This is a genomic window from Parabacteroides sp. AF17-3 (assembly GCF_003635445.1).
Taxonomy (GTDB): Bacteria; Bacteroidota; Bacteroidia; order Bacteroidales; family Tannerellaceae; genus Parabacteroides; species Parabacteroides goldsteinii.
The window spans coordinates 1-57671 of the sequence record NZ_QTMM01000010.1; the positions used below are offsets into that span (position 1 = coordinate 1).

44 protein-coding genes and 1 riboswitch (1 of these 45 running past the window's edge) are annotated in these 57671 nt (G+C 41.5%); of the genes, 29 read left to right on the forward strand and 15 right to left on the reverse strand.

Features of this window, described 5'->3' with window-relative positions; translation table 11 throughout:
• On the reverse strand, positions 1-716 hold a 716-nt coding region (locus DWW91_RS14105; protein WP_122328094.1), incomplete at its 3' end, for a FimB/Mfa2 family fimbrial subunit.
• A 590-nt stretch (positions 717-1306) separates the two neighbouring features.
• On the opposite strand from DWW91_RS14105, the gene DWW91_RS14115 reads away from it, so the two are divergent.
• Entirely contained in the window at positions 1307-3373 is a 2067-nt protein-coding gene (locus DWW91_RS14115) for a response regulator (protein ID WP_007655305.1), read from the forward strand.
• A 130-nt stretch (positions 3374-3503) separates the two neighbouring features.
• Here the strand turns inward: DWW91_RS14115 and DWW91_RS14120 are convergent, their stop codons facing one another.
• Complete coding sequence (locus DWW91_RS14120) at positions 3504-3785, reverse strand: HU family DNA-binding protein (protein ID WP_010801728.1); 282 nt, start codon at positions 3783-3785, stop codon at positions 3504-3506.
• Positions 3786-4537: 752 nt separating this feature from the next.
• On the opposite strand from DWW91_RS14120, the gene DWW91_RS14125 reads away from it, so the two are divergent.
• Entirely contained in the window at positions 4538-6106 is a 1569-nt protein-coding gene (locus DWW91_RS14125; RefSeq protein ID WP_122328095.1) for an ATP-binding protein, read from the forward strand.
• Positions 6107-6210: 104 nt separating this feature from the next.
• Here DWW91_RS14125 and DWW91_RS14130 read toward each other — a convergent pair whose 3' ends face one another.
• Positions 6211-7107 (reverse strand): Rpn family recombination-promoting nuclease/putative transposase, encoded by an 897-nt coding sequence (locus DWW91_RS14130; protein WP_122328096.1) that lies wholly within the window; start codon positions 7105-7107, stop codon positions 6211-6213.
• Positions 7108-7481: 374 nt separating this feature from the next.
• Here DWW91_RS14130 and DWW91_RS14135 point away from each other — a divergent pair, with 374 nt between their 5' ends.
• The 11 genes from DWW91_RS14135 to DWW91_RS14190 all read left to right on the forward strand — a co-directional run bounded on the left by DWW91_RS14135 (position 7482) and on the right by DWW91_RS14190 (position 21937).
• On the forward strand, positions 7482-8786 hold the full coding sequence (locus tag DWW91_RS14135) for a fimbrial protein (RefSeq protein ID WP_122328097.1): 1305 nt from the start codon (positions 7482-7484) through the stop codon (positions 8784-8786).
• Between the two features lie 220 nt (positions 8787-9006).
• Positions 9007-10278, forward strand: a complete 1272-nt coding sequence (locus DWW91_RS14140; protein ID WP_122328098.1) for a fimbrial protein — start codon at positions 9007-9009, stop codon at positions 10276-10278.
• Positions 10279-10334: 56 nt separating this feature from the next.
• Entirely contained in the window at positions 10335-11249 is a 915-nt protein-coding gene (locus tag DWW91_RS14145) for a FimB/Mfa2 family fimbrial subunit (protein WP_046145483.1), read from the forward strand.
• An 11-nt stretch (positions 11250-11260) separates the two neighbouring features.
• Positions 11261-12343 (forward strand): fimbrial protein, encoded by a 1083-nt coding sequence (locus DWW91_RS14150; RefSeq protein ID WP_122328099.1) that lies wholly within the window; start codon positions 11261-11263, stop codon positions 12341-12343.
• 35 nt (positions 12344-12378) lie between these two features.
• A complete protein-coding gene (locus DWW91_RS14155; protein WP_122328100.1) occupies positions 12379-13812 on the forward strand; it encodes a fimbrial protein in 1434 nt (477 codons plus the stop codon).
• Between the two features lie 351 nt (positions 13813-14163).
• On the forward strand, positions 14164-15228 hold the full coding sequence (locus DWW91_RS14160) for a hypothetical protein (protein ID WP_122328101.1): 1065 nt from the start codon (positions 14164-14166) through the stop codon (positions 15226-15228).
• Between the two features lie 26 nt (positions 15229-15254).
• A complete protein-coding gene (locus DWW91_RS14165) occupies positions 15255-16391 on the forward strand; it encodes a hypothetical protein (protein ID WP_122328102.1) in 1137 nt (378 codons plus the stop codon).
• A 22-nt stretch (positions 16392-16413) separates the two neighbouring features.
• Positions 16414-19578 carry a DUF4906 domain-containing protein gene (locus tag DWW91_RS14170; protein ID WP_122328103.1) on the forward strand — a complete coding sequence of 1055 codons (3165 nt, stop codon included), beginning with the start codon at positions 16414-16416 and terminating at the stop codon, positions 19576-19578.
• Positions 19579-20337: 759 nt separating this feature from the next.
• Positions 20338-20730, forward strand: a complete 393-nt coding sequence (locus tag DWW91_RS14180) for a DsbA family protein (RefSeq protein WP_122328105.1) — start codon at positions 20338-20340, stop codon at positions 20728-20730.
• Positions 20731-20773: 43 nt separating this feature from the next.
• Positions 20774-21223 (forward strand): DsbA family protein, encoded by a 450-nt coding sequence (locus DWW91_RS14185; protein WP_122328106.1) that lies wholly within the window; start codon positions 20774-20776, stop codon positions 21221-21223.
• A gap of 261 nt (positions 21224-21484) precedes the next feature.
• A complete protein-coding gene (locus DWW91_RS14190) occupies positions 21485-21937 on the forward strand; it encodes a DsbA family protein (RefSeq protein WP_122328107.1) in 453 nt (150 codons plus the stop codon).
• Positions 21938-22039: 102 nt separating this feature from the next.
• Here DWW91_RS14190 and DWW91_RS14195 read toward each other — a convergent pair whose 3' ends face one another.
• The 3 genes from DWW91_RS14195 to DWW91_RS14205 all read right to left on the reverse strand — a co-directional run bounded on the left by DWW91_RS14195 (position 22040) and on the right by DWW91_RS14205 (position 23652).
• A complete protein-coding gene (locus tag DWW91_RS14195; protein WP_010801738.1) occupies positions 22040-22315 on the reverse strand; it encodes a Txe/YoeB family addiction module toxin in 276 nt (91 codons plus the stop codon).
• A complete protein-coding gene (locus tag DWW91_RS14200; RefSeq protein ID WP_122328108.1) occupies positions 22312-22617 on the reverse strand; it encodes a hypothetical protein in 306 nt (101 codons plus the stop codon). Before DWW91_RS14200 ends, DWW91_RS14195 begins: the two co-directional genes overlap by 4 nt.
• 165 nt (positions 22618-22782) lie before the next feature.
• Positions 22783-23652, reverse strand: coding sequence for an Rpn family recombination-promoting nuclease/putative transposase (locus tag DWW91_RS14205; protein ID WP_122328109.1), 870 nt, complete (start codon positions 23650-23652; stop codon positions 22783-22785).
• A gap of 320 nt (positions 23653-23972) precedes the next feature.
• On the opposite strand from DWW91_RS14205, the gene DWW91_RS14210 reads away from it, so the two are divergent.
• The 3 genes from DWW91_RS14210 to DWW91_RS14220 are packed head-to-tail and all read left to right on the forward strand — an operon-like array spanning position 23973 to position 26452.
• Positions 23973-24530 (forward strand): DUF3575 domain-containing protein, encoded by a 558-nt coding sequence (locus tag DWW91_RS14210; RefSeq protein WP_010801813.1) that lies wholly within the window; start codon positions 23973-23975, stop codon positions 24528-24530.
• An 8-nt stretch (positions 24531-24538) separates the two neighbouring features.
• Positions 24539-26026 (forward strand): DUF3868 domain-containing protein, encoded by a 1488-nt coding sequence (locus DWW91_RS14215; RefSeq protein ID WP_122328187.1) that lies wholly within the window; start codon positions 24539-24541, stop codon positions 26024-26026.
• A 57-nt stretch (positions 26027-26083) separates the two neighbouring features.
• Positions 26084-26452: a hypothetical protein gene (locus tag DWW91_RS14220; RefSeq protein ID WP_224263558.1), complete on the forward strand. Its 369-nt coding sequence runs from the start codon at positions 26084-26086 to the stop codon at positions 26450-26452.
• A 126-nt stretch (positions 26453-26578) separates the two neighbouring features.
• Here DWW91_RS14220 and DWW91_RS14225 read toward each other — a convergent pair whose 3' ends face one another.
• The 6 genes from DWW91_RS14225 to DWW91_RS14250 form a co-directional block, all read right to left on the reverse strand.
• Positions 26579-27214: a thiamine diphosphokinase gene (locus DWW91_RS14225; protein WP_010801815.1), complete on the reverse strand. Its 636-nt coding sequence runs from the start codon at positions 27212-27214 to the stop codon at positions 26579-26581.
• Between the two features lie 25 nt (positions 27215-27239).
• Complete coding sequence (locus DWW91_RS14230) at positions 27240-28283, reverse strand: YhcG family protein (RefSeq protein WP_007655278.1); 1044 nt, start codon at positions 28281-28283, stop codon at positions 27240-27242.
• Between the two features lie 60 nt (positions 28284-28343).
• Positions 28344-28937: a nicotinamide riboside transporter PnuC gene (gene pnuC / locus DWW91_RS14235; RefSeq protein WP_010801817.1), complete on the reverse strand. Its 594-nt coding sequence runs from the start codon at positions 28935-28937 to the stop codon at positions 28344-28346.
• A 13-nt stretch (positions 28938-28950) separates the two neighbouring features.
• Positions 28951-31152, reverse strand: a complete 2202-nt coding sequence (locus DWW91_RS14240; protein WP_122328110.1) for a TonB-dependent receptor — start codon at positions 31150-31152, stop codon at positions 28951-28953.
• Between the two features lie 63 nt (positions 31153-31215).
• Positions 31216-31331, reverse strand: a riboswitch (TPP riboswitch).
• A gap of 137 nt (positions 31332-31468) precedes the next feature.
• The gene (locus DWW91_RS14245) at positions 31469-33076 is read right to left on the reverse strand and encodes a SusD/RagB family nutrient-binding outer membrane lipoprotein (protein ID WP_010801819.1); all 1608 of its coding nucleotides are present in this window, start codon (positions 33074-33076) and stop codon (positions 31469-31471) included.
• 40 nt (positions 33077-33116) lie between these two features.
• On the reverse strand, positions 33117-36512 hold the full coding sequence (locus tag DWW91_RS14250; protein ID WP_122328111.1) for a SusC/RagA family TonB-linked outer membrane protein: 3396 nt from the start codon (positions 36510-36512) through the stop codon (positions 33117-33119).
• A gap of 994 nt (positions 36513-37506) precedes the next feature.
• Here DWW91_RS14250 and rimP point away from each other — a divergent pair.
• The 13 genes from rimP to DWW91_RS14315 all read left to right on the forward strand — a co-directional run bounded on the left by rimP (position 37507) and on the right by DWW91_RS14315 (position 54863).
• Positions 37507-37974, forward strand: a complete 468-nt coding sequence (rimP, locus tag DWW91_RS14255) for a ribosome assembly cofactor RimP (protein ID WP_199722583.1) — start codon at positions 37507-37509, stop codon at positions 37972-37974.
• Between the two features lie 9 nt (positions 37975-37983).
• A complete protein-coding gene (gene nusA, locus DWW91_RS14260; RefSeq protein WP_007655272.1) occupies positions 37984-39249 on the forward strand; it encodes a transcription termination factor NusA in 1266 nt (421 codons plus the stop codon).
• Between the two features lie 21 nt (positions 39250-39270).
• Entirely contained in the window at positions 39271-42312 is a 3042-nt protein-coding gene (gene infB / locus DWW91_RS14265) for a translation initiation factor IF-2 (protein WP_122328113.1), read from the forward strand.
• 2 nt (positions 42313-42314) lie between these two features.
• Positions 42315-42806, forward strand: a complete 492-nt coding sequence (locus tag DWW91_RS14270) for a CvpA family protein (RefSeq protein WP_010801822.1) — start codon at positions 42315-42317, stop codon at positions 42804-42806.
• 51 nt (positions 42807-42857) lie between these two features.
• The gene (gene sufB / locus DWW91_RS14275; protein WP_046146411.1) at positions 42858-44303 is read left to right on the forward strand and encodes a Fe-S cluster assembly protein SufB; all 1446 of its coding nucleotides are present in this window, start codon (positions 42858-42860) and stop codon (positions 44301-44303) included.
• A 129-nt stretch (positions 44304-44432) separates the two neighbouring features.
• A complete protein-coding gene (gene sufC, locus DWW91_RS14280) occupies positions 44433-45188 on the forward strand; it encodes a Fe-S cluster assembly ATPase SufC (protein ID WP_010801824.1) in 756 nt (251 codons plus the stop codon).
• Positions 45181-46533, forward strand: a complete 1353-nt coding sequence (sufD, locus tag DWW91_RS14285; protein ID WP_122328114.1) for a Fe-S cluster assembly protein SufD — start codon at positions 45181-45183, stop codon at positions 46531-46533. Before sufC ends, sufD begins: the two co-directional genes overlap by 8 nt.
• 93 nt (positions 46534-46626) lie before the next feature.
• Positions 46627-47007 (forward strand): VOC family protein, encoded by a 381-nt coding sequence (locus tag DWW91_RS14290; protein WP_046145465.1) that lies wholly within the window; start codon positions 46627-46629, stop codon positions 47005-47007.
• Position 47008: 1 nt separating this feature from the next.
• Positions 47009-47461: a GNAT family N-acetyltransferase gene (locus tag DWW91_RS14295; protein WP_122328115.1), complete on the forward strand. Its 453-nt coding sequence runs from the start codon at positions 47009-47011 to the stop codon at positions 47459-47461.
• Between the two features lie 93 nt (positions 47462-47554).
• A complete protein-coding gene (locus DWW91_RS14300) occupies positions 47555-48127 on the forward strand; it encodes an RNA polymerase sigma factor (protein ID WP_122328116.1) in 573 nt (190 codons plus the stop codon).
• 80 nt (positions 48128-48207) lie between these two features.
• Positions 48208-49413, forward strand: coding sequence for a FecR family protein (locus DWW91_RS14305; RefSeq protein WP_122328117.1), 1206 nt, complete (start codon positions 48208-48210; stop codon positions 49411-49413).
• A 126-nt stretch (positions 49414-49539) separates the two neighbouring features.
• Positions 49540-52974 carry a TonB-dependent receptor gene (locus DWW91_RS14310; protein ID WP_233584491.1) on the forward strand — a complete coding sequence of 1145 codons (3435 nt, stop codon included), beginning with the start codon at positions 49540-49542 and terminating at the stop codon, positions 52972-52974.
• A 23-nt stretch (positions 52975-52997) separates the two neighbouring features.
• Positions 52998-54863, forward strand: coding sequence for a RagB/SusD family nutrient uptake outer membrane protein (locus tag DWW91_RS14315; RefSeq protein ID WP_122328118.1), 1866 nt, complete (start codon positions 52998-53000; stop codon positions 54861-54863).
• 112 nt (positions 54864-54975) lie between these two features.
• Here DWW91_RS14315 and DWW91_RS14320 read toward each other — a convergent pair whose 3' ends face one another.
• The 3 genes from DWW91_RS14320 to DWW91_RS14330 form a co-directional block, all read right to left on the reverse strand.
• The gene (locus DWW91_RS14320; protein WP_122328119.1) at positions 54976-55542 is read right to left on the reverse strand and encodes an RNA polymerase sigma-70 factor; all 567 of its coding nucleotides are present in this window, start codon (positions 55540-55542) and stop codon (positions 54976-54978) included.
• A gap of 185 nt (positions 55543-55727) precedes the next feature.
• Positions 55728-57092: an alpha-L-fucosidase gene (locus DWW91_RS14325; protein WP_122328120.1), complete on the reverse strand. Its 1365-nt coding sequence runs from the start codon at positions 57090-57092 to the stop codon at positions 55728-55730.
• 166 nt (positions 57093-57258) lie between these two features.
• Positions 57259-57671, reverse strand: partial view of a RagB/SusD family nutrient uptake outer membrane protein gene (locus DWW91_RS14330; RefSeq protein WP_233584492.1) — the 3' portion only. 1078 nt of this gene lie beyond the right edge of the window; only the last 413 of its 1491 coding nucleotides appear in the window; the start codon falls outside the window, past its right edge; it ends in the stop codon at positions 57259-57261.

The following is a 57671-nucleotide window of genomic DNA, read 5'->3' on the forward strand; positions in this document are numbered from 1 at the left end:
TTACCTTTTGCGTCCATGGTTGCAGGGATGATATATTCAATTTCTTCGCCTGTCAATTTACCGTTGTGATCAAAAGAAGCTTTTGTTTTCTTTACTTTGTAATAAAAATTACCTTCTCTGGAATCAAGCATTTTAATAACGCCTTTTGTAATCAGGGAAATAGAAGAAACTTTACGTTCGATTTTTAGAGTTTCAACACCAGCCTTAGTAGCAGTGTTCTTTAAAGTAATCTGTCCGTAGAATAAATCTCCCGGTAAAGCGGCTGCAACGCCGTTATTCTGCTTCAGGCTAACCTGCAAATCAGAAATAATATTCGCTTTGCTCATGGCGCTGATATTTTCGCTATCGGAAGAAAGACCTGCCCATGCAACAACTGTGATCTGTTTTGAACCCGGACAGCTGATCTCAACCGGTTTTGCCTGTAGCAAATAAGTTTTGTCGAGAGACACTTGTGTGTAGTAGTCACCATTCTGATCAAAAACGAACAGAGTAGTCTGGTCTACGTCACCCTTAACGGTGATATCTTTGTTATCGGAATAAGCTTTCAGTACAACAGAAAAAGGAGCCTCAGTCTGAGAATCAGCATTTTTAATTACGCTTTCATCAATACCTGAGTAAGAAGAATCGCTATCAGCGGAACAACTAGTGAAAGAAATTGCTGCCATCAGTGTGCAAACAATAAACAAACAATTTGTGAAAATTCTACCCTTTTTCATGACCTTAATTTTTTATATGCTTAAAATTACCCTATACTCAAGAGATTATTTCCGGTTAAGACCCTCATCAAAACCTTTTCTCTCATCTTAATGTTGCAAATATAGAGACTAAAATGATATGTGTATCGTATAGTGAGATAATAAAAGTTAAAGCAATCAAAATAATCGCCGAAAATATCAAAACAAGTGGTGTGAATGTCTCAAATAGGTGGTGTAAGTGTCGTTTTAGCCCTCGAATCAGTTTCTGATATTACTGTATTTATATCTTATTTGATAGGAATAGCCTGTGTTTGTGATACGAATACACCCGCTTTTGCCCTGCCGGTTAGTAATAGTACTTATTTCTGTTCCGGTCAATCCCATTATTATGCTAAATATTACTGATAAGCTGGTTTGAATATCGGAAATCGTGCGAAAAAAATATGATAATCATTTCTTTTTACGCAAATAATCTTGCGTTGATGTTCGCAAAACGAAAATTTATTATCATCTTTGCATAGATGATTATACACAGTTATGAGGAGGGTTTACTGTTGGTTCTGAAATACTCGGGAGAAAATTATCTTAGAAATTAAAATATATATATCATTATGAATAATAGAACTTTGTTCAGGAAGTGGTCTGTCTTTCTTGCATGCTTTGCTTTTTGCGGTCAGCAGGCATTTGCAGCAGGAGGCTCCGCCAGCCCTTTGGAGATAACTGTTCTTGTAGTAGTCATTCTTTTGGCATTGTTGTTTGTCCTGGCGGCTTTTTATTTGAGAAAGATGTATGCCGGTTTTTCGAGCCAGTCCCAAAAGGCGGTAAAGGAAAAGGAGTTGCTTGCCCTGAACCAGATTGAGATTGAGCAAAAAAATAATGAGTTGGAAGCTGCTAAGAAGAAGTTGGAGGAGCAGAAGGAGGCTATCGAGTCCAAAGCGGCAGAACTCGAATCTGAGAGAAATGAACTGGAATCTCAATATAATGTATTGTCAACAGCGAATAAAGAGCTGGTTCAGAAACTTTCCACGCAGGAGACGATGATCTCTACGCTGAACAGCAATAAAAAAGACCTGGAGCAGTTGCTCGTCACCAAGATCAAGGAGAGTGATGCCATGCAGCGGGAGGTTGCCGACAGGCTTTCGGAAGCCGAGTCCCGTTTGAAGGATGCCGAAATGATCCACGATAACTTCTTTATCGAGACAATCCACGAAATGCGTACACCTCTTTCACTGGTGCTCGGTTCATTGGCATTGGTGGTACAGAATAAGGATGAAGAAAAAGATATGTCCACCCAATTACTTTCGGCTTATCGTAATACACTTGCTTTGCAGGACCTTGCCGATCAGTTGATCGGAACCCGCCGGGCAAACGATGTCGCCAATTATCTGCGCATCGCCCGTTACGACCTGGTGGAAATATCCCGGCAGATATGCGACCTGTTTGTAGACTGGGTTGCGATGAATAATGTCGATTTCCAGGTCAATACCCAGACGGCTAAGTTATGGATCTGGCTCGACCGCCGTAAAATGGAATATGCTTTACGTACATTATTATCTAATGCATTTAAGAATACATTTGTTTATGGCAAAGTCACGCTGGATATTTCAGTCGTCAGGAAAGACGGGAAAGCATATTGCTCTCTGTCCGTGCAGGATGAAGGACTGGATGAGAATGAAAGTGCTCGCCGCGGTTTGAAGCAGGTGCACGATATGGTGGATGACATCGGCGGATTTTATAGCAACGAAACGACTTCGTCGGGCACTGTCTATACATTATTAATACCGTTAGGCAAACAACACCTGATGGAACGCCGGGTGGAATTTGTAGAACCCGAAGCTGACCTGGTGAGATTGAACGACCGTCAGAAGGAAGATATTGCCGAATTTATTCAGGTTGTCCCGCAGAAAAAGCTCACCGGCAAGAAAATCCTTGTCATCGACGACAGCGACCAGATCCGTTGGTTCCTGAAACATGTCTTTACTAAGGAATATGAGATTCTCGAAGCCCGTAATGGAGAGGAGGGAATACAAGTTGCCTTTGCCAACAATCCGGACCTGATCCTTTGCGACGTGATGATGCCTGTGAAAGACGGTTTTCAAACCTGCAAGGAGTTGAAGGCCGATCCGCGCACTTCGCAGACACCGGTTGTCATGCTGACGGCGAAGGTGGAGAGCGAAGACATCATTGTCGGTCTCGAAGCCGGGGCGGACGATTATATCACCAAGCCGTTCGATGTGGAGATTCTTCGCAGCAAACTGAACAACCTGGTGAAACGCCGCGAACAATTGAAGCAATTCTTCACCAAGTCGCTGGCAGGAACAAGCGCACCGAATACGGATGAAAGCGATTCCGGCATACCGAGCAATCCGTTTATGGACCTGGTTGTTAAAAACATCGAGATGCATCTTGACGATTCCACCTTTGAGGCAAAGGTGCTCGCAGACTCATTAAACATGAGTCTGCCGACATTGTATCGTAAAATTAAGCAATTCTCTGATTGCAGTATCCTGGAACTGACCCGTACGATTCGTCTGAAAAAGGCCGCCGAGTTGATCCAGACGCAGCAGTATTCGGTGCAGGAAGTCGCAGAAATGGTCGGTTTCAACGACACGGCCACCTTCCGCAAACGTTTCACGGAACAATACGGAACGACGCCTTCGCAATACGGGCAGCCGTAAGATCAGTATATAGTTATATTTACCTGAAAACCCGTTTTAAATGAGCACAAACTTCGTTTAAAACGGGTTTTTTCTCGTTTTAAACGAGATTTTTTGCATCATCGACCTTTAGAAGATGAATGTGTCGGTATTATTTTTTACCGTTTATAGCTTCCAACAAGAATTTGCCTGGTTTGAATTTTACGGTTGTTCTGGCCTTGATCCGTACCGGAGTGCCGGTCTTTGGATTACGTGCCATCCGGCTACTCTGCGGTCTGGGAATCAACGTTCCGAAGCCAATAAGGGCTATTTCTTCATTTTGGGACATTTTTTCAGTCACGATCTCCATATAGGATTCCAGGACTTTTTTTGCTTTTTGTTTGCTCAATCCGGACTTTTCAGCTAAAGCCTCAATGAGTTCTGCTCTGTTCATGGGTATTTATTTTAATGATTAATAATTCTGCAAAGCTAATGAAAACAAACTGTATAATAGAATGGTTCCGGCAAAAAATATAGATGTTTTTGACAAAATGATATTTAATGTGTCTTGTAGGTGGATTGTACGGAATGTAGCACGATATTGATTGTTTGCAGGCGATTGTAATAAGGTTATGTGTATCCGATGTGCTCTGTATATCGCGTGATAAGCGTCATAATATTCCATGTTAGTTGTGATTCTTGTTATAATGCTCGTTTAGGTGTCTTTTTGTATGAATTTTGATAGTTGACTGCGGGTGAATATTTCTGTGCTTCCGGAAGGAGAATATGTTCCATAACACGTAATATAGCGCTTGAAAAATTCAAAAAACGGGATTATTCTTCTTTAATTAACAAAAATTTGCTTTAAAACGAAATGAAATTTTGCTGCAGTCAAATTTTATTTCGTTTTAAACGGATTTGAAATTCGTTTTAAATGAACTTTTTTTTGTTTGCAGAGAGTTGAAAAGTTAGTTGTTATCGGATGTTGTGTTAATAAATGTGTATTTTGTTTTTCTAAAAGGGAGAGATATGGCAATTTGAATGTTACTGAATTTGCTATATCTTTATCATAAAGTTGGAAAATGCGCTTTTGTTGCTGCAAAATGCTATTAAAGTCGTTGGATAATACCGAACCTATCTGTATTTACATTGGCATATTCCTTCATTATTCTTATCTTTGTATTGGTACTTAAAAACGACGGAAATATGGAAACAATGCCGATCAGAAAACTCCCGGTAGGGATACAGGATTTTACAAAATTGCGTGAAGAAAATTTTTTGTATGTTGATAAAACGGCTTTGGTCTATCGAATGGCTGTTTCCGGAAATCCTATATTCCTGAGCCGCCCGCGCCGTTTTGGCAAAAGCCTGCTGCTTTCGACGCTCGAAGCTTATTTCCTCGGACGAAAAGAGGTCTTCAAGGGACTCGCTATCGAGCAGTTGGAAAAGGATTGGAAAGTATATCCGGTGCTTCATCTGAGTCTGAATGCCCAGTATTACGAGGATAAACGGAGTCTCGAACAAGTGTTTGAAGTTCATTTTATTGAATGGGAAAAGCAATACGGTAAAACAGATAAAGAAGTGGGCTATGCCGGACGTTTCATGCAAATCATTCGTCAAGCCTGTGAGAAAACAGGGGAGAAAGTGGTTGTCCTGATCGACGAATACGATAAACCGCTTTTGCGTACATTATTTAATGATGATCTACAAGACGTTTACCGTGAAATGCTGACCGGCTTCTATACCGTACTGAAAGATGCCGACCGCTATCTGCGTTTTGTGTTTATCACCGGTGTAACGAAGTTCTCACAGTTGGGAGTCTTCAGTAACCTGAACCAACTGATGGACATTAGCATGAATCCGGTTTATGCCAATATCTGCGGTTTGACCCGCCAGGAGATTGAACATACCTTTACTCCGGATGTAAAAGCGGTTGGCGAAATGAATGGTTTAACCTTTGAGCAAACGATGAATGAACTGACACGCAGATACGACGGTTATCGTTTTACGCAGATCAAGACAGAAGGACTATATAATCCGTTTAGTATTTTGAATGTGTTTAGCAGTCGTGTATTTCAGAGTTACTGGTTTGCCACCGGCACGCCTACTATGTTGGTCGATATACTGAAAAAGACAGATTATGACCTTCGGAAACTGGATGGCATAGAAGTACCTGCTGCTGCACTGACCGATTACCGGATGGATTTTCATAACCCGGTACCGATCATTTACCAGAGTGGGTACCTGACGATTAAGGAGTACGACCTCCTAAAGAACTTCTATGTACTCGGTTATCCGAATGCCGAGGTAGAATATGGGTGGTTAAATTTCATTACTCCCTATTACACACCTATGTCGGAAGCGAATGCCCCGTTTTATATAGGAAAATTCTGGGATGAGTTGCGTGAAGGTGATGTCGACAGTTTTATGGAACGCCTTCGCGCCTTCTTTGCCGGTATGCCCTACGAACTGAACGACAAGACGGAACGTCATTATCAGGTGATTTTCTATATTGTCTTTAAGCTATTGGGGCAATATGTCGATGTCGAAGTGCGCAGTGCCCGTGGTCGTGCCGATGCCGTCGTAAAAACAACAGATTATATCTATGTATTTGAATTCAAACTGAACGGTTCGGTAGACGAAGCCCTCCGTCAGATCGACGACAGAGGCTATCTGATCCCTTACGCAGCCGATGGCCGTCAGTTAGTCAAAGTAGGCGCCTCCTTTAACAAAGAAGATCGTAATATCGGTGAATGGAAAGCCGTTGACGGTTGACGGTTGACAGTTAACAGATGACAGTTGATAACTTCAGAAATGAAACAAAAAATCAGCAAAGCTTTCCGGAAAGGCGAAACATTGCTGATTTATATAGTTCTGGATTATAATTCGTTTATCTCTTCTATGGACAGACCGGTACATTGGGCTATCGTTTCGATGCAGATTCCCTGCTTTTTAAAATTGGTTGCAATCAGACGTTGTCCTTCGGCAAGACCTTCTGCTTTCCCTTCTGCAAGACCTTCCGCTTTCCCTTCTGCTTTCCCTTCGATCCAGCCGGTTTTGATCACGCTGCGCTGATAACGCAGTGCTTCCATATCTGCATAATATTGTCGCCGGTCTTTCTCATTTAACTGGTCTATGCGCAGGCGTTCGCGAGCTTCCTGTAAGCCATGAGCTGTGCTGTTCTGGTCGATCTCGCCTGTTTTCAGGAAAGCGATCCATTCATCGAGCGGGGTTTTGGCCTGTTGGTTGAAGCCGTCCACGCGTAATACGTAATATTCAGGAAAGATATCACCGGCTTCGTGGCGGACAAACTGCTCTTTCTGCCGGACAGAGAGTTGAAGAACGTCATTGTAATGGATACCTTTAAAGGTTGTTTTTCCATGATAGACATAATCTTTTCCCTGGCCTAACTCAAAATAAACGATGTTGATCGAATATACTTTACGGATAATACCATATTCCTGTCCTTCGTTGATGTAATCGGTGATGGCCTTGGACGCTCCGTAGAGCATACGGTGGAAATAATCCAGTTCGCGGTTGTTCTGAACTTCAATGATGATAAGTTCGCCTTTGCTGTCTTCAGCAAGCATGTCCACGCGGTTGAACTTATCCTCCGAGGTTTCTTTATTACCTTCGCTTTCCAGCATTTTGACAATACGTATCTCTTGCCCCAGTAAAGTGGACAAAAAACCTTCCAGCACAACAAAGTTCGACTTATTACGCAAAAGGCGCTTGACGGCCCAATCAAAATGAACCAATGCAGAATGATTTTTCATAGTTATTCTTATTTTATATGTTACTTAGGCAAAGATAAGTGATTTTCTCATGCCAGAGTCCTCTTTCTCATTTAAAATCAATTTATTTCCGCGGCTGCTCAAAAAATCTCCTCCTTCCACCCTCAAAAGAGATTTTTACCCCTTTTTTGAGAGTATTACAATTGTGCCAAAAAGCCTCAAAAGACCCGTTGAAAAACATTTAGAGTTTTACCGCTGATAATTGAGACTGATACCTATTTAGAGTTTTTTATGACCACCATACCTTTGCAATGTCATCGAGAAACAAATTATCGTATAGGGTAAAATGATAATCCTCTTATGGCTAAAACTAGTATTTATTAAACGTATTATATAACTTCTAAATTTTTAAGAATATGAAACTAAGAAATTTATTATTCGGTACAATGATCGCTTGTGCGTTCGTTGCTTGTTCAAACGATGACGATCCTACGCCAAATCCGGAAGGAAAAGGTGATGCAAAATTGGTTGTAGCTGTGAAAAAAAATCTTCAGACAAGAGCCAGTGAAAGTGAAACTCAGACTGACAACGAAAAGAAAATAACAGATTTGACAGTTGTTGTTTATGATGCTACCGGAGCTTATATTACAAAAAGTAGTTCACTTGTAAATTTTGATGGGGAAGCTACAAGTTCAAATAATGAAGTAGAAGTAGAAGGTTTAACTGCTGGTCGATCAGTGAAACTTCTGGTTGTTGCCAATGTTGGAGATATTGATTTTTCTTCTACAAACGCAAATTCTTTTCCTTCTCCTGAAATTGCAATTCCTGCTTCTGATGGTTTTTCTGATAGTTATTTGCCAATGAGTAGTGGTTTGACTCAAGCATTTACATTGAAGGAGGGCGACAATTATTACGGATACAGTGATGTTACTACGATTTCTGAAGAAGATGGAAATCTTAATACAGCCCCTGTTCCATTAATCAGAAATGTTGCTAGAGTTGATTTGGTTAGCTTGACTTTTGATATGAAACAAGCAACAAGCGTAGTGTATACAGCTGGAACTGCAACATTTACTCCTGAGAAAGCTTTTATTATGCATGGACGTTCAAAATCGAAAGTGGCAGATGTTAATAGTTCTGCTTGGTATTCATCAACAACTCCAACATGGGGTAGTGTAGTGGCAAATTATACAGCTACTAATGTTAATGATTATGTTTCAGGTATTAGTGGTTTTACAAATTTTACAGGTTCTACTGTTACGAACTATTCAAAAACATTGAGTAAAGATAGTAAGAAAACTCAAGATATATCACAGGCCAATAGTGAGCAAAAAATAAATTTAGCTGAAGGGCTTAAATTCTATGTATTTGAAAATGATCAAATAACAGGTACCGATGCAGATAACAAAAAAACAGGAAAAATGGCTACAAAGTTAGTAATCCAAGGTAAATTTTCTTTGACTAATGGTGTTACTGGCGATAAAACACAGTCAGTTGAAGAAAAAACGTCCTATTGGCCTATTACTATTGGAGCAGGAACTGTTTCAGGTTTAGAAGCTGATGGTATACATAGAAATGTAATTTATGAGATAACGGCTACATTAGCTGGACAAGGTTTAGATGATCCAACAGCACCAGATGAAGACAAATTTGCAGATTTATTCGTAAGAACAAAAGTTGTAGATTGGGGAAAAGCTACGCAAGGTTCTGTTGTTGAATAAAGATTTTGAATATATAAGAAGAGTCTCTGCCTTAGGTAGAGGCTCTTTTTTTGTCGGTAAACCTCGCACAATATAGGGAAAAGTATCAGTTTTAGTAAATTGATACTTTTGTCTATTAATATAGATACTTGCACCTATCTGAGAAACAAGGCTTCTTGGCTACTTTTGTAATGTGAAAATAAATGAAGCAAATGGGGTAAATAAAAAAATATATATATCTATGAATTTCAAAAACTATTTTCTTCTCGGATTATTATTGTGCGGAATATCTGCCTGTTCGTCAGACGATCCTGCAGGGCCTGAGGAACCGATTCTTCAGAAAGCAAAATTCGCTGTATCCGTAAAAAATGATCAGGTAGCTAAGCGTACTAAAGCAGGAAATACTGATTATGATAAAACAGTTAATAAACTGACAGTCGGAATATTTGGCGATTCTTGGAGTACGATTTATACACAAACACCGACAACATCCGTAGATGGTCAGTTTAGTCAGATAGGTCCTCAGGAGGTTTATGCTGGTGATGTTCAGGTGGTAGTTGTAGCTAATGCGAGTACCGAAGTTGAGGCTGCTTTAAAGAGCGCTAAAACGATGGAAGAATTTATTGCAACTCCGATAACATTGAGCGATGAGTATTCGGAAAACGGCCTGACGATGAGTAGCCAGGTTTTTGACGATATTAAAATTATTGCTGATAAGACCAATTATTTTGGATATGCAGAGAGTAAAGGTGATTTGCCATCTGTAGATGGGCAGACTGATGGCGTTGAAATAAAAGGAGATGGAGCTGTTAAATTAGTTCGTAATGTAGCTTCTGTATCTTTAAAATCAATTAATTTATCATCTGAAGGGAATTATAATAGTAAGTCTTTCCTTTTAAAAGAAGTTTTCGTTGCTAATGTGAAAAGCCTGTCACAAGCTGCTTCAAGGGAAGAATGGGGTAAGATAGAAACTCCGTTTACAATAACCGCTGATAATGATTATTTAAAATATTGGGTAGGTGAAATGTTTGAGGGAACGATGGATATGGGGACATATAAATATGGAACTCAGACTGAATCTGAAAATTTGAAAAAAGAAGAAACAGAGAATTGTTTACTAACCGACAGTTGGAACAAAATCCCGGCATCCATTGATTATCCTTTTTACGTATATGAGAATGTTAATGGAGAAACAAACAGCACAGGTAAAAATTATACTCTGTTTGTCGTAAGAGGTGATTATACTTATACAAGTAAGGGTGGAGGAGATATAACAGATAAAAACCGATTTTATGCTGTTATCGTTAATAATCCGGCAGATATGAATGCGAGCAATTACGAAGGCGTTGGAAAGCATAATTATGTGAAACGTAATTGTAAATATGAAATAAACTTGACCATTTTAGGTCCGGGTTCTGAAGTCCCTTATGATCCGATGATTTCTACTAACCTGAGTACTGCCGTTAAGGTAGAACCTTGGAATGTAAAGAATGTCCATGAGGAAGTTGAATAAGCTAATATTTGTAATAGGGTAAATAAAATAAACTATATCAAGTAAAATTAATTGTTATGAAACGCAATGCTATTATAAGACAACTTTTATTTCCGGCGCTCTGTCTGTTGGGAGTATTGGCTACCAGTTGTATCAAGGATGATTTGGACGAATGTTATAAACTTCGGTTAAAGGCAGAGAATATAAAGGGGGAAGATGTTACCGGATTGGGATATGTGTCGGCTGCATCACTCTATATCTTTGATGAGAATTTGAACTATCTTGAAACTCGTGTTCTGGATAAGGATTTTATTATTTCGCATGATGAGATCGTGCTTGATAACTATCCTGCTTCCCAAAAGCTGAATATCGTGGCTTGGGGTAATGTGAATGTGTTGGGAGATAAGCAGGAAGTATCCGAAAGTAAACGAATCGAAGATCTGAAAGTGATGTTGAAAAGCCAGAATAGCCTGGCCGTATTGCCGGATAGTTTGTATTTTGGAATCCAACAGGTACAAACAAAAGCGAGTGGGGGAATTACTGAGAATAAGGAGATTGTAGTCCATCCGAAAGTCGGCTCTGTAACGATTGAAACTATAAACCTGAAATACGGTTTGAGAAGTAAAGGTATATCATCGGTTAATGAATGTGACTTTTATCTGAACCGGACATTGAGTGGCTTCGATTACCAGGGAGAACAGATAGGTGACAGTGTCTATTACAATCCAGCCAGTGTTCCCAATGATAAAAATACAGGTGAGTGGAAAACTCCGAATTTGCAAACCGCTTGTCCGGGTGACGGTCTGGGAGTGTCTCTTGATATCAACGGTATTAATCTGGGCAGTGCTACGCATGACCAGGATAACAAGCCGATTGCCACTAAAGCCGGTGAAAATACCCATATCGTACTTGAATTTGCAGAAGACGGAACTTTATCGGCCCGTGTACAAGTACGTCCTTGGGGCGAAGTAAACGATCATATTGAATTTTAACAAAACAGATCATGAAAATAAAACAATTAAAAGCTCTTTTGTTGACGGGTACTTGCTTATTGGCTTGTCTGGCTTGTTCAAAAGACGATGATCCGAAGGTTGATACGACGGCCGATGCAAAATTGGCTATTGCTATCAAGGCGGCCGGGGTAAAGACTAAAGCTTACAATCCGGATGATAAGAATGAATTGCAGGGTGAGGCTAATATAAATAATTTGGCAGTAATCGTGTTTAGTGCCGACGGTTCGGAGGTATACGGTTCAAGATGGGAGCCGGTACAAACGGAATATACGGCAACATTGACAGATGTGCCAGCCAAGTCGAATAATGCACGTATCGTGATTGTTGCCAATATCCCGGAAAATGTAGTCGACGGCATAACCTCTTACGCAGGTTTCCAGTCGGTGTTGGTTGATCTGGCCTCCCAGTCACAGACAAGTTTGGCTATGAGTAGCCGGGTGATCGATACGGATAAGCCGCTGATTGCAGGTGACAACTATCTGGGATATACTTCTATGGGGGATGACAATATCAACGGAATATCTTCTCCGATCTATTTAACCCGTGTTGCTTCCCGAATTGATTTGGTCACAGTAGATACTAAGTTTGCCGGAACTAAACTTGAGGGAAACTCAGTAAGACTTGAACAGGTCTCGGTTATTAACCGTAAGACTCAGGCACATTATTTTAGTGAAGCCGAATGGGGCGTAGTAGAAGTAGATGGAAACTTGGATAATTCTCCGGTTGTTTCTATGAATTCTACAATAAACGATGCCAATTCATTGACAGGAACAAGCTATGTTACTTATGTAATGGAAAATTCCGAAACAACTGCCCCTACCAGTATACAGCTAAGAGCCAGCCTGGTAAATGCCTCCGGTGATATAACGCAGACTAAGACTTTTACCTCACCGATCAACTTGAACGGTGTAGACTTGGGATACGGTCATAACTTGATCAAACGTAACTACGTTTACCGTGTATGGGTTACCTTCGGTGAAAACAGCTTCGATCCGGAAGAGCCGACCTCATTACTGGTTCGTGTGGAAGTGGTAGACTGGGGACAGGTTTATCAGGATGTCGTGATCGATTAACAAGATATAAACGAAATAAGTAAAAAATTAAAGATATGAAACTCAAACATTTATTTTTAGCTGCATTAGCCGTTGGTGCACTGGCTTCCTGCTCTGACGATGGTAATGGTCCGGAGATTCCTGAAATGAAACAGGTTGATACCTACTTGTCGATTACGGCTACAGCGAATAACAAGACGGTGACAAAAGGAAATGTTACATCTGGAGAGGATGAAGCAGGCACTGCCCAGGAAGATTTTATTAATACACTGACCGCTTATGTCTTTTATGAAGACAATGGGGCGCTGGCTACAACAAAGACAGTGACAGCAAAGGACGGTGAGTCTATTGATAAGATTGAAGATATAGTAGTCAAAGTGGATGCACAGGATGCAGGTGAGGTTTCGAACACAAAATTAGTCGTTTTTTTATTGGCTAATGTAAAACTTGCGTCTTCGCCGGCAAATTTGGAAGACTTTAAAGCGAACAGCTTTTTTACAGGGCTTGAACAATATACTTATTCAGGAGTTCATTCAACAACGGGCGAAAGTCAGCAATATTTGCCGATGAGTAGTGAAATGTTGAGTGTTTCCAATTTAATAGCTGGAACGGCTTACCATAATTGGGTTGAAAAGAATACTGATGGTAGTAAAACAGTAATATATGTTGACGGGAATGGAAAAGTGTTGACCGGAACTAGTGGAAACTGGACTGCGGGGGATGATGCGTATGACTATTCAAATAAGATACCATTGACTCGTTATGTTGCTCGTATCCAATTGGAAGAATTGCAAGCAAACTTTACCAATAATTATGAAGATGCGACATTTACATTAACGAGAGTTTCTGTTGCGAATGCCAGTAATGCATCTAAACTTTATAGTGAGTCTAGTTTTGGATTAAAAAAAGTGTTGGAAAAAGAAGATGTTTATGATCAGACAAACACTTTTTATCGGGGGCATCCGGTTCCTGATATTGATCGTGCTGATTATTTCATTGCTGCAGGAAAAGTGCTGGATGGTTTGAAACATGATTACCAGGAGAGCGTCACTGTATCGAATGACAAACCTATTGTTTTTAAAGGTGCAGATCTTGGTGAAATAACTTCAGATGGAACTGAATCTAATGTGAAAATGCCTTGTTTCTATGTCTTTGAATTTAATAATTATGCAATAGGACAGGACGAAGGTAAAAGTGGAGATATTTTAGATGGTGGCAAAACAAAGGAAATCTATACAACTTTGATCATTACCGGAAAGTGGAAGAATGGTGTTATAGAAGGTGAACGTAATTTCCGTATTCCAGTACGATATGGCAACGGGGAAAAAGAATATGGTGTAGAGCGGAATAACATCTATAAGATACATGCTACTTTAACTGGCGAAGGTACTGACAATCCAGATAAGAATATGTTGAATGCCAATCTCAGTGTCAGTGTTATAGTGCAACCTTGGGAGGTTGTCAACCAAAATGAGGAGGATGTTAATTAAGCTTCGTATGAAATATTACAAAAAAGGCAGAGGTATTTTGTATCTCTGCCTTTTTTGGTCTTAATATATATGTATAAGTTTCATCCTGATGGGTGGGGCTATCAAAACCCTAGAATATCATTTCCCAGATATGAATACCTCTTTTTGGAGGGGATATCTTCTTTTTATCGGCATTTCTATCGCTTTTAAATGGCACATCTATCAATCTGCATCCTTGGTATTTTTACCCCTTAAACTTGAAACTTCCGCCTATCGCCATTCGTTGATAATCGCTATACATTTGCAGTGTAAGTCAGATGTAAACGACTTTTAATATAGGGTAGTAAAAAAACGAAATTAACTTATAAGGTTATGAAACTGAAAAATATAATATCAATCGTAAGCTTTCTTTTCATCGTAGTTGCCTGTTCAATGGAAGAGGATACAATGATGAACGATATCAACAAAGAAGTTCAAGAATCATCGAAAGCTGTTGCTACATTTAATATTTCTTTTTCTACTCCGGCTCAGGCTGGAGTGCAAACACGATCTAGTAGTATTAGTAGTGGTGAATCTGTACTTGGCACAGAGAATGAATATAGTGTAAAGAATTGTTACGTTGCAGTCTTTGATGCAGTCGATGGGAATTTATTAGCTTCTTGCTGGAATGGAAAAGATGAAATGGGAACTGGCTCTATTAGCGATAAATTAGTAACTTACTCTTTAAATAAGACCATAACAATCAAGGTTCCAGAAAAAGAAACAGATCGTCCGAAATTACGTTTTGTTGCCGTAGCCCAAATTAATCCTAATGAGGGACAATATGCAGAAATGAGTAGTTTGGAGGATTTACAAAACTGTACAACTTATGATGACTTGATGAATTGTCCACTGCAAGAACAACCAACTGTATTGGTTAAAGTTGGTGAAGTGATAATGTCTGATTATAATGCTACAACCTCTGTGGTTAATAATATAAGTAGTAAGGTTGAGATTCCCGTTTATCAGCGTTCTGCAGCAGTAGAATTGACTTCTTTTGAGGTTGAAAATGGAAACGATGTTTCAGTTGTTGGTCTGCAATTAATAAATGTGGCGTTAACAGCAAAAGTTAAAGGCGCTATTACTGACGATATAGAGAATCCTTATCCGATGTATGGAAGGGATACACGTTTTTATGCTTACGAGAATCCGGCTACTAATTCAACAAAAACAAAATTGGTTATAACATATAAAACGGGTGGCGTAGAGTATGAAAGAACTTATACAATTAAAACACCTGCAAATAATAATCTGGGGTATGTTGAATCTGTGGAAGCGGGTAAGTTATATAAACTGCATGTGAAAATTACTCACGTATCAGAAGATGTAACATTTGAGATTGTGGATTGGATTCCGAATACAATTGATTTGGGTGAAATCAACGGATCTAAAAATTAATAATAACAAGGGTAAAATTTAATATTATGAATATAAGAGAAATATTAGGCTTAATCTTGCTGTTTATATTTGTTGCCTCTTGTAGTGAAGAGTCTCCAATAGACGAACATCCGTATGAAACTGGCACATTCACGCTTCAGTTTACAATGAATGATGGGGTGAATACAAAAGCAACAGCAGAGATTTCTGGTGCAAATGAAGTACCAGGACATGCAGATGGATATAGTTATTCAACAGAATCAGAATTGAAAGTGAATAACTGTTTTATCGCTGTTTTTGCAAAAGGAGACGATGACGCATGGAGTAAAAAAATATATGCAAATCTCCATACTGGTATTAATACTCAGAGTGGTTCTTTTACCATCCTGGGTTTAACGCTTCCAATCAAAACTGATTTAATGGTGATAGCTATTGCTAATTGTCCGACAGATGGAAGCCTGACTTCATCAAACAACTCCGATATGGTGAATTGGAGTTATTCGGATTGGAAATCAGCTTCTGTTTTAAGTAAAGAAAGATTTGATACAGAGCATACTTATTATACATTTAATCCTGAATCATTAATAAAGCAAGGAGAATGTGAAATGAGATTTAATGCATCCGGGAATTTGATTGATGCAAACGACCAAGTAAAAGAAGGCGTTTCTCCGGTTGTTCCTTTATCACAATTGGCAGCAAAGGTTCGTTTGAACCTGAGTGTTTCTGATAAAATGTATTTTAAAATGACTGATGGAATACAAAAGGATGAATCTAAATACGGAGTAAGTATTAGTAAGATAAAACTTTATTCAGGTATTTGGGAGTATAAAGTCGGTAATTCTGATTCGTTTTTTGATGCATATTATAAGAAAGCATCTGGTTCTTCTGTTCAGAAAGTAGATGATATTGTTTTTTATACTTATGAGCAACCTCATTATGATGATGATAAATCAGGGTTAACAGTTCAGATGACAGGGCAGATGAGTAAAACACAGGATGGAGCGTTTTCTGTGGAGAATACTTATACTTTATATATAAATCCAGCTATAACAAAAGGCCTTGTACGTGGAAATTATTATGAGGTAACAGGTACATTAAAAATGGATCAAAGTGTTATTACGAATTTGAACTATGAGGTGGTCTCATGGAATGAAGAAACGGTGAATATTCCATCTTTTAATTAAACAGACTTAAAATATACGAAATATGAAACTATACAATAATATATTAGTGCTTTTACTCGGATTGTTTCTGTTAAACTCTTGTGTTGATGAAACGATTGTTAAAAAGGGTAAGGAAGTGATAGAAGGTATTCCTGTAACGGCTAAATTATCGTTTGTTGCTGAAGGAGTTGCTGAAAAAGTGGTTACCAAAGGTGTTGTTTCTACCAATGCAGAGTACAAAGTTTATGATCTGTATGTATTTGTGTTTCATTCGGACGGAACATTCGAAAAATCGTTTTCGTTTGCGTATGGAGACTTGCAAAATGTAACAGAGAAAAATGATGATAATAACCAGGCAACAACTGGTACAATCTCTTTAGACGGGATTATATCGGAGAATAATAAAAAGATATTTGCTATTGCTAACTTGTTTGGTGCTAAGGCCTATGAAGCTTCTAAAATATTGGGGGAGTTACAGTCGGTAGATGATTTAAAGGAGTTGTCGGCAGCTTTGACTGATAAAAATGCTCCGGTAGATCGTGGAAGTGGGCGTTTTTTGATGAGTGGATCTTTTGCTCAAAATGGTAAAGATGTGGGTTCTCTTACCGGAGGAACAGTTTCTATTGATGTGGATGGTCGGCCGACTACAGAAGGTAAAATTTATTTAGCCAGAATGGATTCACGTATTAAGTTTAATGTAAAAGTTAGCGAAGCAGATGGGTTGAAGAAAACATTTACTCCCAAAGGATACCGTGTATTGAATGTCCCGGTTACTTCGTATGTCTTTGAAAGGAATTATTCAGATAAGAAAGGGAGTACACATGACAGTGCAGGAGATGAAACCAGTAGTCCTGGTGATTTTTACTCAGATACAGAAGCTTCCAAAGATGATCCATATGAAAATTTTGATCAGACATTGCAAGACGAGGAAGATAATATAATTGGCGGAGACTTTGTTTTTTATATGTTTGAAAACCGTAAGCGGGCATTGAACCAAATTACTGATTACAATGAAAGAGAAAGACAGCAAAAAGATGGTAATGGAAAGAATGGCGATTATGTAAATGCGCATAAATATGCTACGTATGTAGAGATGATAGGTTCTTATTACGAACAATATCTAGGAGATGATGGAACTTTGAAAGAAAAAACGGCGGAAGTGAAATATACAATTCATTTGGGTTTCCTCAAAGATAAAGCCGACGATTTCAAGAGCGAAAGAAATTGTTCCTATACCTATAATGTAACAGTAAAGGGAGTAGATAATATCGAGTTAGAAGTTGAATCTTCTAATGATGAAACACCGAATGATGTAATAGAAAAACAACCAGGTGCTGAAGGCGATGTTGTAAAATCAGATCAATTCTATTTTGTAGATGCGCACTATACTACACATACGATTGTTTTTAATAAAGGAAATGTTTCTGCTGATGCTTCTTTCCGAGTAAAAACACCTTTTGATAAAGATGGAAGAGGTGATAAAGCAATAGATTACAAGTGGGTTTGGTTTGTGCAAAATTCTAAAGAAAGAAATGGTGGCGGAAGTGTCAATAAGTATACGTATAGTGAAAAAAAATACAAGAAACTTTACGATGATAAAATAAAAAATGTTTATCCTGCTTATAGAGTTCTAGACCTGTCTTATTCTGCTTTAGATGATTATGATGAGGGAATTAAAGTTCCAGTCTCAAAAGAAACTAATTTTAGAGTAGATGCAACCACTATAAAAAAGGGAGTTTGGTCTGGTTGGTATTATGAGAAATGTGGTATAACTCAGACTTCAATTCAAACAAAATATACTTACAATAAAGATTTTACGGAGTTTCCTTCGGATAATAGTAAGCGTCTTGATATTAAAACATTGATCCAGAAACTAAAGGATGACAAGAACAAAGATGTTGATGAAAATTCAATATATGATTCAGATGGTAATGCCGTATTTACTGTTTTTGTCGATGAATATTATTATGATGCTGATCCTACGGGAAAGACTACTGGTTCTCCTCATTGGAGTAAGTTTGTAAATAAGGAAAACCGTGAAATGCATATTCTTTGCGATACGGAATATAGTAAAGATGAAGAAAGTAGTTTGACTAAATCAAACTTCTTAATAAGCCAGAAGTCTATTAAAACGTTCTATAATGATAACGCTTCTACAGGTTGGGGGGTTGAGTCTGTAAATGAATGTGCTTATGCTACTGCAAAAAAGGATAATAAAACGTATTTGAATGGAAGATTGCCTGTTGAAAATTCGAATGTGCTGATGTCGGAGTCAAAAGATAATGGACGATATAATATGTTCAAGAATATAGGTTACAAAGCCGATGCGAGTTGGTGGGATTATATTGTATCGACAACCAATCAATTGAAGAAGAAAGAAAATGTAGCCCTTTTGCAGCAAGCTTGTCTTCAGCGAAATCGTGACTTAAACGGAGATGGTAAGATTCAGCATGATGAAGTACGCTGGTACTTACCTGCAATAAATCAAATGACAGGCTTATTTTTAGGGAAAGATGCGCTTCCTGTGGATGTTCAATTGTTACCAAATGGTGAAACTGTGACGCGAACTGAAGGTCAAGATAATAGTGGTAATTATCGTGATTATCATTTTACTAATAGTAATAATATTCAGTTTTGGGCAGAAGAAGGTGCTGCTACTGGTTCTAATAGAATGAATAACGGATATTGGAATTATCGTTGTGTCCGTAATTTGGGGATTAATTATAATAATCATAAAGAAGAACCGACACAGACAGATGAAGTAATCAAGTATGTTTCTAAGGAGACGGCTACTGGAGGGGTACTTCTTGATTTGTCTAATGTTAACCCTAAAGCTTTGAGAAAAACAGATGATAAAGGACAAGAATTGGTAATTGGAGATGAATTGAGTGAGTATAATCGTCCTTATATGTCCTTCATTGTTAAGGATGGGCTTACAAATAATGTAATAACCAGTGAAAGTATTTATGCGAATACGGTTGTATCTCCTTGTCCAAATGGGTGGCGCATTCCTAATATGCGTGAGCTGACATTGATCCGAGCTTTTAGTGGATATTCTTCATCTTCAATGATATTTTCTAATACGAAGTCCTCTTTATCTTATAAAAAAGAGTTGGGTATTGTTTATAATTTGAATACTGATGGAAATATAACCTTAAGTAAAGATACTAAGTCGGCCAAAGTTCGTTGTGTGAAAGATAAAAAATAAGAATGTAGATTTTCTATACTAATGATATGTGTTGAATATCAGTTATAAAATAGTATTATAAAATATATAGTGTAAATGTGAAATACGGGATTCAATACGAGTTCCGTATTTTTCATTTTTCCAATTTGGATATTCTACTTTCAGTATGATATCTTATTGGCTAGGTCATCATTTTATTTTTGTATAATTCAGCTAATGTGAAGATAGTGTCATGGAAAAACATGTGGAATAAAATTTAGGTGTCCAAATTTATCAGAATTATCCCATATCCTTTGACTCAGGATGGCGGTTCTTTTTGTAGTTATCATCTCCTATTAACGGTACAAAAAAGCAATTAAATGAAAAAAGTGCCGTTTCGTCACGTGAAAACACATAGGTCTTCAAGGCCGTAACCTCTCGCCGTATCTTTGTTTCATAATCATTTAAAACAAAATAGTATGGCATTAAAGTATGTAATAAAGAAAAACGTATTCGGTTTTTGCCTTTTTTCAACAAAAAGTGCCCGAATGTTCCCGAATAGTCCCGTATCCTTCCGTAGGATCCCTCGGCCCCTAACCGATGTCCTATCTTTGTAACATTATCAAGAAACAAAGCTTTGACGGTGTTTGGATGAAAAAACGGTTGCGATTAGGAACATATATGGCAGTAAACCGATTTATTCCTATTTAAACCTTCTTATCCCGCACTAAACCGTTCTATCCCGTTTTCATCGGAACAACCTACTGTACCTTTGTTTCGTAATCATAAAACAATAATAGTATGGCATTAAAGTATGTAGTCAAGAAAACTGTTTTTGGTTTCGATCAAACCAAGACAGAGAAATATGTAGCCCGCCCTCTGCTGGCCGGTACAGTGAATTATCCCGAGCTTTATGAACAGGCCGCCAAACGTTGTATGGGAGTGTCGAACAGTGTGATAAGAATGGTTATCGACGATTTGATCAAGGTGTTGGAATGGAATCTGCTCAATCACATGTCGGTGAAGTTGGATGATTTCGGGACGTTCCGTCCGGGACTCGGATGTAAGCCTCAGAGTGAGGAAAAGGATGTGAATGCAGATGTTTTGTGCCGTCGCAAAATAATCTTTACCACAAGCGGAAATTTCAAAAGGATACTGGATAATGCAAGTGTCCGGAAGTCCGAAAAACGATGAATTTGTAGTCTATTTTTTAATAATCATTTAATAACAAATCAGTATGGCATTAAAGTATGTAGTTAAGAAAACTGTTTTCGGGTTTGATAAAACCAAGGCAGTGAAGTATGTAGCCCGCCCTCTGTTGGCAGGTACGGTAGATTATTCCGCTCTTTGCGATCAGGTAACCAAGGTTGGTATGGCGCCCCGTGGCGTAGTGAAAATGGTGACTGACGGTCTGATCGATGCTATCATGTGGAATCTGGAAAATCATTTGTCGGTGAAGCTGGGTGATTTCGGGACGTTCCGTCCTGCTTTCGGCAGCAAGAGCCAGGATACGGAAGAGGCCGTGAATGCAGAAGCTTTGCGCCATCGTAAAATCATCTTTACTCCGGGTTCTTATTTCAAGGGGATGTTGAGTGATGTAAGCATCCAGAAGTTCGAAATTCCCAAAACTGATGAAACCGGCGGTTCTCAGGGCGGCGGTTCGGAAGATCGTCTGGAAATCGAATAGGTTTCGCCGGAGTAAGTAACGTATTAAAGTATCTAAAATATTGCTGTTTCAGAGAAGCAGTGAGAACAGGAAAAAAGCTTCTTTTATGAGTTTTTATTGGGATCAATACGTTGTTTATTAGAATGTTATTGCGTTTTGATGTCCTGTTTTTATTGCTTTTTACCCCTTTGAGCATAGTATATCTTTGCAGTGTAATCGATTATTTATTGAAAACAAAGAATTCATTATATCCTTTTTTATAATCATTTAAAAATAACTAGTATGGCATTAAAGTATGTAGTTAAGAAAACTGTTTTCGGGTTTGATAAAACCAAGGCAGTGAAGTATGTAGCCCGCCCTCTGTTGGCAGGTACGGTAGATTATTCCGCTCTTTGCGATCAGGTAACCAAGGTTGGTATGGCGCCCCGTGGCGTAGTGAAAATGGTGACTGACGGTCTGATCGATGCTATCATGTGGAATCTGGAAAATCATTTGTCGGTGAAGCTGGGTGATTTCGGGACGTTCCGTCCTGCTTTCGGGAGCAAGAGCCAGGATACGGAAGAGGCTGTAAATGCCGAGGTTTTGCGCCATCGTAAAATCATCTTTACCCCGGGGGGGTATTTCAAGGGTATGTTGAACGAAGTAAGTATCCAGAAGTTCGAAATCCCCAAAACCGATGAAACCGGTTCGGGCAGTAGCGAAGGCGGTGGTTCCGACCGTCCGGAAATCGAATAGGAACTATTCTTTTTCTGATTAACAAAGCAGGCATGGACCGGATAACGGGGGCGTGCCTGTTTTGTTTTTTCTTAAATGGAAGAATCAGGTTAGAACCAAGATTCATTTATCATTATAATGACCATAGGCATTGACAATAAGTACATCAATTTTATCTTTGTGGATTTCGTAAACCAAGCGATGTTTATCTGTTATTCGGCGTGACCATTTGCCGACGAGATTGCCTCGTAGCTGTTCCGGCTTTCCTGTTCCGATTTCCGGATGTTCCATCAATTCAACAAGTAGTTTTGTCAGCTTTTTATATGCAGAGGGTTCGTTCTTTTTTAGCAAACGGATGTCATCAATGGCATCATCAGTGTAAGATAAGTTAAAACTCATAACCCTTCCAATAGTCTGAATAATTCATCTTTCCCACTTATGGTAGTCACTTTTCCGGCCTTTGCTTGTTCGCTAGATTGCAAAATACGGTTTATATTTCTTTCATCGGAAAAAAAAGGATCACCTGATGGACTTGGGTTATTTAAGGCTGCATCAATTGCTTTTGCTTGTTCTAGCAAGACATTTTCCAAATATTTTTTCAAACTTATTCCTTTTGCAGCAGCAGCCATCGCCAAACTTTTAACCGAATCAGATGGAAGATCTACTGCTTTTCGTTGTTTAAATAACTCTGTTGTATTCATATTCTAAATATTATGAGTACAAATATATGCAAAAAATACAATGTGTATATAATGATAATATATGCATAATGTTATTTTAACGATTGCACGATGGAAAGATTTTATCGCTTTCCGGTTCGGGTAGTGGCGAAGGCAATAAATATTTATGTATCTCTCTGATTTGTGTTATAGTATGGCTATATCTTCGAGAGAAAGTCCGGTATATTGGCTGATAGTTTGCGGATCCAAGCCTTTGGCTTTCATGTTAAATGCTATAGCCTTAGTGGCTTTTAGGCTACCTTGTTCAATTCCTTGCTCAATCCCTTCTTCCTTGGCAGCACTTAGGACGTCGTTTTGGATCATTATATTTTCTAAGTGACGGTCGTAGGCTTGACGTTCCTGAGGGGGCATATCGTAATAGCGAAGTTTTTCGCGCGCTTCGGGAAGTCCCGGGGCTTTGGCTTCGGAGGATATTTTCCCGGTTTTCAGGTAAGTGATCCATTCTTCTAAAGGAGTTACGGCAAGTTTATTGAATTCGTTGACGCGTATCAGATAGTATTCCGGGAAAATTTTATCCGGTGTTTTTCTGATGATGGCATTCTTTTCTTTTAGACTGATTTCGAGTTCATCATGGGTGTTGAGTCCGCAGAAGCGTGAAGAACCCTTGTAAATATAGTCTTCTCCTTTTCCCATATCGAAATAGATGATACTGATGGAATAGATTTTTTTTATGGATGAGTACGAGTCTCCTATATTAATATGTTCGGTAATTGCTTTCGCTACCCCGTAAAGAATGCGTTCAAGATAATAAATCTCATGTGTGTTTTGTATCTCAATGATGATGATATCGCCTTTACTGTTCTTTGCTTTGATATCGACACGGTTGAATTTATCACTCTCGTCTTCCATGTTTGCTTCACTTTCGAGAATTTCCATGATATGAATATCTTCTTCCAAAAGAGTTTTGAGGAATCCTTCGAGCACGTCGAAATTCGCTTTGTTGCGTAAGAGCCTTTTTGCGGCCCAATCGAATCGGATGTAATTTTCTTCTTTCATAGTTGTATAATATATTGATATTTATAATTATACAAATATACGACATTCTTGGAATACCATTCGCGAAAGTCACTGCTTTTTGAGAATGAAATCCAAGAAAATCGCAACTTTCGCAGATTATGTTTTGTCGGTATTTCTATCCGTAGAGGCGAGGTGAGGTGGTGTTTCTATCAAAACCGGCTAATTTGGTAGAAACACCCTATTAACTTGAAAGACTTGCCTATTATTTGGAATAAAGTAAATAACTACTTTTGTAAACGTTGAAAATCTTTCTTTTTAATTAGATTTGCAGGGTAAATGAAATTATAATAATAATGTATATGAAAAAAGTACTTTTCCTCTTTTTGCTTTTGGCAGGTATGACGAATGTCTATGGACAGAAGTTTGCGGTGAAGTCTAACTTGCTTTACGATGCTACTGCTACCATTAACCTGGGAGTAGAGGTCGGATTGAGCAAAAAGTGGTCGCTGGATTTGTCCGGTAACTATAACGGCTGGATGCTGGGAGACGAAGCTCGTTTTAAACATTGGCTGGTACAGCCGGAAGCACGTTATTGGCTGTGCGAGAAATTTAACGGACATTTCTTCGGTGTGCATGCTCATTATGCTGATTATAATGTGGGTGGTCTGAAGATTCTGGGTGAAAATATGGAAAATCACCGTTATCAGGGACATCTGTATGGGGCAGGTCTGTCGTATGGTTATCAGTGGTTGCTGAGTAACCGGTGGAGTATGGAAGCTGTGATCGGTGTGGGTTGGGCGCATTTGGAGGACGACAAGTATCCGTGTGCTGTTTGCGGCTCTATCGAGAAAAGCCGTACCAAGGATTATTTCGGCGTGACAAAAGCCGCTCTTTCCTTTATTTATTTCTTTAAATGATCGGGACAATGAAAAACAGAAAGAATATCTATATAGCAGCCGCTTTGTTGGTGGCCGGTGTGGTTCCAACAGGAGCACAAACGGGAAACAGTCCGATCAGTGTCGCTTGCAACGACCTGATGCAGAAAGGGGATTCACTTTATATCGATGCAACAATCCGGGTGAAGGGTGACCTGATCGAATCGCGTAAGTCATTGACATTGACTCCACTGTTGGAAAGTGCAGAACAGAAAGAAGGACTTCCTTCCATATTGCTGAACGGAAAAAATCGTGCAAAAGTTTATAAACGTGAAGTCGCGTTGAAGAACTTGCAAGATGAACCGCGTTATCAGGTTCTTCGGGCCAGTGACGCTTCGGAGCATACTATTCCTTATAAAATGGTGATAGCCTGGGAGCCATGGATGAAAGATGCCCGTTTCATTCTGGCACAGGATCTGTGCGGTTGTGGAAAAGAAGAAGCGGTGGGTCCGTTGCTGATCGCCGATAAGATTCGTATGGCACCGACGGAACGGTATAAGGTGCAGCCGACACTGGCATATATTTCGCCGGAGGCTGAAACTGAGAAACATCGTGCCGAAGTGGGAACTGCTTATCTGGATTTCCAGGTGGGAAAATCGCAGATCTTGCCGGATTTCCGTAATAATGCGTCTGAATTGGATAAGATCAACAGTACGATCCGTTCGGTAACGTCGGATAAGAATATCACTCCGAAGGGTATTATATTAAAAGGTTATGCTTCGCCGGAAGGTTCGTATGCTTCCAACGACCGTTTGTCGGATAACCGTGTGAAGGCTTTGCGCGATTATATCCGTTCGAAGAATGATTTCCCGCAGAGTTTCTTTACGCTGGAAAACGAACCTGAAGACTGGGCCGGTTTCAAAGCGCAGGCAGAGGCTGACTATGATATGCCGGCACGTGACGAAGTGCTTAGTATTATCAACAGTGACTTGCAGCCCGACCAGAAAGAGGCTAAACTACGTGCTTTGAAAAGCGGATCTGCTTTTAGTTATGTTTTGAAAAATATTTTCCCGTCGTTGCGCCGTTCGGAATATCGTATCGACTATACGGTTCGTGAGTTTACGGTAGAAGAAGGTCGTGAGATTATCAAGACCCGTCCGCAACAATTGAGTCTGAGTGAAATGTTTGCCGTAGCCAACAGCTATGAAACGGGAAGCAAGGAATATAATGATGTATTTGAAATTGCTGTACGCATGTACAGTTCTGATCCGGTGGCTAATCTGAATGCTGCTAATATCTCTATAGGAAAAGGTGATTACGAATCCGCTAAAAAATATCTGTCGAAAGCAGGTAATTCGGCTGAAGCAATCCATGCCCGTGGCGTTATAAAATTAATTGAGGGTGATCTTGATGGGGCAGAAACTTTGCTGAAACAGGCAAAAGAAGCCGGTGTGATAGACGCAGCAGCTAATTTGAGAGAATTACAGAAGAAAAGAGATGATAATGCTTTATTTGATAGTTTCAACATGCATAATTGATATGTATACCGTGTGGAATTATAATAAATAGAGTCTATTTTTGCATCAGAATGATTTATGGAAAAGCATAAAAATAATAATATGGAACATGCTGCACAAGTCGAATACGTTTTAGTAAACGAGATTGACAACCAGAACGGAGTGCATCTGTATCTGGAAGGAAATAAATGGTGCGCCTATGAACGTTCCGCTTATTATCTGGCTCAGTTGAAAGTGCCGGTTGTAATAAAGAAGGAAATAGTTCGTGACGGATATGACGTGATTCTGTTGAAAGCTTTTTTTGAAGTGGACGACATGCGTTTGCCTCTTGCTCCGAAGACTATTTTGAAACAAGTGGCTGACGACAAGCTCTTATTTCAGTTGAACGATCAGATCGATGGCTTCCCCGAATGGAAGGCTTGTCAGCTGAATAAATTACCAGCATAAAAGGTGAAGCCGTGAGGCTTCGGTTAAGTATACTAAGTTGTAAAATTGAGGGTGTATTAAGTCCCCGGAAGTGAGTGGTTATCCTTCCGGGGCATTTTTTTTTAATTGAAAATTGAAGATTGAAAATTATGCGGGGGACTGGAAATAGATGATTAATCGGGCATCGGGGGATAAGGTGAGGGTAAACTCGGTTCCCAGGGCTTCGTTGAGGGAGCCTTGCCACCAGGATGTCAGGCGCCGTCGGGTGATGGGCCATCGGAGGCCTTCGGTGGTTATTTCTCCGCAGGGATACATGGAAAAGATGGATATTTGCTGGCCGGGTGTGCATGGTAGCGTTGTTGTCCGGAGGACAGGGATGAAGCGACCGTAATCGGAGAGCATTTCCACGACTTCGAATAGAGGAGCAAAGTCTGTCAGCAGGGAGATATTTCCGAGTGTATGGTCTTCGCGAAGTCCCGTAGCTCCGAGAATCAGTATTTTCCGGTAACCGGAAGCGTGGGCGAAACGTACAGCCTTGGTCAGATCGTTTATCTCCTGGTCTTCCACGGTATGGATACGGTCGGCATATAGCCGGAGCATTTCCGATGGAATACTGTCCAGGTCACCGACAATGGCCGACGGGACCAACCCCCTTTCATGAAGGTTCTGCACGGCCCCGTCGCAGGCAATGATGACGGGTGTTGCTTTTAATAATTCCAACGGCCCCGCTGTTTGCGGAAAACTGCCGTTAGCAACTACTACACAATCATATAATGTTTCCATTTGTATTTATTCCTTTCTTTAAACTTTATTCTTTTAATTCAGCTTCAATTTCTTCTATTGAAGGCAGGCTTCCCTTGAAGTCTTCCGGACATAGGCGAGTTAGTTCGTATTCCGAGACGCCGATGGGCTGACTAATTCCTTTCAATGAATATTCGGCAATAAAGCTATCTTTATTTTTACATATCAACAGACCTATTGACGGATTATCTGCAGGGTGTTTCAATAAATCATTTACTGCAGTCAGGTAAAAACTTAATTTGCCGGTATATTCTGGTATGAAATCGGTTGCTTTCAACTCGATAACAATATAACATCGTAGTTTTAGATGATAAAAGAGTAAATCCAGATAAAATTCTTTATTACCTACTTTTAAAGGTATCTGGCGGCCTACGTAGGCAAAACCAGCTCCTAACTCAATTAAAAATTTCGTGATATTGTCGGTTAAGGCATTTTCCAGTTCACGTTCTTTATAGCTATCTGTAAGTGTAAGAAAATCGAAATTGTAAGGATCTTTTAGTAATTCCTGGGCCAGGTCACTCTGGACTGTTGGTAACAAACGGGAAAAATTTGATACGGAATGCCTTGTTCGTTGGTAGTCTTGTTGTTTGATGTGTAATTCTAAAATACTGCGGCTCCAACCGTTTTCAATTGTTTTGTGTATATAAAAAAATGCTTCTTCAATGGATTTGCATTGAATGATAATACGTAAATTATGTCCCCAGGGAATTTGTGAAACTGTTTCCCGTAATTGGTCAACAACTTGTTGACCAATTGTAATGTCTTGGTTATAAAATGAATACCATCTTTTGATGTATTTGATATTGGTTGTGGAAAAACCTTTCATCTCAGGAAATTCCTGCTGTAGATCTGAACTTAATTGTTTTATCAAGCCATCCCCCCACTGTGATTGTTCCTGTTTGGAAACAATTTCCTTTCCAAGCTCCCAATATAGGTTGATTAATTCTGTATTAACTTTCAATGCTGCTTTGATTTGGCTGTTTCGTATACGGAATTTAAGATCGGTGAGCCATTGCTTGTATTCAATGTCAGATTTAAGAATTACATTCATAAGGTTTTGTTTTTAATAAGTTTGTAATACCTCACAAATGTAGAGTTTATTTTCAACATTTCATATCCGTTCTTTATTTATTCCTTTCTTTTTCCAGGTGAAATATCCGACGATGGCCAATATTGCGTAGCAAATGTACAAAAACATGGTTGGATAGAGGCCACGGAGGTAATAAAGATAAACGGATACGAAATTGACGATTACCCAGAAGATCCAGTGTTCGATGATACGGCGGGCCAGCATCCAGGTGGCTACGATGCCGACGGAGGTGGTGAAGGCGTCGCCCATCGGGATGGGGGAGTCTGTGAAGTTATGGAGTACGTAATATAATAGGGCGTATATAGCGAGGATAGCGGAAGCTATCCCTGCTAATAACGGCCAGGTGATATGACGGTAGAAAATCAGGTCATCGGAGACTTTCTCTTCAGTGACGCTTTTTTTCGTACAGGTCCATTTTTTGAAACCGTAAATGCTGATGGCAACATAGTAGATATTCAGCCCCATATCGGCATATATCTTTGAGAAGAAAAAGACAAATACGTAGACCAGGGAGGTGAGGAAGCCTACTACCCACATTGCTTTATGCTGCCTGATCTCTAATAACAGGTAGAGAAAACCTGTAATGACACCGAAATATTCTAATAGTTGTTCCATAATTTATATTTCTCTAGAACCTGATTGTTACTCTGGCCATGGCGTTTGTGCCGGCCTGGGTGAAATAACCGTCGTCTTTGTTGACGACACCTTTGCTAATGTAGGTATATACCCAGGCGTTTGTTTCATATTTCTCGTTGAAGAGGTTGTTGATGGTGATGTCGACGCCGATCTCCTTGACAAACTTCGGTTTGAAAACGTATCCGACACGCAGGCTGTTCACGAAATAGGGATCGATGGAACGGTCTTTGGTGGAGGTATTGTCGATGTATTGACGGCCTACAAACTGTGAGTTGAAGCTGGCGGAGAATCCTTTCAGGTTGAAATCGAACATGCTGTTGGCGATGATGCCGGGAGAGAAGGCGATGTCGGTTGTTCCCAGATAATAACTTGCCTGGCCTCCGTTATCGAAGTCATCTATGTAATGAGTGAAATTCTTTATTTTGTTACGGCTCAGAGTGATGTTTCCGTTCCAGTCCAGCCAGTGGGTGATACTTGCGCCTCCGGTCAGTTCAATTCCCATGCGGTAACTGTCTTTGATATTGCTGGTCAATGCTTCACCGATTTCGCTGATTTTGCCGCTCAGGATCAATTGGTTGTTGTAGTCCATAAAATAAAGATTGGCTCCGGCGCGGAAACGTTGGTTGCCGAAGCTGTAACCGGCTTCGTAGTCGTAGAGTGTTTCGTGAGTAGGACGTTCGTTGACTGCGGCTTCCGTAAAATTGTCTCGATTGGGTTCACGGTTGGCGACGGAGAAAGAGACGAAAGCATTATGACCGCCTTTCTGGAAATTGATACCGGCTTTCGGGTTGAAGAAGTTCCAGTTTTTGTTGACGTAGATTTCCTTACCGGTATTGTCGTCACTTCCTTTGATCGTGTAATGGATGCCACGGTATTGCAGGTCGAGGTATCCGTTCAGGTAGGGGTGGAACCGGTAGTTGCCTTTTACGTAAAAGTTATAATCCAGTTTGTTCCCTCTGTTACGGTAATATTCGTAGTCAGGCGAGGGGAGTGCTTCTGCATTTTTGACCCACATGACACGGCCGAAATGGTCGCCTACATATTTATTGACAGCTGAACCGAAGCTCATCTGGAGACGTTCGGAACGATAGTTCGCACTGTAAACGATACCGTAAAAGTCGTTGTCCAGCCATTTACGGCGGACGAGGTCGGAACTGACGATTGTGTCGCCTTTCCCGTTAATATAAGACTCGGGGAGTTTGTATTTTGTAAATTCTTCATTGGGCTTATAGTCTTCGTAATATCCCTCTCCATGTGTGTAATGGAGTGTCAGGTTCATATTCCACAGGTCGCTCAGTCGCTGACTTGCCATCAGGTGGTAGTTTTGCTGCCGGTAATTGTCTGTCTGGTTGTCGTAGAATTTTTTAACGCCGTTCTCTTTATATTCTCCGCAAGGGTTGTAAGTCCGGTCGCTGTCCAGGTAAATGGAAGGGACACCGTTCCAGGCCTGATACGTTTTTTCTATATTGCCGAATGTCTGGAAGCGGACCAGAGTGTTGTCGCCGTAATAGGTGGCTGAGCCGAAATAAGAGTGCATATTGGCTGTTGCCCGGTCGATGTATCCGTCGCTTTGGACGTTGGAGTAGCGGGCGTCGAAAACGAAATGATCCCGGAGTAACCCGGTTCCTGTTTTGACTGAGTTTTTGACGGTTCCGAACGAACCTGCCGAAAGGCTGTATTCGGCATACGGTTTCAGGTCCGGCTTTTGCGTTTGCATGGCGACGGTGGCACCGAAGGCGGCGGCTCCGTTGGTCGATGTCCCGGCTCCCCGTTGTATCTGTATGTTATCGACGGAAGATGCGAAATCGGACATGTTGGCCCAGAAAACGGTGTGAGACTCGGAGTCGTTGACCGGTACGCCGTTGACCGTGATGTTGATGCGGTTGGCGTCTGTGCCGCGGATACGGAAGCCCGAATAGCCGATACCTGTCCCGGCGTCCGAAGTCATGATGACGGAAGGGGATTGGGAGATGAGATAGGGGATACCTTGGCCATCGTTTTTGCGGCTGAGTTCGTCTTTGGATACTTCGCTGTAAGCCACCGGAGTACCTTTGGCTACTTTGGTGGCGGTGACGACTACTTCGTCCAGCGATAAGTCACGTGAAATTTTGAGAGAATCGACAGGGTCGGGACGGTTTCCCGCTGCTGCGAATGTTGCCAGAGATCCGGCACAGATAATCAATACACTTTTCATCCTTTTTACCTTAATGTTTAAAAACCTGATAAGTGAATAGGAGAGGTGTGTTGTGTGAAGAAGTATACCATGTTTTACAATTTCCTTCGCCGGCATTATCCGTATCAGGTAATATGGGTATAATCTCAGCCTGCGGCACGTACTGTATCGGTACGTGGCAAGCACCCCTTTGTATTCGGGGCACAAAGATAAGAAAAGTCAGGGAATTGTACAAATGGAAAAAACCGCCGCGAATCACTTCGGGGCGGTTTCGACTCCACAATTTTCCATCAATTATGTTGTAATTATTTACTGTGGATATATCTCTGTTTATTTGTTATTCAACAGTGGTGTACCAATTGCTCTTCATCCAGTTCAAAGGAGCGTACCAGCTGTCTTCCTTACCTCCCAGATGGGCATTCAGGTTGGCTGAGTTATAGTCTTTTTCGTCAGCCGGATACTGGATGCGGTCCAGAGGAAGCGGAGTTGCGACAGACTGCGGGTCGCGTTTGAAATAAATTTCCGGATATCCGGTACGGCGGACAACATTCCATGCTTCATATTCCTGGATAGCACCGTGATGGATCCAACGCTGTGTCAGGATACTCTTTTGCGGATTGCTGGCGTCCCATTGTGTTTCAGCATATGCTTCAACTTCGGCTGCTGAGGGAGGAGTTAACGGATCACGGTAGGTACCGGTTGAATTCAAATCGAAATAGAATTCAGTGGAAAGTTTTATACCGTTGATATATTCGCTCTTGGCATTACCGGTAGCCCAGTTGTTAGCATAGGCCTCCGCCTTCATGAAAGCAACTTCGGCTGCTGTCATCCAGAGTCCCGGGAATCCGGGGTTACGGGTGAAGGTCGATGTATCCAGGGCTGCGTAATATTTAGCCGTACCATGTGTAGAGATACTCATATTCGTTTCCTGTTCCGTGAGTGTTTCAGACGGATCGAGGCCGATATATTCGTTATTCCAGTTACTGTCATACAAGACTTCCAAACGTGGGTCCGGATTATTGGTGTTGGCATTCAATGCGCGTTGCATTGGGCCGGACATGCGGTTGTAAGTTGAATTCTCGATTGCGTTTTGCAGGTCGCGGTCAAAATCAAACTGGTCATCGTCGGTTTGTGGCACTGTGATATTATCAGAGTTTAGATCTACCATCGGATAAGTACCGGGATTTTCCAACATGGTTTTGATCGCAGCACGTGCTTCACTTACCAGGTCGCCGTTAGAAGCCAGGTGAGTAGCTACACGTAAACGCAGGGAGTTCACATATTTACGCCATAAGGTGATATCACCGTTGTTCACATAGTCTTCTGCATTCAGGTAAGTACTGGCATTGGCTGTAAGCGAACGGCCGTTGAGGTATGTGTTGACTTCGTCCAGGTCGCTCAGGATCATTCTATACAAATCGATATCCGAGTCGTATTTCGGTTTGGATGCTTCTACGTCTCCTGTTGCCCATAATGTGCCGGCTTCAGAGAATGGTACTCCACCCCAGGAGGAACAAACTTCATAAAGTTGTTCTTCCATTACCGTACGTCCCAGCAAGAAGAAGATACGATAGTCTTCTTTTTCTTCTTCCGGAAGGTTATTGAATTCGGTTTCCAATACTCTGTACTGGGTGACAGTGTTGTAGAAGTTTCTCCAACGTTCGTTGAAGTAACCCTGGCCAGCACCGGCAAAGCGGTCTTTACTGTTTGTATGACCGATCACTCCGGAGAATAACCCGGAAGTGGTGGAAGATACGTAATATCTGTAATAGACCGGATTCATCCATGTATTAGAGGCTTGCCATACTCCAACCATCAAGGCCGGGCATGATACCGTCTGTGTCTTTGACGGGTCCTGATATTGATCCGTGAATTTGTCGTCACTACAGGAAGACGTTGCCAGAAGGGCAGCACATCCAAGTGCGAGTGCATATATTTTTTTCATAAATCTTTCAATTTTAATATTCTATATTATTTTTCGTCAATTAGAAGCTTGCACGTAATGAGAAGCCGAATGAACGTGTTGTGGCTGTTGAACCACCAATCTGTGCCTGCGTGATCCAGGTTGTACCGTCTGTACATTCTGCATCGAATTCTTTCAGGCTCTTATAGAAGTAGAACAGGTTACGACCGTATACGGAAACCATCAAGTTCTTACAACCGAATTTGGAAGTGATGTTTTTCGGTAATCTGTAACCAAGGCTCAGTTCACGCATCTTTACATATGAATTCTTCTGTATTGCGTTTTCATAAGTGATGTTTCCGGAATATCCCCAACCGTATTGGTTGTAATATGATTCACCGGCAGTGATGATCGTTTTGTTTTCAGAACCGTCTTGTTTAACGCCTGGCTGGATTACACCGTTATCGTAAACCATGTTACCGTTTACTGTAGATCCGGCAGGCTGGTCTGTCAAATGACGTTTTGAAGGGTCTGACAGGTCGTTTCCGTCTGCATACCAGGTAAGACCGCCACGTGAAGCGTCACGGTTATCCAATGTACAATCCAGGATACCGAGTTCGGTCATATACTGGTAAGGCAAGTTCAGTACGTCACCACCAATACGGAAGTCGATAGTGGCATCCAGATAGAAATCTTTATAGTTCAATGATGTGCTGATACCTCCGACAACTTTCGGCATGGCGTTACCTGCTCTCTGGCGTTCTGTATAGTCTACGATATACAGACCGTTATCGCCAACGACTTTGTTTCCGCTCTCGTCTTTTACCGTACCGTAAACATACCAGTCACCCATCGGGCGTCCTACTCTGGATTGCAGCACTGCGGCTCCGTTATCAACAGTAGAATGGTCGATAGAGTTGATTCCGTCTATCAGTTTTGTTACTTCGTTCTTGTTCCATGACCAGTTGGCACGAATATCCCAGTTCCAGTCTTTAGTCTGGATAACTGTACCATACAGAGACATTTCAACACCGGCGTTCTTTAATTCACCGACATTCATCCAGATGGAAGTACCTCCTGAAGATGCTGATGTTGTAGTCTGAAGGATCTGGTCTTTTACTGTATTCTGGTAATAAGAAAGTTCGAAGCCCAAACGGTTGCCGAGGAATTTGTTTTCCCAACCCAATTCGAATTCGTATTTCTGTTCCGGTTGTATCTCATTGTTTCCAAGTGCCTGTGGAACCTGATTGTAGATATAACTGCCTACAGCGCTCTGGTTGTAACCGGTAGCTGCTTTATATATTTCCGGGGCGTTACCTACAACACCGTAGCTAAGACGAATTTTACCATAATCCAGCCATTCGGGTTTATTATCTTTCAGCAAAGATGAATAAATGACGCTACCGTTCACAGAAGGATAAACGAATGTGTTGGATCCGGGGTACAGTGTAGATGTTTTTTCCTGACGCACAGTTCCTTCCACATAAGCCCAACTGTCGTAACCGAAAGAAGCTGTAGCAAAGAAGGCTTGTTTTAACAGCGATGCTTTTTTCATCGATGGATTTGCCGGTGTTAATCCGGAAGAGTTCAGGTGAAACCAGTTTTCAACACTCAGACCTCCGCGGGTGCTCACTGAGGTGTCGAACTGACTTTCCTGACGGGCAGACCAACCTGCGGTTGCAGCAACATTGTATTTTTCAGCAAATGTACGGTCAAACATCAACATGATATCACCGTAATAGATCTCATACTTTGAATTTTTCAATGAATAGGATCCGGTATAGTTGCCCGGCTGTCTGAATACGTTCGGAGTTTCTGTTGAGTTCTTATTCTCAATTACATTGTACGTCAAGTCTGTTGACAGACGGCCGCGTGCGGTCAAACCCGGAATGATTTCCCAACTTGGCGTTACACTCGCGATGAAACGGTTATTGTCTTCCAACTGTTCTTTACCTAAGATATTCCAGAAATACTCTGAAGACATCTGATAGTTGGCCGGATTCCAGTCCCAGGCTTCATCAGGAGTCAGTGTATTGCTGGTATAAGGGACGTTCATGTATCCCAAGCTGGTAACAGTGCTGTTCTTCATTGCTGCGATGTCATCATATCCGGTGAACATACCTGCATAGTTTGTCAACAAGCGGCTGATACGGTAAGCACGGTTTTTAACATGCTGGCGCATATAGTTTGCCGAGTAATCCACTTTTAAGTTTTTCAGGATATTGGCGCTACCAGAAAGAGCAAAGTTGTGCTTGTTGTTGTGCGAGTTCAACTGTGTCGGCGTATTATCCATATAGGTATAGGAGAAACGCAGGTTGCCTTTTTCCGTTCCGTTGGTAATGGCCAGGTTATAAGTCTGGTTGATACCTGTCTGGAAAACATCATTCCACTGGTTGTGGTCGATAGGTGCATAAGTACGAATAGCCCCGTTATAATTGTATAATTGGGTGGTATAGTCGTATGGACGTCCCCATGAATAATACGTATTACGCGGAGAGATTACCTGGTTTCCGTTACGGTCTGTACGGGTATTCTGGAAACCGGTTTGCTGTTCGAATTCACTAGCGGTGGCCAACAGGGCATTGTCGTATCCCGGACCGAATTCTTTCTGGATGCTCGGCATGTAGGCTACTTTGTCAAAGCTTACATTTGCACTGAAGTCTACACCGAGACCACTCTGGCCTTTACCGCTTTTAGAGGTAATCATCACAACACCGTTGGCTGCTTCAGATCCGTACAGGGCAGATGCGGCGGCACCTTTCAGGATAGAGATGCTTTCGATATCTTCCGGGTTGATGTCTACCATACCGTTGGATTCTACACGCTGGTTAGTCCAGTAACCGTCTTTGTTGGCGTCGCCGTTGTGGATGGGCACACCGTCCATTACGATCAGCGGCTGTGTCGTACCGGTGATAGAAGACAGACCACGTACGGAGATGGATACGGAGGAAGTACCACCACCCGGAGCTGCCTGGATGCGCACACCTGAAGCCTTACCGTACAATGATGTGGCGAAGTCCGGAGTACCCGTTTTGATCAACTCTCCGGCATCGATTGTACTTACGGCATAACCTAGTTTTTTGGCGTCTTTCTTGATACCCATGGCGGTAACGACTACCTCGTCCAGTTTTTGAGTATCTTCAGCCAGTAGGACTGATAAGGAAGATTGACCGGTGTATGTCACTTCCTTTGTTGCATACCCGATGAAAGAAATCTGGATGACGCTTCCGTTCTTTACATCGCTCAGGCTAAAATTACCTTCTGTGTCGGTAATTGTGCCGTTTGTGGTTCCTTTCACGACTACAGATGCTCCGGCGATCGGGCCGAATTCATCTTCTACGGTACCGGTAATTTTCCCGTTCTGCTGGGAAATCGCGGTTTCATGCTTCTCTGGCGCAAAGTCAGCGGATGCACTTACGGGAAGTGTCATGGCTCCTGCGACAAGAATCAAGCTGACAGGTTTGAAGTTTTTCAACATAATAATTGATTTTATTAATAAATGAGGCGTTCTCTTTGTCCCCCTTCTTTTTCTTTTACTCTGTTTTGTTTAAAATGTGTATAGAAAACTTTAGATCCTGACGTTTAATAGTTGGCGAATTCATAGTCCTAAAAGAACTCACGTGCTTTTATTATGTTGATGAATTGGGTTTAATTTGCATATTATCAGTTTGTTAAGTATGTGTTGGGCTTGGTGTGTATTCGGCCTGTTGGAATTTGAAAAAATCAGAGATATATCAGAATGAAAAAATTAGTCCGTTTATGTCTGAATTATTGAAAAAAGCGCCTGTTTTTAACACAATCCCCTGTTTTATGAAGAAAATTAACAGTTAGTTCCCGGATAACAGATTGTTCTTCTACTGCGGTTCAATATTAATATCTGAGCTGCTTTTTGTGGTTATATGACATATATATAGTGATTTATGGAAGATATTTATACCGCCTGAAAAGGTCGTATTGTGCAATGTTTTCTTTTTTAACAATATGTATCGCTTTAATGTTTATTTTATATATTGATAAATAAATCTTCGCGATTTTTAGGATTGAGATATGAAAAAATATTATTTACGGTTAGTTAGGGGCATAATTGTTGGCGATATGTTAAAAAACGGACTATCAATCATTTTTTTTAAACAAAATGCAATATATTGAAACAATTATTCCATATATTTGCACTGTAATAATTGTATAGAGTTCTTTTAGAACTACGTTATATATCAATGAATTAAAGTCCTTTCCAGCCTTGTTTTTTATGTTTTCACCGGAATTCTCCCATTGTTTTAATTTCCTAAAAGATGTAACCTATGTTAAGTATTGAGATAAAGAGAGTTTATCTTAGGCTGCAAAACGAACTTTTCTGATAAAAAGATTGTATTTGTTTGAAAACTCACTGATTATTTGTATATTTGCGGGCGATTAAGCGAAGATGAGGAGGGGGCGGGTAGTCCCCTTCTTTTGTTCTTAACAGTATGTTTATGATTGAAAAGGGAGTAATAACTCAGTTGGTTGAAGAGAAATTGGCTTCTTCCGACAATTATTTGGTTGACGTAGTAGTTAAGCCGGGAAACCTTATTATTATTGAGATTGATAATGATGAGGCAGTTTGCATTGATGATTGTGTGGAATTGAGCCGGTATGTAGAGGAACATCTGGACCGGGATGTGGAAGACTTCGAACTGGAAGTCGGTTCGGCAGGAGTTACCTCTCCTTTTAAAGTGCTTCGTCAATATGTAAAGAATATAGGGAACGAAGTGGAGATGCTGCTGAAAAGCGGTGTGAAACTGACCGGAGTATTGAAATCGGCTGACGAGAACGGTGTTGTAGTTACCGTTGAAAAGCTGGTAAAACCTGATGGTGCCAAACGCAAAGTTACTGTCCGGGAAGATCAATCCTATACATTCGAAGAAATAAAATATACAAAATACCTAATAAGATTCAAGTAAAGAAAGATTATGGCCAAGAAAGAGGAAACAATCAGTATGATTGACACACTTGCGGAGTTCAAGGAGTTGAAGAATATAGATAAGGATACGATGATCAGCGTGCTGGAAGATTCCTTCCGTAACGTAATCGCTAAAATGTTCGGTACGGATGAGAACTACGACGTAATTATCAACCCTGAAAAAGGTGACTTCGAAATCTGGAGAAACCGTACGGTTGTGGCTGATGACGAACTGGAAGATCCGAATCTGCAACTTACGTTGACCGAGGCCCGTAAGATCGATGCCGACTGTGAAGTAGGGGAAGAAGTAACCGACGAGGTTCATTTCGCCGATTTCGGACGTCGTGCCATCCTGAACCTGCGTCAGACGCTGGCTTCAAAGATTCTTGAATTGCAGAAGGATAGTTTGTATGCTAAATATAAAGATAAAATAGGTACAATCGTAGCAGCTGATGTATATCAGGTGTGGAAGAAAGAGATCCTGTTGCTGGATGACGAGGGTAATGAGTTGCTGCTCCCGAAATCAGAACAGATCCCTTCCGATTTCTATCGCAAAGGTGAAACCGTACGTGCGGTTGTACAAAAGGTGGATAATTATAATAATAATCCGAAGATTATCCTGTCCCGTACAGATAAAATGTTCCTGCAACGTTTGTTCGAACTGGAGGTTCCCGAAATTAATGACGGCCTGATCCTGATCAAGGCTATCGCGCGTATCCCGGGAGAAAGAGCAAAAGTGGCCGTTGAGTCATACGATGACCGTATCGACCCGGTAGGTGCCTGCGTAGGAATGAAAGGTTCTCGTATCCACGGAATTGTGCGTGAGTTGAGAAACGAGAACATCGATGTTATTAATTATACATCCAATGCGTCGCTGTTTATCCAGCGTGCATTAAGCCCGGCTAAAATTTCCTCTATACGAGTGAACGAAGAAGAACATAAGGCAGAGGTTTATCTTCGTCCTGAAGAAGTATCACTGGCTATCGGTAAAGGCGGTTTGAATATTAAACTGGCCTGTATGTTGACTGAATACACGATCGATGTATTCCGTGATGTGGAAGGAGCCGACGAGGAAGATATTTATCTGGATGAATTTACAGATGAAATTGATAGCTGGGTAATCGACGCACTGAAGAATATCGGTTGCTATACGGCCAAGAGCGTGCTTGCTTTGAGCCGTGAAGAACTTATTGAACGTGCCGACCTTGAAGAAACAACAGTCGACGAGGTACTTGCTATCTTATCTGCCGAATTTGAAGATGAAAGTCAGGAATAAAGTATTACGACAAAGTTAGATATGCCTATAAAATTAATACAAGTACAAAGAAAATTAAACGTAGGGATCAACACGGTTGTTGAGTTTCTACACAAGAAAGGTCATCCTGTTGAGGAGAATGCAAATCCCAACACGAGGATCAGTGATGAACAGTATGCTTTGCTCGTAAAAGAGTTTGGAAAGGATCTGCCTGAGGGTGGTTTTGAACGTCCGCGGGTAGAACGTCCTCACAGAGAGAAAGAGAGAGAGGCCGCTTCTGTGAAAGAAGAGAAGACCTCGGAAATAAAGACCGTGATCCCGGAAGAGTTCAAGCCTAAAATCGTAACGAAAGGCCGTATCGACCTGGACGGACAGCATAAAAAAGTTCAGGAGACTCCTGAAGTGAAAGAAGAACCGGTAGTAGCCAAGCCGCAGCCTGTCGTTGAACCGCAGCCTGTCGTTAAGCCTCAGCCGGAAGTCAAACCGCAACCTGTTGCAGAACCGCAACCGGTTGTCGTTTCTGCTCCTGCTCCTGAAAAAAAGACAGTAGAAGCCCCTGCAAAACAGGAAAAACAGGAGGTTGCTCCTGTTGAAAAGCCTGTGGAGAAAAAAGAAGTAAAAGAGATAGTTGTGGAAAAAGAAAGAATCGAAGAGAAAAAACCGGAAGTTAAAGTGAAGCCGGAAACGACGACAAGCTCTTCTGAAGAAGTGAATAAAACGGCCGCAGAGGGTCAGACTTCTGCTGAATCGGAAGACAGTAGCTTGTTCCGTTTGAACACTCCGAAGTTCGAGTCGAATATCAAGGTAACCGGCAAAATTGACCTGAATGCCTTGAACCAGTCTACTCGTCCTAAAAAGAAAACAAAGGAAGAGAGACGGAAAGAACGCGATGATAAACGCGAAAAGTTCAACAACAATAACAGACCCGGACAACCGGGATTCCATAAAGGACCGAAAGATCCGAATGCCAAACCGGGTGCACCGGTGAAGCCGGGAGCTCCTGTTAAACCGGGCGAAGCGAATGCGGATGCGAAAAAGAAACGTAACCGTATCAAGAAGGACCGTGTGGATGTGAACAACACTCCGGGTACGAACTACAGCCGTCCCGCTAACCAGCATCAGCGCGACGACCGTGGCAAACCCCGTCTGAAAAAGCCGGTTAAGGCCGAAGTAAGCGAGGAGGATGTACAGAAGCAGATCAAAGAAACCCTGGCTCGTTTGACGAACAAGGGAAATAAGAATAATAAAGGTGCCAAGTACCGTCGTGATAAACGTGATGCAGCCGTTAAACGCGAGCATGAATTGCTGGAACTGGAAGAACAGGAAAGCAAAGTGTTGAAACTGACCGAATTTGTTACGGCAAACGACCTCGCCAACATGATGGACGTGCCTGTGACGAAGGTTATCGCTACTTGTATGAGTATCGGTATTATGGTTTCAATCAACCAGCGCCTGGATGCGGAAACGATCAATATCGTGGCCGAAGAGTTCGGGTTTAAGACTGAATATGTCAGTGCGGAAGTGGTGGAAGCCATCAATGCCGACGAAGAAGACGATAACGAAGAAGACTGGGTAGCACGTCCGCCTATCGTAACAGTGATGGGACACGTCGACCACGGTAAAACGTCTTTGCTGGATAATATCCGTAATGCCAATGTGATTGCCGGTGAAGCCGGTGGTATCACGCAGCATATCGGTGCTTACAATGTGAAGCTGGCCAGCGGACGCCGTATCACCTTCCTGGATACTCCGGGTCATGAAGCGTTTACCGCTATGCGTGCCCGTGGTGCCAAGGTAACGGATATCGCTATTATTATTGTAGCTGCCGACGATGCCGTCATGCCGCAGACCATTGAAGCGATCAACCATGCTTCGGCTGCCGGTGTACCTATCGTATTTGCTATTAATAAGGTAGATAAGCCGCATGCCAACCCTGAAAAGATCAAGGAAGAACTGGCTAACATGAACTACCTGGTGGAAGACTGGGGTGGTAAATACCAGAGCCAGGATATTTCGGCCAAGAAAGGCATGGGCGTTGAAGAGCTGCTTGAAAAAGTATTGCTTGAAGCCGACCTGCTGGATCTGAAGGCTAACCCGACAAGACGTGCAGTCGGTTCCATCATCGAATCATCCCTGGATAAGGGACGCGGATATGTTTCTACCGTATTGGTTGAAAACGGTACCTTGAAAATGGGTGATATCGTCTTGGCCGGTACACACCACGGACGTATCAAGGCTATGTTCAACGAACGTAACCAGCGTGTGGAAAAGGCCGGTCCTTCCGAACCGGTTCTGATCCTCGGATTGAACGGTGCACCTCAGGCCGGTGATACATTTAATGTATTGGAGACTGAACAGGAAGCACGCGAGATTGCAACCCGCCGTGAACAGTTACAACGTGAACTGGGTATCCGTACACAGAAAATGCTTACGCTGGACGATATCGGCCGCCGTATCGCTGTGGGTAACTTCCAGGAGCTGAATGTAATTGTGAAGGGTGACGTGGACGGTTCCGTAGAAGCATTGTCCGACTCTCTGATCCGTTTGTCTACCGAAGAGATCCAGGTGAACGTGATTCACAAGGCTGTCGGTCAGATTTCCGAATCGGATGTGGTACTGGCTGCCGCTTCGAATGCGATCATCATCGGATTCCAGGTTCGTCCATCCGTACAGGCTCGTCGTAATGCAGAGAAGGAGGGCGTTGAGATCCGTCTGTACTCTATCATCTACGATGCGATCGAAGAGGTGAAGAGCGCTATGGAAGGTATGCTTTCTCCGGAAATCAAGGAAGAGATTACCGCTTATGTGGATGTACAACAGGTATTCAAGATCACGAAAGTGGGTACGGTTGCCGGCTGTATGGTTAAAGAAGGTAAGATCAAGCGTACAAACAAGATTCGCCTGATCCGCGACGGTATCGTTATCTATGCCGGCGAACTCGGATCGTTGAAACGCTTCAAGGACGACGTAAAAGAGGTTGTGGCCGGATTGGATTGCGGTTTGAACATTACGAACTTTAATGATATCCAGGTAGGCGATGTGATCGAGTCGTACGAAGAAACTGAAATAAAGAAAACTTTATAAACATGAACTGGTTAGACATTATACTAGTATGTCTGGCAGGAATTGGATTTGTGAAAGGCCTGTTTGATGGAGTCATCAAACAGGTTGTTTCGCTTATAGCCCTGGTTGTTGCCATCTTTTTTTGTTCGAAGGCGGCAGCCTGGTTGAAGGGATATATCGTTGCCCTGAACTGGTTTCCGCCTGAAGGGGTGACCATACTTAGTTATGTGGCCGGTTTCCTGCTGATCGTGGGAGTGATCATGCTGGCAGGTGAAATCATGAGCCGAGTTGTCGGAGTTACGCCCCTCAGTGTGCTGAACCATCTGGGAGGAGGAGTGGTCGGGCTTTGTTTTATGTTAGGATTTGTCAGTCTTATACTGAATGCACTCGAAGGCATAGATAGGGGATCCGTGCTGATCCCGCGTCAGGCTAAGGTGGAATCCCATTATTATAACCCGGTTAAAGAGATTATTCCAACCATTTACTTCGATAAATTGTTTTGGGGAAAAGAGTAAATATCTTGAAGGTTTGTTATCCGGCAAGATGTATAATATATATAAATGTATATGGAAGATTCGAATAAGATAATAAATGAGGTAACGAGCAGCGACTATAAGTATGGTTTTGTTACTGATATAGATACGGAGATGATCCATCGCGGTCTGGATGAGGAGACCGTCCGTATCATCTCGGCCAAGAAGAATGAGCCTGACTGGCTGCTTCAATTCCGCTTGAAGGCTTTCCGCCACTGGCAGACGCTGGAGATGCCCACATGGCCTCATCTGACGATTCCGCCGATCGATTATCAGGATATAATCTATTACGCCGCTCCGAAGAAAAAGGAAGGCCCGAAAAGCCTGGACGAAGTAGACCCGGAGTTATTGAAGACTTTCGATAAGCTGGGTATTCCTTTGCACGAACGTGCCCAACTGGCCGGTATGGCGGTCGATGCCGTTATGGACAGTGTTTCTGTAAAGACAACCTTTAAGGAAACGCTGGCAGAGAAAGGGATCATCTTCTGTTCGTTCAGTGAAGCGGTGTTGCATCATCCGGATCTGGTACAACAGTATCTGGGAAGTGTAGTGAGCTATCGTGATAATTTCTTTGCGGCATTGAACTCGGCAGTCTTTTCTGACGGTTCGTTCGTTTATATACCGAAAGGCGTACGTTGCCCGATGGAGTTGTCCACCTATTTCCGTATCAATGCGGCCAATACGGGACAGTTCGAACGTACACTGATCGTGGCCGACGATGAGGCATATGTAAGTTATCTGGAAGGATGTACCGCCCCGATGCGCGACGAGAACCAGTTGCATGCCGCTATCGTTGAGATTGTAGCTAAAGAACGCGCGGAAGTGAAATACTCGACCGTACAAAACTGGTATCCGGGTGATAAAGAAGGTAAAGGCGGTATCTATAACTTCGTGACCAAGCGCGGCCTGTGTAAAGGCGAAGGCAGCAAGATTTCGTGGACACAGGTGGAAACCGGTTCGGCCATTACCTGGAAATACCCGAGTTGTATCCTGGCCGGCGATAATTCTGTCGGTGAGTTCTATTCGGTTGCTGTAACCAACAATTACCAGCAGGCAGATACCGGAACGAAGATGATCCACCTGGGTAAGAATACGAAAAGTACGATCGTGTCGAAAGGTATTTCGGCCGGTCATAGCCAGAACAGTTACCGTGGCCTGGTGAAAGTATCTCCGCGTGCGGAAGGTGCCCGTAACCATAGCCAGTGCGACAGTCTGCTGCTGAGTTCTACCTGTGGCGCCCATACGTTCCCTTATGCCGATATACAGAATGAAACGGCCGTGGTGGAACACGAAGCTACAACGAGCAAGATCAGCGAAGAACAATTGTTCTATTGCCAGCAACGCGGTATCTCCGTCGAAGAGGCCGTCGGTCTGATCGTAAACGGCTATGCCCGTGAGGTAATGAACAAACTCCCGATGGAGTTTGCCGTCGAAGCACAGAAGCTGCTGACCATCTCCCTGGAGGGAAGCGTTGGGTAAAACGGAATCGCGCGACGTCCGTGATAGGGATCGAGCAATCTCCGCGATGGGTATCGAGCGATGTCCGCGATAGGGATCGCGTATCATCCTCGATGAGTATGGAATAAATATAGAGAAATAACAACAGATATGTTAGAGATAAAGAACTTACATGCCAACGTGAATGGCAAAGAGATATTGAAAGGTATCGACCTTTCTGTAAAGGCCGGTGAGGTACATGCCATCATGGGGCCGAACGGTTCGGGAAAGAGTACACTCAGCAGTGTGCTGGTAGGTAATCCGGCTTTCGAGGTAACTCAGGGCGAGGTGATCTTCAACGGGAAGAATCTGCTGGAGTTGGACCCCGAAGACCGCAGCCGTGAAGGTATTTTCCTGAGTTTCCAGTATCCGGTGGAAATTCCGGGCGTAAGCATGGTGAATTTTATGCGTGCCGCCTTGAATGAGCACCGTAAATATAACGGTCTTGAACCGGTTTCCGCAACCGATTTCCTGAAACTGATGCGTGAGAAACGTGCTATCGTTGAACTGGATAACAAACTGGCGAGTCGTAGCGTGAACGAGGGTTTCTCCGGTGGTGAAAAGAAACGCAACGAGATTTTCCAGATGGCTATGCTCGAACCGAAACTGGCTATCCTGGATGAGACGGACAGCGGCCTGGATATCGATGCGCTCCGTATCGTGGCAAACGGTGTGAATCAATTGCGTACGCCTGAAAATGCAGCGATCGTAATCACTCACTACCAACGTTTGTTGGATTACATCAAACCGGATGTAGTACATGTATTGTACAAAGGACGTATCGTAAAAACAGCCGGTCCGGAACTGGCCCTCGAACTGGAAGAAAAAGGCTACGACTGGATCAAGAAAGAAATGGGAGATGAGTGAGATGAGAGCCGAACAACAATATATCGATCTTTTTACCAGATATGAGGACCTGGTGTGTCGTCATAGCGCAGCGGTGATGAATGCTCCGCGTGCTGAGGCACTGGCCGATTTCGATCGCCTGGGTTTTCCTTCGGTAAAGAGTGAAGATTATAAATATACAGATGTAGCGCAGGCTTTTGCCCCCGACTATGGGGTGAATATCAATCGCTTGGCTATTCCGGTCAATCCGTATGACGTGTTCCGTTGCGATGTCCCGAACCTGAGTACTTCCCTCTATTTTGTCGTGAACGACACGTTCTACGATAAGATGATGCCGAAGGCGCATCTGCCGGAAGGAGTATACGCCGGTGGCTTGAAAAACTTTGCGGAGCAATATCCGGAAGTGGCAGCCCGTTATTATGGTAAAGCGGCAAAAAGCAACCATGACGGTATCATCGCATTGAATACGATGCTGGCGCAGGACGGTTTCGTGCTTTATGTGCCGGAAGGTGTGGCTGTGGAACGTCCTATCCAGCTGATTAATATATTCCGCAGTGACGTGGATGCTATGGCAAACCGCCGTATCCTGGTTATTATGGAACCGCGTTCGGAAGCCAAATTGCTCATCTGCGATCATAGCATCGACGATGTGAAATTCCTGGCTACCCAGGTCGTTGAGATATTTGCCGGCGAAGGTGCTTATTTCGATTACTATGATCTGGAAGAAAGCAGCATTTCCACTTCCCGCTTTGCCTCGGTCCATGTGAAACAGGAGGCTTCCAGCAATGTCCTGGTAAACGGTATAACCTTGAACAATGGTCTTACGCGTAACAACTATTATATTGAACTGAACGGCGAATATGCAGAAACAACCCTTTGCGGAATGTCCGTTATGGACCGTGAGCAACAGGTGGATACGTATAGTCATATTACGCATGCTGTGGCGAATTGTACCAGTAATGAGTTATTCAAGAATGTTCTGGATGACCATGCAGTCGGTGCATTCAGCGGCCGTATCCTGGTAAAGGAAGGTGCCCAGAAAACGGCTGCTTTTCAGACAAATCGCAACCTCTGTGCTACCCGTGAAGCCCGTATGTATAGTAAGCCGCAATTGGAGATTTATGCGGATGATGTGAAATGTTCGCACGGTATGACGACCGGGCAATTGGATGAGAATGCCCTGTTCTATATGCGTAGCCGTGGTATTCCATTGAGCGAAGCCCGTATGATGCTGAGTGTGGCATTTACGTCGGATGTGATCGACCATGTGCGTCTGGATGCCTTGAAAGACCGTTTGCATAAGCTGGTGGAAAAACGTTTTCGCGGAGAACTGGCGCGTTGTGCCGATTGCCGTATCTGCAAATAAGATATTATCTGATCTTTAGAAAGGCCCGGATGGAGATTATGTCTGTCCGGGCTTTTTGTTTATCTTTGCATTTCACCAATCATTTATTTAATTATGCAGTTGACTCATATTGCTATCTGGACCAATGAACTTGAACGTTCCAGAGATTTTTATGTGAAGTATTTCGGTGGGAAGAGTAATGAAAAGTATGTAAACCCGAAGAAGGGATTCGCCTCTTATTTTGTTACCTTCGAGGGTGCTGCTTCTCTGGAGATCATGCAGCGGACAGATATTACCGTTGAAAATGACGGAGTATATATCGGTCTGGCCCATTTCGCTTTTTCTGCCGGATCAAAAGAGGGAGTGGATCAAAAGATTGAACAATTCCGCCGGGATGGTTACACGATCCTGGGTGAGCCTCGTACTACCGGAGACGGTTTTTATGAAGGTTCTGTAGCAGATCCGGATGGCAATATCATAGAAATAGTTGCCTGATATGGAAATACGCATCGAACATACAACAGACTACCCCTGGGATTTGCTCTTGCTGGCAGATCCTAACCGTGAACTGGTTGACAGTTATCTGAAGACTTCGGATTGTTTCGCCGCTTTTTCAGGAGACAAACCGGTTGGGGTGATCGTGGTGCAGAAGGAAACGGAGGAAATGGCAGAGGTGATGAACCTGGCAGTAGACGAGTCTTTCCAGCGGAGGGGGATCGCCCGCCTCCTGCTTCGTTTTGTCTCGGATGAATGGGCGGTAACCAATCATATCACCTGTTTGAAAGTCTGTACCGGCACTTCTGCTCCGGGCCCGTTGATGCTTTACCAGCAGGAAGGCTTCGATCTGAAGGTATTGGATCGTGATTATTTTGTCCGTAATTATCCTGAACCGATCTGGGAAAACGGTGTCCAGTGCCGGCACCGGCTGATTCTGGAAAAAGAGATTTGACTTGTAATTTGCTAACAAATTGAAATTTAGTAACAAAATTTATAATAGATAAATTATCTTTGAACCTGAAATCAATATCATAATTTAGCGTGAATGGACATAAGTCGAGTAAAATGGCAGGAATTTGTATCAGGCAATGACGATTCGTATTGTTGGATTTACACAACTTATGCACAAAAGCTCTATCAGTATGGGATGTGTTTTACGACTGATACTGAGCTTGTAAAGGATTGCATACAAGATATTTTTACTTATTTATATAGGAATAAAGCTCAATTGGTGTCACCGGATAATATTAAGGTTTATCTATTTACTGCATTAAAGAATAATCTGATTAAACAAATACATAAAGAAACTATTACAGAAAACCTCGTAGAGGATGTCCCTTTTGTATTAGAATTGACTGTCGAAGAACAGTTTATTCAAGATGAACAATATAAAAACGAAAGAAAACAAGTGGAAAAAATATTATCCTTGTTGACTTCCCGCCAAAAAGAAATTATTTATTACCGTTTTATTCAAGAAATGAGTATGGAAGAAATCTGTACTCTGATGGACCTTAATTATCAATCTGCACAAAATCTAATTCAACGATCATTGAAAAAGATAAGAAGCTCTATGGGAGATATAAACTTGTTCTTATTTTTATTATTTGCTATGCGATAAAATATTTTTTTGAAAAAAATTACTTTTTAGTGAGTATAAAAGTGAGTCTGACGGCTCTAATATCTAAAAAGGTAATTTGTATGCATAAAAATTATATCGGATATAAGGCAGACCAACTGTTGAATGATGATCGGTTCGTTCAATGGTTATTGTCTCCGACTGCCGAAGAAGACCTGTTTTGGGATGAACTTAAGCAAAAAGATAAGGAGTTGGCGGAAGAAATAGATATTGCCCGTTCTTTTATCGGTCATTTGAGGCGTGATATAAAACATCCGGACTTTTCTTCAATCGATGAAATAGTCTTGTGGAATAGAATCAATACGGAGAACAGGAAGGATAAATTGCAAAAGAAAACAATCTCTGTTATCAAAACATTAGTAGGAGTTGCAGCTGTTGTTTTTCTTTGTCTTTTTGTTGTTCAAGAATATTACTTTTCAGATAAAGATGTTGATTACCAGGCAATATTGAATACAACAGAACCTATTTTTAACTCTACAGGAGAGATAGAACTTGTATTATCCGGAAATAAGAAAATAGCGATTCAGGAAAAAGAAAGTCAGGTTGAATATAACCATAAAGGGGAGATTAACGTAAACTCCCAAAAAGTAGCAACAGAAATCGAAGAAAAGGATAATACCAAAATATTTAATCAATTGATAGTACCCTATGGTAGACGGTCGTCTCTTACCTTTTCCGATGGGACTAAAATCTGGGTAAATTCTGGTTCAAAAGTTATTTATCCGGTTTCTTTTGAAAAAAAGAAGCGTGAGATATATGTGGAAGGTGAGGTCTATTTGGATGTAACACATGATACGTCATGGCCGTTTGTTGTTAGGACTCAACAAGTAGATGTAAAAGTTTTGGGTACAAGTTTTAATGTATCGGCTTATAAAGACGATTCGAATATGCAAGTAACTTTAGTTGAGGGGAAAGTGGAAGTAAATACGAATAAGAAATCTACCGAGGTTTTATTGCCTAATCAACAGTTTGATTATGATGACCAGACTCATGAAATAAAAGTACAAGTTGTAGATGTAAACAATTACACTGCATGGAGAAATGGATATTATCTGTTTGAAAAGCAACCATTGGAGATCGTTTTTAAAAAATTATCCAGATATTATGGAGTTCAAATAGAATGGGATGAAATTGTGGGAAAACTTACCTGTAGCGGAAAATTAGATCTGAGAGACAATTTAAATGATGTGTTGGATAACTTGAAGAATGCGGCATCAATTCAAATAGTTTATAGTGGAGAAAAAATAAAAATTAGTACAAACTCTTAAAATTGATAGTTTATGGGACCTTAGATTTATAATTGAAAAAAACAGAGCCGAACAATACTCGCGATATTATCCGGCTCTCAAATTAGTCTGTTAATAACAATACTAACTTAAATCATTTACAAAGTTATGAAATTTAAAGTGAAGTTCGGTGTGAAAAACATTGAACACGTGAAATTTTTTCGAATAATGAGAGCAGTGTTATTATTCTTGTTTTTGGGGATAGGGGTAAGTTTAGCCTCTAATTCTTATTCGCAGGAAACTCTTTTCTCAATCAGTGTAAATAATAAATCCGTAAAAGATGTTTTCAAACAGATTGAAAACAATAGCGAGTTTATAATTTTCTACATGGATAATACGGTCGATTTAAACCGAAAAGTTAATTTGGATGTGAAAGATCAGAGTGTAGAAGCCATATTGAATTCAATATTTAGGAATACGGATAATGTTTTTACAATCAAAGATCGCCAAATCATTATAACAAAGAGAGAAACCTTTCCGCAACCGGCAGAAGTTAATCAGCAGGGAACGAAAGTAACAGGGGTTATTACTGACACTAAAGGGGAATCGATTATTGGAGCTTCTGTAGTAGAAAAAGGAACAACAAACGGTACAACAACAGATATTGATGGTCGTTATGAGCTTGATCTTTCCGGTAAAAATGCTGTTTTGAGTATTTCCTATCTGGGGTATGCTACTCAGGAAATAAGAGTAGACGGACGGCGAAATATAAATATACAGCTTTATGAAGACTCCAAAGCGTTGGAAGAAGTTGTTGTTGTCGGATACGGTCAACAGAAAAAAAGTAGTGTTGTCAGTGCAATAAATACGGTTTCAACGAAAGAATTAAGATTGCCGACTCGTAACCTTACGAATAATTTAGCCGGACAATTGTCCGGCCTGATCGCTGTGCAGCGATCAGGCGAACCTGGTTATGATAATTCTGATTTTTGGATACGTGGTGTCAGTTCTTTTTCCGGCGGGACCAGTCCGTTGGTTTTAGTGGATGGTGTACCTCGTCAGATGCAGGATGTCGAACCGGATGAAATCGAAACGTTCTCTTTGCTGAAGGATGCTGCTGCTACGGCTGTTTACGGTGCAGAGGGTGCTAATGGTGTAATTTTAATTACAACTAAACGTGGTCAGATTGCGAAGGCTCGTATTTCAGTGCGTGCGGAAACCAGTGTTTCTCAAGCAACACGTTTACCTAAGTATGCCAGCTCATACGAGTATTTGAAAGCTTATAATGAAGCTTTAAATAATGTCGGATCTCCAAGTGTTTATGATGATGAGACATTAGCGAAATATAGAGACGGAGTTGATCCGATGTTGTATCCGAATGTCGATTGGTATGATCTGCTTAAAGATCTTACGACGAATTCAAGAATAACTATTAATGCAAGAGGCGGGACTGAGAGAGCTAAATATTTTGTTTCCGGTGCTTTTTATACTGAATCGGGACTGTTTAAATCGAATACAACAGATGATTACAATTCAAATATCGGTGTAAAACGTTTCAATTTGAGAAGTAATATTGATTTGAATATAACCAAAACGACAGTAGTCAGTGTCGATCTAAGCGGACAATATTTGAATACAAATTATCCTGGTGTCGGAACTCAGGATTTATTCACTAAAATGTCAACTGTCCCGTCTCATCTTTTCCCGATGATTTATGAAGACGGAACAATAGCGGGCCATCCTGATCCAAGTTCAAATAAAGTTAATCCTTATAATTTATTGAATAATTCAGGGTATTCGAAGGAGTGGCGTACGCGTATTCAATCTAAGGTTGGTTTGGTTCAAAAATTAGACTTTATAACGAAGGGGCTGAGTTATAAAGCATCCGTCGCATTCGATGCTAATATGTTATATTCAATGAAGAGGAGTAAATCAGTTTCTCAGTATTTTGCAACCGGAAGGGATGAAAATGGGAATTTGATTTTTGAAGAAAAGGTTTCCGGCTCTAATACTTTGGGAGGAGCTGAACCTAAAAATTCCGGAGATAAAACGATCTATTTTGAAAACTCATTGAATTATGCACAAGTTTTTAATGATATCCATAATGTTAATGCAATGGTTTTATATATGCAAAAGGATTATCAACCGCATGATCAGCCTTTAGCATATAGAAAGCAAGGATTGGTTGGGCGTGTGTCGTATATGTATGATGACCGTTATTCAATTGAAGGAAATTTCGGTTATACAGGAAGTGAGACATTTGCCAAAGGGCATCGTTTCGGACTCTTCCCGGCAGTAGGTGTCGCCTGGTATCTATCCAATGAAAAATTCTATGGAAAAGGTTTAAGTAATATTTTGAATAAATTGAAACTCCGTGCGTCTTTGGGACGAACAGGTAACGATAATACGGGCGGTAGTCGTTTCTTGTATCGTTCATCCATGAAAATGGATGCCGGAGGGTATAATGTCGGTTATACAGATGGAGGTGCTAACGGAGGTGTCGGTAATGGCATCATAGAAGGACAATTTTATTCACCGGGAATCGGTTGGGAAATAGAAGTAAAACAAAATTACGGAATAGAGTTAGGATTGTTCGATAATCGTATTGATTTACAAATAGATTATTTCAATAATAATCGTTCTGATATTTTGTTACAGCGTAAAACTGTTGGAGCGACGACCGGATTCCAGGTGATGCCTTGGCAAAATTTCGGAGAGGTAAAAAACCAGGGGCTTGATGCTAGTCTTGTTTTAAATCATACAATCGGCGAAGTAAAATTGTCAGCTAGAGGAAACTTCACTTTTGCCAGAAATAAAGTGTTGGAATATGATGAAGTTCCTCAAAAATATGAATGGATGAATGTTACGGGAACAAGAATCGGAGACAGGTCTATTTATATTTGTGATGGTTTTTATACCTATGATGATTTTAATATTACCGGCGAAGGTATCAATCGGAACTATGAATTGAAGGAAGGTGTTGTAAAATCAGGTTTGTCTGGGGATATTCGTCCGGGTGATTTAAAATACCGCGACTTGAATGGCGATGGTATTATCAATAGCTTTGATGCTCAGCGTGGACTGGTCGATCCTGAAAATCCGGAAATCGTATATGGTTTTGGAGTCAGTGCCGAATGGAAAAATTTTACGGTGAGTGCATTTTTCCAGGGAGCCGGTAATACATCAACAATCCTGGGACAAGCAGATAATACTTCCGCATTATGGCCTTTCTTGTGGGGAGTTGAAAATTCCCGGTTAAGATCTGAGTTTGTTAATCACTGGTCAGATTCTGATCCTTATAATTTTAATGTAGATTATCCCCGTTTAAGGCCGGATACGCATGCTCATAATAATGCCGCTAGTACATTTTGGGTACGTGATGCAAGTTTCTTGCGTTTCAAGAATTTTGAGTTTAGTTATCGAATACCTCAAAACTTTGCTCGGAAAATGGGAGTGCAACAGGCGCGTATTTATTTGATGGGTAATAATTTGTGTGTATGGGATAACCTCAAAATGTGGGATCCGGAAATGGGTAGCAAGAAATCAGGAGCGGCCTATCCACTCCCAAGGACTTTTACACTTGGGCTAGATGTAATTTTTTAATACTTAAATAGATATAATTGATTATGAAACAATTAAAATACTTGTTAGTTATCGCATTGACTGCGTGTATGTCATGTAATGACTTTTTGGATGTATCGGACGAATTGACACAAGAAGTAACCATGGACGATGTTTTTGAAAATCCAGCTTATACCAGACGTTTTCATCGTTATATTTATACAGGAATACCTGATATGAAATATATGGTGTTTAATACGGATTATAACAACCCTATGGATGGTTTGGATGCACCTTGGTCTCCCTGTTCGGATGAATTGAAGGCTAGTAGAAATTCTACCAATACAATACCCGTTTCCGGATATAGTTCGGCAAATGCACCTTATACTCGTTGGTCTTTATATAAACAGATTCGTCAATGTAATTTATTTTTGCAGTATGCCAAAGTTATTCCGGGTGATGTAGATCAGATATCAGAAGAAGAGTTGGCTGATATGAAAAATACAGCTCGTTTTTTCAGAGCTTATTATCACTATTTATTAGTTGAATTGTATGGTCCTGTACCATTAATGACTGAGGTAGTGGATTCGAATGCTGCCGATTTGGACTTTGCACGTGCTCCGTTGGATGAGGTCGTGAATTTTATCGATGCTGAATTGGCGGAATTATCCAAATTATTGCCTGAACAACGTCTGGAAGATAATGAACGGGTAAAACCGACAAGAGGAGTTGCTTTAGCTGTTCGTGCAAAACTTTGGGTATATGCTGCCAGCCCTTTATTAAACGGAGGTTATGCAGAAGCATTAGAGGTGACGAATACTGACGGGACACGGTTATTTCCGGATAGAGACAATAATAAATGGCAAAAAGCTTTGAATGCATTGCAGGAGTTAATCGACTGGGCGGAAACCGGAGCCTATGAGTTGCATACGGTTTATAATCCGGATGGAACGGTCAATGCGGCTCAATCTTTATACCAATTACAACAAGTGTACAATAAGGAAATTATTTGGGCTGCTACAAACAATTCCTTTGGGGCTGTTAATTCTGACGGACAAGATAGAAGTTGTACCCCTCGTACTGAAGGAGTAGGACAAACGGCTTTAGGCGTACTTCAGGATATGGTGGATGATTTTTTTATGGCAGATGGCCTAAGTATTGAAGAATCTCCTAATTATACCGAGGAAGGGTTTAGTGATTATGTCAATGAAATTCCGGCTTCACCGATTATGGGAGGTGTGACGCCTGTAATAACCACTCAGGTTTCTAATATGTATTTGAATCGTGAACCTCGTTTCTACGATGCTGTATTCTTCCAGGGACGCAGATGGCATATTTCCGGTCGGGAAATATTTTTCCATGATGGAGGTAATAATGGAAAGACAGGCGGTATGTATTCCAGAACAGGTTATTTACCTTATAAGGGATATTGCAAAGAACTGTATAATTCCGGCAGTTTCAAAAAATCTCAATTCCGTCCCAGCATTCTTTTCCGTTTAGGCGAATTCTATCTGCTGTATGCAGAAGTTCTGAATGAGGTGAATCCATCAGATAGGCGTATTATTGAATACGTAGATCGTGTACGTGTTCGTGCAGGCATTCCTCGGTTGGCTGATATTAAACCTCAAATTATAGGTAATAAAGAATTACAACGTGAAGCGATTCGTAAGGAAATGCGTGTAGAACTTTTCATGGAAGGTCAGCGCTACTTTAATGTGCGTCGTTGGATGGTTGCCGAAGATGGCCAGGAGTCTCCGCAAGGTGGATGGGTAAAAGGTATGAATCTGGATTCAAAAGATCCTAAAGAAGAATTCCATAAACGTAAAAATGTGGAATTACGACTTTTTGAAAGACGTATGTACTTATATCCTCTTCCTTTGAATGAGGTACAGAAATCCAGAAAACTGGTTCAGAATCCGGGTTGGGAATAAATGACAAGATAGTGTAATAATAGGAGGAGTATGCTAAAAAGTTATGATTGGCATACTCTTTCTTTTTCTATTTTCTGTATGACAAACTATGGAAAATAAAAATATGATGGTTTTAGTTGATATAAAATAAATACAGGAAAACCGGATAATAATCTTTCAGGTTGGTATGTAGTTTTTTCAATGCTTTGGAAATATGATATTCGACACCTTTCGGGGTTATGCCCAATGCTTCGGCGATCTCTTTATGAGACTTGTTCTCATAACGGCTCATCACAAATACAGCTCTGGTCTGTTCGGGTAAACCGGCCAGGGTTTTATTTACTATTTCTTGTGCTTCGGCGGTGAACAAGTCATTCGGGTCGCATGCTTCAAGTGTCGATATGCGGGTGTTCAGTTCCCATTCCGCATGGTTCAGCAATTGTTCGTTCACATCTTCCCTTACCTGAAGATGCTGAAGATAGTTGAGGCATTTGTTTTTTATGATGGTAAGAATATAGGCTGGTACATTCGAATCCTCTTCCAGTGAATGGCGGTTCTCCCAGTAATACATCAGTGCTTCGATCGTAAAATCTTCGGCGACAGCAACATCTCTTACATACGTATTCGCAAAGCGGATAAATCGGCCTTGATAATCAGTAAATAGTTGATTGAATGCTTTTAAATCTGTTGTATTCTCCATCCTCTAAGATTTGTAATCGGTCGTAAATATAATAAAAATAATGTTACTGATTCTCTCTTTGTTTTCAGAATCCTATATAGATAAAAAAGAACGATCCTCCATTGTTTAGAGGATCGTCCTTTTTTTTATTGTTATCCTATATATTTCAAAGAGAGATAACTTTAGTTCTTATTGTCCATTTGTTTTTATAATGTTTCAAAAACAGCAAAATTCAGCAAGATCGGTTCTGCTTTGGATTCGGAAATCTCCAATTTGATTGCATCGAGCGTTTGTGCTTCAAACCTGTTTATATGTTTATGGCCGATGCAGGTACCAGAAGAAAGGTCGATCCATTCATTATTTTTTTTACCTTTCAGGGTATATTTCAGAACCCGTTCTCCTTTTGAGATATCTTCCTGCAAGATGACACGGTTGATGCTGACCGGCTTGTCGAAAGATATGACAAATTCCGATCCGGTGCCCGATGTTTGTTGCAGCGGACTACCATATTGGCGTGTAATCTCTTTGCCCAGCGCTTCCACCTGGCGGACGTCGGCATCCGGAATAAGTCCCCTGTCGTCGATAACTAATCCCAGCAGCATATTCGTGTTTCTTCCTACACTGGTCTCATATTTTGTTAGTAGTTCGGGGAGAGTGAACATCATGCTATCCTGTCCAGTCGTCCAGAACCAGCCTCCCTGGAAGGAACGATTCCAGCGCAGGGTGAAATCTGATTCCCCCGGACACCAGAACGGGGCGAAAGGATCGCCGTTCAAGCCATTTATAACACGCGTGCCGTCGGCATTGGTTGTCGAATCGGCAGTAGACCAACACGGATAAGGGGCGACACCTTCCTCATTGCCTACCCATCTGATCAGGTTTGGATGACCGTACGGGCCCTGGAAAGCGATGGCATTGGGTTGTAGTTTCTGTACCAGGGATAGTACGTCTGCACCGCCCTGGTCTTTGGAGAGCACACCGCCGTCAAACCATATTTCAAATAATTCCCCGTAATTGCTCCATAACTCGGTCAATTGCTGCGTTACGATTTTGTTGTATTCTTCCTGAGTGACCGGACCGCCTTCCTGGACAACGCCGGGATTGTCTACATACAGATAACCGTTTGCTGTTGTGCTGGCGTAGATTCCCGGTTTGATATTATACTTTTTACAGGAAGCGATAAAATCGGCAACAATATCACCTTCGCCGTTTTTCCAGGGGGATTGTTTGATACTGTAATCATGTGCTTCCGTTGGCCACAGGCTGAACCCACTGCAATGCTTGGCTACCAGTACGGCATATTTGGCTCCCAGTTTGTGCGCGGTTTCCAGCCATTGGTCGGTATTCAATTCTGTCGGGTTGAAAATGGATGCGTCCGGATGCGTTCCCCATTTCCTGAAATTGTAGTCCGGTTGGTAAACAGGCATATCAAAATGGATCAATACGCCGACTTCGGCATCGGCCCAGGCCAGTTGCCGTGCGTTTGGGGTGACAACGTTCGTCGGTTCGTTGGATGAACAGGAAACAAGAACTGACAAGGCTGCCAGTAATCCTACAAATGTTTTTTTCATGATTGAGTCAGATTATATTTCAGATGCAAGTATAGTGAAAAATAATATGCCAATATGCTAATGTGTCAATATGCCAATAAAATACCGTGGATCTAAAATTCTTAAAACTGGTACATTAGCATATTGCCTTATTGGCATATTGGCACATTAGCTCATTGGCACATTATTAGTTTGTCCAACCCGGATTCTGCGGTAACAGATTAGGATTGTAAGTAAACTCGTCTGTCGGGATCGGATACAGGTATAAACGATCGTACCATGTACGTGTCATACCCGGATAGAGAACACGGTATTCACCTGTTGCCGGATCGCGCGGACCTAAATAAGTTTTTATGTTTTCCAGTAACTTCCCTGCTTTCCATCTGCACAAGTCATTCCAACGGAGGCCTTCGCAAGCCAGTTCTACACGACGTTCGCGACGAATCTCGTTTAATAGCGGAGAGATGGGAACTTCCCATTTCGGCCAGTTCGGATCGGTAAATCCTACATCTGTTGTCAGATGTTTCATGCCTACACGATCACGCAGTTTATTGATCGTTTTGTCCAGAACCGCCTGGTCACATTCACCCAATTCGGCTT

Excerpts from the sequence above, each read along its gene's own strand:
- DWW91_RS14115 (WP_007655305.1), top strand. The coding sequence starts at position 1,307 with ATGAATAATAGAACTTTGTTCAGGAAGTGGTCTGTCTTTCTTGCATGC.
- DWW91_RS14120 (WP_010801728.1), bottom strand. The coding sequence starts at position 3,785 with ATGAACAGAGCAGAACTCATTGAGGCTTTAGCTGAAAAGTCCGGATTG.
- DWW91_RS14125 (WP_122328095.1), top strand. The coding sequence starts at position 4,538 with ATGGAAACAATGCCGATCAGAAAACTCCCGGTAGGGATACAGGATTTT.
- DWW91_RS14130 (WP_122328096.1), bottom strand. The coding sequence starts at position 7,107 with ATGAAAAATCATTCTGCATTGGTTCATTTTGATTGGGCCGTCAAGCGC.
- DWW91_RS14135 (WP_122328097.1), top strand. The coding sequence starts at position 7,482 with ATGAAACTAAGAAATTTATTATTCGGTACAATGATCGCTTGTGCGTTC.
- DWW91_RS14140 (WP_122328098.1), top strand. The coding sequence starts at position 9,007 with ATGAATTTCAAAAACTATTTTCTTCTCGGATTATTATTGTGCGGAATA.
- DWW91_RS14145 (WP_046145483.1), top strand. The coding sequence starts at position 10,335 with ATGAAACGCAATGCTATTATAAGACAACTTTTATTTCCGGCGCTCTGT.
- DWW91_RS14150 (WP_122328099.1), top strand. The coding sequence starts at position 11,261 with ATGAAAATAAAACAATTAAAAGCTCTTTTGTTGACGGGTACTTGCTTA.
- DWW91_RS14155 (WP_122328100.1), top strand. The coding sequence starts at position 12,379 with ATGAAACTCAAACATTTATTTTTAGCTGCATTAGCCGTTGGTGCACTG.
- DWW91_RS14160 (WP_122328101.1), top strand. The coding sequence starts at position 14,164 with ATGAAACTGAAAAATATAATATCAATCGTAAGCTTTCTTTTCATCGTA.
- DWW91_RS14165 (WP_122328102.1), top strand. The coding sequence starts at position 15,255 with ATGAATATAAGAGAAATATTAGGCTTAATCTTGCTGTTTATATTTGTT.
- DWW91_RS14170 (WP_122328103.1), top strand. The coding sequence starts at position 16,414 with ATGAAACTATACAATAATATATTAGTGCTTTTACTCGGATTGTTTCTG.
- DWW91_RS14180 (WP_122328105.1), top strand. The coding sequence starts at position 20,338 with ATGGCATTAAAGTATGTAGTCAAGAAAACTGTTTTTGGTTTCGATCAA.
- DWW91_RS14185 (WP_122328106.1), top strand. The coding sequence starts at position 20,774 with ATGGCATTAAAGTATGTAGTTAAGAAAACTGTTTTCGGGTTTGATAAA.
- DWW91_RS14190 (WP_122328107.1), top strand. The coding sequence starts at position 21,485 with ATGGCATTAAAGTATGTAGTTAAGAAAACTGTTTTCGGGTTTGATAAA.
- DWW91_RS14195 (WP_010801738.1), bottom strand. The coding sequence starts at position 22,315 with ATGAGTTTTAACTTATCTTACACTGATGATGCCATTGATGACATCCGT.
- DWW91_RS14200 (WP_122328108.1), bottom strand. The coding sequence starts at position 22,617 with ATGAATACAACAGAGTTATTTAAACAACGAAAAGCAGTAGATCTTCCA.
- DWW91_RS14205 (WP_122328109.1), bottom strand. The coding sequence starts at position 23,652 with ATGAAAGAAGAAAATTACATCCGATTCGATTGGGCCGCAAAAAGGCTC.
- DWW91_RS14210 (WP_010801813.1), top strand. The coding sequence starts at position 23,973 with ATGAAAAAAGTACTTTTCCTCTTTTTGCTTTTGGCAGGTATGACGAAT.
- DWW91_RS14215 (WP_122328187.1), top strand. The coding sequence starts at position 24,539 with ATGAAAAACAGAAAGAATATCTATATAGCAGCCGCTTTGTTGGTGGCC.
- DWW91_RS14220 (WP_224263558.1), top strand. The coding sequence starts at position 26,084 with ATGGAAAAGCATAAAAATAATAATATGGAACATGCTGCACAAGTCGAA.
- DWW91_RS14225 (WP_010801815.1), bottom strand. The coding sequence starts at position 27,214 with ATGGAAACATTATATGATTGTGTAGTAGTTGCTAACGGCAGTTTTCCG.
- DWW91_RS14230 (WP_007655278.1), bottom strand. The coding sequence starts at position 28,283 with ATGAATGTAATTCTTAAATCTGACATTGAATACAAGCAATGGCTCACC.
- pnuC (WP_010801817.1), bottom strand. The coding sequence starts at position 28,937 with ATGGAACAACTATTAGAATATTTCGGTGTCATTACAGGTTTTCTCTAC.
- DWW91_RS14240 (WP_122328110.1), bottom strand. The coding sequence starts at position 31,152 with ATGAAAAGTGTATTGATTATCTGTGCCGGATCTCTGGCAACATTCGCA.
- DWW91_RS14245 (WP_010801819.1), bottom strand. The coding sequence starts at position 33,076 with ATGAAAAAAATATATGCACTCGCACTTGGATGTGCTGCCCTTCTGGCA.
- DWW91_RS14250 (WP_122328111.1), bottom strand. The coding sequence starts at position 36,512 with ATGTTGAAAAACTTCAAACCTGTCAGCTTGATTCTTGTCGCAGGAGCC.
- rimP (WP_199722583.1), top strand. The coding sequence starts at position 37,507 with ATGATTGAAAAGGGAGTAATAACTCAGTTGGTTGAAGAGAAATTGGCT.
- nusA (WP_007655272.1), top strand. The coding sequence starts at position 37,984 with ATGGCCAAGAAAGAGGAAACAATCAGTATGATTGACACACTTGCGGAG.
- infB (WP_122328113.1), top strand. The coding sequence starts at position 39,271 with ATGCCTATAAAATTAATACAAGTACAAAGAAAATTAAACGTAGGGATC.
- DWW91_RS14270 (WP_010801822.1), top strand. The coding sequence starts at position 42,315 with ATGAACTGGTTAGACATTATACTAGTATGTCTGGCAGGAATTGGATTT.
- sufB (WP_046146411.1), top strand. The coding sequence starts at position 42,858 with ATGGAAGATTCGAATAAGATAATAAATGAGGTAACGAGCAGCGACTAT.
- sufC (WP_010801824.1), top strand. The coding sequence starts at position 44,433 with ATGTTAGAGATAAAGAACTTACATGCCAACGTGAATGGCAAAGAGATA.
- sufD (WP_122328114.1), top strand. The coding sequence starts at position 45,181 with ATGAGTGAGATGAGAGCCGAACAACAATATATCGATCTTTTTACCAGA.
- DWW91_RS14290 (WP_046145465.1), top strand. The coding sequence starts at position 46,627 with ATGCAGTTGACTCATATTGCTATCTGGACCAATGAACTTGAACGTTCC.
- DWW91_RS14295 (WP_122328115.1), top strand. The coding sequence starts at position 47,009 with ATGGAAATACGCATCGAACATACAACAGACTACCCCTGGGATTTGCTC.
- DWW91_RS14300 (WP_122328116.1), top strand. The coding sequence starts at position 47,555 with ATGGACATAAGTCGAGTAAAATGGCAGGAATTTGTATCAGGCAATGAC.
- DWW91_RS14305 (WP_122328117.1), top strand. The coding sequence starts at position 48,208 with ATGCATAAAAATTATATCGGATATAAGGCAGACCAACTGTTGAATGAT.
- DWW91_RS14310 (WP_233584491.1), top strand. The coding sequence starts at position 49,540 with ATGAAATTTAAAGTGAAGTTCGGTGTGAAAAACATTGAACACGTGAAA.
- DWW91_RS14315 (WP_122328118.1), top strand. The coding sequence starts at position 52,998 with ATGAAACAATTAAAATACTTGTTAGTTATCGCATTGACTGCGTGTATG.
- DWW91_RS14320 (WP_122328119.1), bottom strand. The coding sequence starts at position 55,542 with ATGGAGAATACAACAGATTTAAAAGCATTCAATCAACTATTTACTGAT.
- DWW91_RS14325 (WP_122328120.1), bottom strand. The coding sequence starts at position 57,092 with ATGAAAAAAACATTTGTAGGATTACTGGCAGCCTTGTCAGTTCTTGTT.